Source organism: Arthrobacter gyeryongensis (genome assembly GCF_039543785.1).
In the GTDB taxonomy this organism is placed as follows: domain Bacteria; phylum Actinomycetota; class Actinomycetes; order Actinomycetales; family Micrococcaceae; genus Arthrobacter; species Arthrobacter gyeryongensis.
This window is the reverse complement of the sequence record NZ_BAABKK010000011.1, coordinates 57672-114148: the sequence shown is the minus strand read 5'-3', so window position 1 is coordinate 114148 and position 56477 is coordinate 57672. Positions and strand designations below refer to the sequence as shown.

Annotated in this window: 56 protein-coding genes and 1 pseudogene (2 of these 57 cut by a window edge); 37 read left to right on the top strand and 20 right to left on the bottom strand. The window is 62.8% G+C overall.

From position 1 onward, the window contains the following. The 5 genes from ABEA18_RS09870 to ABEA18_RS09850 form a co-directional block, all read left to right on the top strand. Positions 1-477, top strand: partial view of an ABC transporter permease gene (locus ABEA18_RS09870; RefSeq protein WP_345449172.1) — the 3' portion only. The gene continues 234 nt to the left of window position 1, outside the view; 477 of the gene's 711 nt are visible here — the last part of the coding sequence; its start codon lies beyond the left edge, outside the window; the stop codon is at positions 475-477. Further along, positions 474-1220, top strand: coding sequence for an ABC transporter permease (locus ABEA18_RS09865; protein ID WP_345449171.1), 747 nt, complete (start codon positions 474-476; stop codon positions 1218-1220). Before ABEA18_RS09870 ends, ABEA18_RS09865 begins: the two co-directional genes overlap by 4 nt. Continuing rightward, on the top strand, positions 1217-2161 hold the full coding sequence (locus tag ABEA18_RS09860; RefSeq protein ID WP_345449170.1) for an ABC transporter substrate-binding protein: 945 nt from the start codon (positions 1217-1219) through the stop codon (positions 2159-2161). The genes ABEA18_RS09865 and ABEA18_RS09860 overlap by 4 nt, the downstream gene beginning before the upstream one ends. Positions 2162-2277: 116 nt before the next feature. After that, complete coding sequence (locus tag ABEA18_RS09855) at positions 2278-3498, top strand: pyridoxal phosphate-dependent aminotransferase (protein ID WP_059387460.1); 1221 nt, start codon at positions 2278-2280, stop codon at positions 3496-3498. Between the two features lie 51 nt (positions 3499-3549). Then, complete coding sequence (locus ABEA18_RS09850) at positions 3550-4404, top strand: polyphosphate kinase 2 family protein (RefSeq protein ID WP_345449169.1); 855 nt, start codon at positions 3550-3552, stop codon at positions 4402-4404. On the opposite strand, the gene ABEA18_RS09845 is transcribed toward ABEA18_RS09850, so the two are convergent. Both ABEA18_RS09845 and xseA read right to left on the bottom strand, forming a co-directional pair. After that, entirely contained in the window at positions 4401-4658 is a 258-nt protein-coding gene (locus ABEA18_RS09845) for an exodeoxyribonuclease VII small subunit (RefSeq protein ID WP_345449168.1), read from the bottom strand. The two genes, ABEA18_RS09850 and ABEA18_RS09845, sit on opposite strands and share 4 nt — an antisense overlap. 10 nt (positions 4659-4668) lie before the next feature. Next, positions 4669-6015 carry an exodeoxyribonuclease VII large subunit gene (gene xseA, locus ABEA18_RS09840; RefSeq protein WP_425550509.1) on the bottom strand — a complete coding sequence of 449 codons (1347 nt, stop codon included), beginning with the start codon at positions 6013-6015 and terminating at the stop codon, positions 4669-4671. A gap of 201 nt (positions 6016-6216) precedes the next feature. On the opposite strand from xseA, the gene ABEA18_RS09835 reads away from it, so the two are divergent. Both ABEA18_RS09835 and ABEA18_RS09830 read left to right on the top strand, forming a co-directional pair. Next, on the top strand, positions 6217-7095 hold the full coding sequence (locus ABEA18_RS09835) for a hypothetical protein (protein WP_345449166.1): 879 nt from the start codon (positions 6217-6219) through the stop codon (positions 7093-7095). Beyond that, positions 7092-8177 (top strand): 4-hydroxy-3-methylbut-2-enyl diphosphate reductase, encoded by a 1086-nt coding sequence (locus ABEA18_RS09830; RefSeq protein ID WP_345449165.1) that lies wholly within the window; start codon positions 7092-7094, stop codon positions 8175-8177. The genes ABEA18_RS09835 and ABEA18_RS09830 overlap by 4 nt, the downstream gene beginning before the upstream one ends. A 53-nt stretch (positions 8178-8230) precedes the next feature. Here ABEA18_RS09830 and ABEA18_RS09825 read toward each other — a convergent pair whose 3' ends face one another. Continuing rightward, positions 8231-9448: a DNA recombination protein RmuC gene (locus tag ABEA18_RS09825; RefSeq protein WP_345449164.1), complete on the bottom strand. Its 1218-nt coding sequence runs from the start codon at positions 9446-9448 to the stop codon at positions 8231-8233. Between the two features lie 123 nt (positions 9449-9571). On the opposite strand from ABEA18_RS09825, the gene ychF reads away from it, so the two are divergent. The 3 genes and pseudogenes from ychF to ABEA18_RS09815 all read left to right on the top strand — a co-directional run bounded on the left by ychF (position 9572) and on the right by ABEA18_RS09815 (position 12611). Then, positions 9572-10657, top strand: a complete 1086-nt coding sequence (gene ychF / locus ABEA18_RS09820) for a redox-regulated ATPase YchF (RefSeq protein ID WP_234748400.1) — start codon at positions 9572-9574, stop codon at positions 10655-10657. Positions 10658-10955: 298 nt separating this feature from the next. After that, a pseudogene (locus ABEA18_RS24630) lies at positions 10956-11372 on the top strand (hypothetical protein); the annotation flags it as partial. A 30-nt stretch (positions 11373-11402) separates the two neighbouring features. Beyond that, a complete protein-coding gene (locus tag ABEA18_RS09815; RefSeq protein ID WP_345449163.1) occupies positions 11403-12611 on the top strand; it encodes an LGFP repeat-containing protein in 1209 nt (402 codons plus the stop codon). 33 nt (positions 12612-12644) lie between these two features. Here ABEA18_RS09815 and ABEA18_RS09810 read toward each other — a convergent pair whose 3' ends face one another. The 4 genes from ABEA18_RS09810 to ABEA18_RS09795 form a co-directional block, all read right to left on the bottom strand. Then, entirely contained in the window at positions 12645-13685 is a 1041-nt protein-coding gene (locus ABEA18_RS09810) for a CAP domain-containing protein (RefSeq protein ID WP_345449162.1), read from the bottom strand. 145 nt (positions 13686-13830) lie between these two features. After that, positions 13831-14598: an SCO1664 family protein gene (locus ABEA18_RS09805; protein WP_345449161.1), complete on the bottom strand. Its 768-nt coding sequence runs from the start codon at positions 14596-14598 to the stop codon at positions 13831-13833. Beyond that, a complete protein-coding gene (locus ABEA18_RS09800) occupies positions 14598-15152 on the bottom strand; it encodes a DUF3090 domain-containing protein (protein WP_345449160.1) in 555 nt (184 codons plus the stop codon). The genes ABEA18_RS09805 and ABEA18_RS09800 overlap by 1 nt, the downstream gene beginning before the upstream one ends. A 24-nt stretch (positions 15153-15176) precedes the next feature. Continuing rightward, entirely contained in the window at positions 15177-15869 is a 693-nt protein-coding gene (locus tag ABEA18_RS09795; RefSeq protein ID WP_345449158.1) for a histidine phosphatase family protein, read from the bottom strand. Between the two features lie 163 nt (positions 15870-16032). On the opposite strand from ABEA18_RS09795, the gene ABEA18_RS09790 reads away from it, so the two are divergent. After that, entirely contained in the window at positions 16033-16239 is a 207-nt protein-coding gene (locus ABEA18_RS09790; RefSeq protein ID WP_345449266.1) for a HigA family addiction module antitoxin, read from the top strand. A 97-nt stretch (positions 16240-16336) separates the two neighbouring features. Continuing rightward, the gene (locus ABEA18_RS09785; RefSeq protein ID WP_345449156.1) at positions 16337-16579 is read left to right on the top strand and encodes a hypothetical protein; all 243 of its coding nucleotides are present in this window, start codon (positions 16337-16339) and stop codon (positions 16577-16579) included. 13 nt (positions 16580-16592) lie between these two features. Here the strand turns inward: ABEA18_RS09785 and ABEA18_RS09780 are convergent, their stop codons facing one another. Then, positions 16593-17372 carry an alpha/beta fold hydrolase gene (locus ABEA18_RS09780; protein WP_345449155.1) on the bottom strand — a complete coding sequence of 260 codons (780 nt, stop codon included), beginning with the start codon at positions 17370-17372 and terminating at the stop codon, positions 16593-16595. Between the two features lie 84 nt (positions 17373-17456). On the opposite strand from ABEA18_RS09780, the gene ABEA18_RS09775 reads away from it, so the two are divergent. Continuing rightward, on the top strand, positions 17457-19223 hold the full coding sequence (locus ABEA18_RS09775; RefSeq protein ID WP_345449154.1) for a GNAT family N-acetyltransferase: 1767 nt from the start codon (positions 17457-17459) through the stop codon (positions 19221-19223). Positions 19224-19241: 18 nt separating this feature from the next. Here ABEA18_RS09775 and ABEA18_RS09770 read toward each other — a convergent pair whose 3' ends face one another. After that, positions 19242-19445, bottom strand: a complete 204-nt coding sequence (locus ABEA18_RS09770; RefSeq protein ID WP_236812074.1) for a hypothetical protein — start codon at positions 19443-19445, stop codon at positions 19242-19244. A 192-nt stretch (positions 19446-19637) separates the two neighbouring features. On the opposite strand from ABEA18_RS09770, the gene ABEA18_RS09765 reads away from it, so the two are divergent. The 4 genes from ABEA18_RS09765 (at position 19638) to ABEA18_RS09750 (ending at position 25473) form a co-directional block, all read left to right on the top strand. Next, positions 19638-20573, top strand: coding sequence for a hypothetical protein (locus ABEA18_RS09765; RefSeq protein WP_345449153.1), 936 nt, complete (start codon positions 19638-19640; stop codon positions 20571-20573). 311 nt (positions 20574-20884) lie between these two features. After that, positions 20885-22660, top strand: coding sequence for an ABC transporter family substrate-binding protein (locus ABEA18_RS09760; RefSeq protein WP_345449152.1), 1776 nt, complete (start codon positions 20885-20887; stop codon positions 22658-22660). A gap of 180 nt (positions 22661-22840) precedes the next feature. Beyond that, a complete protein-coding gene (locus tag ABEA18_RS09755; RefSeq protein WP_345449151.1) occupies positions 22841-24382 on the top strand; it encodes an ABC transporter permease in 1542 nt (513 codons plus the stop codon). Beyond that, positions 24379-25473 carry an ABC transporter permease gene (locus ABEA18_RS09750; protein WP_345449149.1) on the top strand — a complete coding sequence of 365 codons (1095 nt, stop codon included), beginning with the start codon at positions 24379-24381 and terminating at the stop codon, positions 25471-25473. The genes ABEA18_RS09755 and ABEA18_RS09750 overlap by 4 nt, the downstream gene beginning before the upstream one ends. 24 nt (positions 25474-25497) lie before the next feature. On the opposite strand, the gene ABEA18_RS09745 is transcribed toward ABEA18_RS09750, so the two are convergent. Beyond that, the gene (locus ABEA18_RS09745; protein WP_345449148.1) at positions 25498-26124 is read right to left on the bottom strand and encodes a PH domain-containing protein; all 627 of its coding nucleotides are present in this window, start codon (positions 26122-26124) and stop codon (positions 25498-25500) included. Positions 26125-26203: 79 nt separating this feature from the next. On the opposite strand from ABEA18_RS09745, the gene ABEA18_RS09740 reads away from it, so the two are divergent. The 7 genes from ABEA18_RS09740 (at position 26204) to ABEA18_RS09710 (ending at position 36554) form a co-directional block, all read left to right on the top strand. Further along, the gene (locus ABEA18_RS09740; protein ID WP_345449147.1) at positions 26204-28051 is read left to right on the top strand and encodes an ABC transporter ATP-binding protein; all 1848 of its coding nucleotides are present in this window, start codon (positions 26204-26206) and stop codon (positions 28049-28051) included. 427 nt (positions 28052-28478) lie between these two features. Continuing rightward, positions 28479-30161, top strand: coding sequence for a peptide ABC transporter substrate-binding protein (locus ABEA18_RS09735; protein WP_345449146.1), 1683 nt, complete (start codon positions 28479-28481; stop codon positions 30159-30161). A gap of 133 nt (positions 30162-30294) precedes the next feature. Next, positions 30295-31224, top strand: coding sequence for an ABC transporter permease (locus tag ABEA18_RS09730; RefSeq protein ID WP_059387472.1), 930 nt, complete (start codon positions 30295-30297; stop codon positions 31222-31224). 7 nt (positions 31225-31231) lie between these two features. Continuing rightward, a complete protein-coding gene (locus ABEA18_RS09725) occupies positions 31232-32182 on the top strand; it encodes an ABC transporter permease (protein WP_059387473.1) in 951 nt (316 codons plus the stop codon). An 11-nt stretch (positions 32183-32193) separates the two neighbouring features. Beyond that, complete coding sequence (locus ABEA18_RS09720) at positions 32194-33906, top strand: ABC transporter ATP-binding protein (RefSeq protein WP_345449145.1); 1713 nt, start codon at positions 32194-32196, stop codon at positions 33904-33906. Between the two features lie 296 nt (positions 33907-34202). Next, positions 34203-36131 (top strand): translational GTPase TypA, encoded by a 1929-nt coding sequence (gene typA / locus ABEA18_RS09715; protein WP_234748362.1) that lies wholly within the window; start codon positions 34203-34205, stop codon positions 36129-36131. A 42-nt stretch (positions 36132-36173) separates the two neighbouring features. Next, positions 36174-36554: a hypothetical protein gene (locus ABEA18_RS09710; RefSeq protein WP_345449144.1), complete on the top strand. Its 381-nt coding sequence runs from the start codon at positions 36174-36176 to the stop codon at positions 36552-36554. On the opposite strand, the gene ABEA18_RS09705 is transcribed toward ABEA18_RS09710, so the two are convergent. Further along, positions 36555-37061, bottom strand: coding sequence for an ArsR family transcriptional regulator (locus tag ABEA18_RS09705; RefSeq protein WP_345449143.1), 507 nt, complete (start codon positions 37059-37061; stop codon positions 36555-36557). 63 nt (positions 37062-37124) lie between these two features. Here ABEA18_RS09705 and ABEA18_RS09700 point away from each other — a divergent pair, with 63 nt between their 5' ends. Continuing rightward, on the top strand, positions 37125-38423 hold the full coding sequence (locus tag ABEA18_RS09700; RefSeq protein ID WP_345449142.1) for an MFS transporter: 1299 nt from the start codon (positions 37125-37127) through the stop codon (positions 38421-38423). Positions 38424-38481: 58 nt separating this feature from the next. On the opposite strand, the gene ABEA18_RS09695 is transcribed toward ABEA18_RS09700, so the two are convergent. Beyond that, positions 38482-38724, bottom strand: coding sequence for a putative acetyltransferase (locus ABEA18_RS09695; RefSeq protein WP_345449141.1), 243 nt, complete (start codon positions 38722-38724; stop codon positions 38482-38484). 136 nt (positions 38725-38860) lie between these two features. On the opposite strand from ABEA18_RS09695, the gene fdxA reads away from it, so the two are divergent. From fdxA to ABEA18_RS09680, 3 genes are all read left to right on the top strand, one after another. Further along, positions 38861-39187 carry a ferredoxin gene (gene fdxA, locus ABEA18_RS09690; protein WP_018776555.1) on the top strand — a complete coding sequence of 109 codons (327 nt, stop codon included), beginning with the start codon at positions 38861-38863 and terminating at the stop codon, positions 39185-39187. Positions 39188-39202: 15 nt separating this feature from the next. After that, positions 39203-40351 carry a succinyldiaminopimelate transaminase gene (gene dapC, locus ABEA18_RS09685; RefSeq protein ID WP_345449265.1) on the top strand — a complete coding sequence of 383 codons (1149 nt, stop codon included), beginning with the start codon at positions 39203-39205 and terminating at the stop codon, positions 40349-40351. Positions 40352-40581: 230 nt separating this feature from the next. After that, on the top strand, positions 40582-41865 hold the full coding sequence (locus ABEA18_RS09680) for a citrate synthase (protein ID WP_059387479.1): 1284 nt from the start codon (positions 40582-40584) through the stop codon (positions 41863-41865). Positions 41866-41935: 70 nt separating this feature from the next. Here the strand turns inward: ABEA18_RS09680 and galE are convergent, their stop codons facing one another. Beyond that, the gene (galE, locus tag ABEA18_RS09675) at positions 41936-42949 is read right to left on the bottom strand and encodes a UDP-glucose 4-epimerase GalE (RefSeq protein ID WP_284980695.1); all 1014 of its coding nucleotides are present in this window, start codon (positions 42947-42949) and stop codon (positions 41936-41938) included. A 115-nt stretch (positions 42950-43064) separates the two neighbouring features. Here galE and ABEA18_RS09670 point away from each other — a divergent pair, with 115 nt between their 5' ends. Together ABEA18_RS09670 and ABEA18_RS09665 are read left to right on the top strand one after the other, a co-directional pair. Continuing rightward, the gene (locus tag ABEA18_RS09670) at positions 43065-43691 is read left to right on the top strand and encodes a TetR/AcrR family transcriptional regulator (protein WP_345449139.1); all 627 of its coding nucleotides are present in this window, start codon (positions 43065-43067) and stop codon (positions 43689-43691) included. A gap of 63 nt (positions 43692-43754) precedes the next feature. Beyond that, positions 43755-44366: a hypothetical protein gene (locus tag ABEA18_RS09665; protein WP_345449138.1), complete on the top strand. Its 612-nt coding sequence runs from the start codon at positions 43755-43757 to the stop codon at positions 44364-44366. A 37-nt stretch (positions 44367-44403) separates the two neighbouring features. Here the strand turns inward: ABEA18_RS09665 and ABEA18_RS09660 are convergent, their stop codons facing one another. Together ABEA18_RS09660 and dapD are read right to left on the bottom strand one after the other, a co-directional pair. After that, a complete protein-coding gene (locus ABEA18_RS09660) occupies positions 44404-45246 on the bottom strand; it encodes a transglycosylase SLT domain-containing protein (protein WP_345449137.1) in 843 nt (280 codons plus the stop codon). 11 nt (positions 45247-45257) lie between these two features. Next, positions 45258-46283, bottom strand: a complete 1026-nt coding sequence (gene dapD, locus ABEA18_RS09655) for a 2,3,4,5-tetrahydropyridine-2,6-dicarboxylate N-succinyltransferase (RefSeq protein ID WP_345449136.1) — start codon at positions 46281-46283, stop codon at positions 45258-45260. 86 nt (positions 46284-46369) lie between these two features. Between dapD and dapE the strand changes: the two genes are divergently transcribed. After that, complete coding sequence (gene dapE, locus ABEA18_RS09650) at positions 46370-47494, top strand: succinyl-diaminopimelate desuccinylase (RefSeq protein WP_345449135.1); 1125 nt, start codon at positions 46370-46372, stop codon at positions 47492-47494. Positions 47495-47596: 102 nt separating this feature from the next. Here dapE and ABEA18_RS09645 read toward each other — a convergent pair whose 3' ends face one another. From ABEA18_RS09645 to ABEA18_RS09630, 4 genes are all read right to left on the bottom strand, one after another. Further along, on the bottom strand, positions 47597-48451 hold the full coding sequence (locus ABEA18_RS09645) for an amino acid ABC transporter permease (protein ID WP_345449134.1): 855 nt from the start codon (positions 48449-48451) through the stop codon (positions 47597-47599). Then, the gene (locus ABEA18_RS09640) at positions 48448-49095 is read right to left on the bottom strand and encodes an amino acid ABC transporter permease (protein ID WP_345449133.1); all 648 of its coding nucleotides are present in this window, start codon (positions 49093-49095) and stop codon (positions 48448-48450) included. Before ABEA18_RS09640 ends, ABEA18_RS09645 begins: the two co-directional genes overlap by 4 nt. Before the next feature lie 62 nt (positions 49096-49157). Further along, complete coding sequence (locus ABEA18_RS09635) at positions 49158-50057, bottom strand: glutamate ABC transporter substrate-binding protein (RefSeq protein ID WP_345449131.1); 900 nt, start codon at positions 50055-50057, stop codon at positions 49158-49160. A 53-nt stretch (positions 50058-50110) separates the two neighbouring features. Continuing rightward, on the bottom strand, positions 50111-50866 hold the full coding sequence (locus ABEA18_RS09630) for an amino acid ABC transporter ATP-binding protein (protein WP_059387486.1): 756 nt from the start codon (positions 50864-50866) through the stop codon (positions 50111-50113). Between the two features lie 235 nt (positions 50867-51101). Between ABEA18_RS09630 and ABEA18_RS09625 the strand changes: the two genes are divergently transcribed. The 4 genes from ABEA18_RS09625 to ABEA18_RS09610 all read left to right on the top strand — a co-directional run bounded on the left by ABEA18_RS09625 (position 51102) and on the right by ABEA18_RS09610 (position 53947). Then, entirely contained in the window at positions 51102-51902 is an 801-nt protein-coding gene (locus tag ABEA18_RS09625; RefSeq protein ID WP_059387487.1) for an LOG family protein, read from the top strand. Positions 51903-51939: 37 nt separating this feature from the next. Continuing rightward, positions 51940-52275, top strand: coding sequence for a DivIVA domain-containing protein (locus tag ABEA18_RS09620; RefSeq protein WP_345449130.1), 336 nt, complete (start codon positions 51940-51942; stop codon positions 52273-52275). 47 nt (positions 52276-52322) lie between these two features. Next, on the top strand, positions 52323-53549 hold the full coding sequence (locus ABEA18_RS09615; RefSeq protein ID WP_345449264.1) for a hypothetical protein: 1227 nt from the start codon (positions 52323-52325) through the stop codon (positions 53547-53549). A gap of 230 nt (positions 53550-53779) precedes the next feature. Further along, entirely contained in the window at positions 53780-53947 is a 168-nt protein-coding gene (locus tag ABEA18_RS09610; protein ID WP_009357720.1) for a DUF3117 domain-containing protein, read from the top strand. Between the two features lie 75 nt (positions 53948-54022). Here ABEA18_RS09610 and ABEA18_RS09605 read toward each other — a convergent pair whose 3' ends face one another. Then, a complete protein-coding gene (locus ABEA18_RS09605; protein WP_236812041.1) occupies positions 54023-54655 on the bottom strand; it encodes an O-methyltransferase in 633 nt (210 codons plus the stop codon). 271 nt (positions 54656-54926) lie between these two features. On the opposite strand from ABEA18_RS09605, the gene sigE reads away from it, so the two are divergent. Both sigE and ABEA18_RS09595 read left to right on the top strand, forming a co-directional pair. Further along, the gene (gene sigE / locus ABEA18_RS09600; RefSeq protein ID WP_234748318.1) at positions 54927-55571 is read left to right on the top strand and encodes an RNA polymerase sigma factor SigE; all 645 of its coding nucleotides are present in this window, start codon (positions 54927-54929) and stop codon (positions 55569-55571) included. Between the two features lie 36 nt (positions 55572-55607). Next, positions 55608-56477, top strand: the 5' portion of a protein-coding gene (locus ABEA18_RS09595; RefSeq protein WP_345449129.1) for a hypothetical protein. It continues 12 nt past the right edge of the window; only the first 870 of its 882 coding nucleotides appear in the window; the start codon lies at positions 55608-55610; its stop codon lies off the right edge, out of view.

Sequence of the window (56477 nt, the reverse complement as noted above, 5' to 3'; positions counted from 1 at the left end):
GATCCGCTCAACGTGGTGGTTGCCCTCACCATGTATGCCGTCGCCCTGCTTGTGCGGGCTGCCATGGACGCCTTCGATTCCGTCGACGACGACCTCCGTATGGCTGCCGTGTCCATGGGATTCAAGCCGACCGCACGGTTCCTGCAAATCGACCTGCCGCTTTCCTTGCCCGTGCTTTTTGCGGGCCTGCGCGTGGTGTCCGTCAGTAATATCTCCCTCGTGAGCGTCGCCGCGCTCCTGGGGGTCGGGAACCTGGGGATGCTGTTCACCGACGGGCTGCAGCGGGCGTTCGTCACCGAGGTGGTGGTCGGCATCATTGCGATCCTCTTGCTGGCCCTCGTCATGGACACATTCTTGGTGGTCCTTGAGAAGCTGCTGACGCCCTGGACTCGTGCCGGTGCTGTCACGGCCAAGCAAGAGGCCAAAGCAGGGGAGTTCATCGCAGATGCCAGGATGCACGCGGAGGCAGGTCGATGAGCAATATCTTCGTTGACACCCTCGCTTGGCTCACGGACCCGGTTCACTGGTCAGGAAGCGGCGGAATCGCCACGAGGCTCCTGGAACACCTGCAGTATTCCGGGCTGGTCCTGGTGATTGCCGCGGCCATCGCCGTGCCCGTGGGTCTCTTCATCGGGCACACAGGACACGGGCGCGTGGTTGCTGTGGCGTTCGCCGGCGCCCTGCGGGCCCTCCCGACCCTCGGACTGCTTGTCCTCTTCGCCCTGTTGGCCGGAAGCGGCCTCATGCCTCCCGTCTGGGCCCTCGTCATCCTGACGGTGCCGCCCCTCCTGGCCGGGACCTACGCCGGGATTTCCAGCGTTGATCCAACGGTGGTTGACGGAGCCCGCGCCATGGGCATGACAGAACTGCAGATCCTGTTCCGCGTAGAGCTGCCCAACGGACTTCAGGTCATGTTCGGTGGCATCCGCACGGCGGTCCTGCAAGTCATTGCGACGGTTTCCGTGGTGGCGTATCTTCCGCTGGGAGGCCTGGGGCGTTATCTTTTTGACGGATTGGTCCTTCAGGACTTCCCCCGCATGCTCGGCGGGTCACTGCTCATCGCGGCGTTGGCAATCGCCGTCGACCTCATTCTGGCCATGGCGCAGAGGATCCTCCTCCCGCCCGGACTTTCCATCGATTCCAACGGCGGCCACAAGGCCGCCGGAGATCTCGCAGCCGCCGCACCGGCGGGGGCTGCCGTTCAAGGAGGTACCGCATGAAGCAACCCGTCATCCTGACCCGCCGCGGGCTCGGCGGCCTGGCGGCCGGAGTCGGCATTGCGCTTGCACTAAGCGCATGTGGCGGCAGCCCGCTGTCCAGCCCGTCCACCAACGCCCCCTCCGGGGCCGGTGGCTCGCTCACGGTGGGCTCGGCAGATTTCCCCGAGAGCCAGGTCATCGCCGAAATCTACGCCGGAGCACTCAACGCCGCCGGCGTTACCGCTACGACGAAGCCCAATATCGGATCCCGCGAGATCTATTTCAAGGCCGTACAGGACGGTTCGATCGATCTCGCGCCGGACTACTCCGGCAACCTTTTGTCCTACCTGGACGCCAACGCCACGCAGGTATCGGCCGAAGACGTCTACAAGGCGCTGCCCGGCAAGCTTCCACAGGGCCTGGGAGTGCTCGATCCCGCCAAAGCTGAGGACAAGGACGCCATGGTTGTCACGAAGGCCACGGCGGAGAAGTACCAGCTCAAGTCCATCGAAGACCTCGCCAAGGTCTGTGGAGACCTCACGATGGCAGCACCGGCAACTTTTGAGACCCGCGCCTACGGGTTCCCGGGCCTCAAAGCCAATTACAACTGCGTGCTCAAGGGCCTGAAGCCGTTCAGCGACGGCGGCGGGAACCTCACGCTGCAGGCCCTGCTGTCCAACGACGTCCAGGTTGCCGACATCTACACCACGACGCCGTCCATCCAGGACAACGCCTTGGTGGTCCTGGATGATCCTAAGAACAACTTCAAGGCTCAGCAGGTCCTCCCGCTGTACAACATGGCCAAGATGACGGACAAGGCGAAGGCAGCCCTCAACAACGTCTCCAAGATCCTCACGACGGACGACCTCATCAGCCTCAACCGTGCGGTCAGCGGCAACCAAAAGCAGAATCCCAAGGACGCTGCGGCCGCTTGGCTCAAGGACAAAGGGATCGTGAAGTAAGGCCCCTGCCAAGGACGACGGCGGCGAGGAACCCTTTTTGGGGGCCTCGCCGCCGTCGTCGCTAATGTGAGTGATGTCTCAACGGAAGTACATCCCCGGTATGGCATATTTGATGAATGGCAGAATTCAAGCAGTCCACCAAGCTTCATAATGTCCTTTACGACATCCGTGGACCGATTCTTCAGGCCGCCCAGCAGATGGAGGCAGAGGGTCACCGCATCCTCAAACTGAATATCGGAAACCCGGCACCGTTCGGATTCGAAGCGCCGGACGCGATCTTGGTGGACATGATCCGCCATCTGCCCCACGCCCAGGGATACAGCGATTCGCGCGGGATTTTCTCTGCCCGCACCGCCGTCTCGCAGTATTACCAGACCCGTGGCATCCAAAACATCCACGTTGACGACATCTACCTTGGCAACGGCGTCAGCGAGCTCATCACCATGTCGCTCATGGCTTTGCTGGAAGTGGGAGACGAGATTCTCATCCCCACTCCGGACTACCCGCTGTGGACCGCCTCCGTGGCGCTGGCCGGCGGCCGTCCGGTCCATTATCTGTGCGACGAAGAATCGGGCTGGCAGCCGGACCTTGAGGACATGGAATCGAAGATCACGCCTCAAACCAAAGGCATCGTGGTCATCAACCCCAACAACCCCACGGGTGCCGTATATCCGGAGGAGACCCTCAAGAAGATCGTGGCCCTCGCCGAAAAGCATGGCCTTGTGGTGTTCGCCGATGAGATCTACGAGAAGATCCTCTACGAAGACGCCGTCCACGTGAATCTTGCCGGGCTCACCGGCGACGATGTGCTCTGCCTGACGTTCAGCGGACTGTCCAAGGCCTACCGCGTGTGTGGCTACCGCGCCGGTTGGATGGCCATCTCCGGACCGAAGAAAGACGCCGCAGACTACCTCGAGGGCATCAACCTGCTGGCCAACATGCGGCTGTGCGCCAACGTGCCGGCACAGCATGCCATCCAGACCGCCCTCGGTGGCCACCAAAGCATCAACGATCTCATCCTGCCGGGCGGCAGGCTCCTTGAGCAGCGGAACAAGGCCTACGATCTGCTCAACGCCATCCCCGGCGTCAGCACACAACAGGCCCGTGGTGCCCTCTATCTGTTCCCGAAGTTGGACCCCGAGGTCTATCACATCCGCGACGACGAGAAGTTCGTCCTCGACCTTCTCAAGGAACAAAAGATCCTCGTCTCACACGGACGGGCCTTCAACTGGGTGCGTCCTGACCACTTCCGCATGGTGACCTTGCCGAACGTCAAGGATATTGAAGAAGCGATTGGACGCATGGCGGACTTCCTCGGGCGGTACCAAGGCAACTAGCCTGTTGTGCAAGCCGCGACGAAATGCGGCCGGACCAAAGGGGATATCGAAATGGCCGGGACCAAGGAGTTCACCAAGCAGGTATCCACTATCTTGAAGGCCGGGCCGGGATTCTCGCTGGACGCGGTAGACCCCGGAGCGACGCCCGGCTACAAGGGAAAGAAGTCTGACGGCGTCGCTTTGCTGGCAGCGCAGGATGGTCGTTTGGACGTGCTGCAGGAGATGCTCTTTGCCGAGGGAAAATTCGGCAGCTCCAAACGAGTGCTGTTGATCCTGCAAGCCATGGACACCGCAGGCAAAGGCGGGATCGTTGAGCACGTCGTCGGATCAATGGATCCCCAAGGTGTCAAGGTTGCCCCGTTCAAGGCGCCGACTGATGAGGAGAAAACCCACGATTTCCTCTGGCGGGTCGAGAGAGCCCTGCCCGACGCCGGGTTCGTCGGGGTTTTTGACCGATCCCACTACGAGGACGTGCTGATACACCGAGTGCACGGTTGGGCGAATGACGCTGAACTGGAACGGCGCTATGCGGCCATCAACGAGTTCGAGGCACGCCTCGCCGAAGAAGGTACGGCGATCGTCAAGGTCATGCTCAACATCAGCCGCGATGAACAAAAAGCGCGCCTGCTGGCACGATTGGATGACCCGTCCAAGCACTGGAAGTACAGCACGGACGACCTCAAGGAACGCGCGTTTTGGGATTCCTATATGGACGCGTATCAGCGGGTCTTCGAGAAGACCTCAACCGAGGTGGCGCCCTGGTACGTGGTTCCGGCGAACAAGAAGTGGTTTGCGAGGATCGCTGTCCAGGAGCTTCTGCTCGAGGCCCTCGGGAAGCTGGGCCTGAGCTGGCCGAAAGCAGACTTTGACGTGCCGGCGGAGCGGGCTCTGGCCGTCCAATCCTAGCTGGCCGCCGGGCCGTCCTCGCCGTTGCTTCGGGCCGCGGCCAGCCTCCGGCGGGCACCCTCCAGCCACTCTTCGCAGCGCTTCGCCAAAGCCTCGCCGCGTTCCCAGAGTGCGAGGGATTCCTCAAGGCTTGCTCCCCCGGCTTCAAGGCGGCCAACCACGGCCATGAGCTGCTCGCGGGCTTCCTCATAGCTGAGAGTGTCCAGGTCCTCAGGGGATCCCTTGGCCGCAGGGGATGTGTTTTCTGCTGTCATTTCCTAGTCCTCATTGCTGGTGCTTGCTGGGTTGTCCGGCTGCAGCGGGGGCTCCGGAAGATACGGCGGCAAGGCGGCCTTCCGCCAACCGGAGGGTCAGCTCCGTGCCGTCAGGGGCTTGGTCAGGGCTCCGGACGACGTCGTGGCCCACCCCATCCGCTCCCGCGACCTGGACGACGGCGTACCCGCGGTCCAACGTTTTTTGGGGCGACAATGCCCTTACCTGGGCGCGGAGATGGTGCACCTGATCAAGTGCGCGGATAACAGCGGAGCTCACCGCGGTGTGGGCATGTTTCCGGAGCCGTTCGACATCGTCCTCCCGCATCTTGACCATTACTTCGGGGGACGCCAGCACAGGACGCGATCTTAGGGCGTGGAGTCGATCCGTTTCGCGGTCCACCAAGCGTCCCACGCCGCGACGTAGCTGCTCGCGGGCCTGCCGTACCCTCGCCAATTCCTCGACAACATCAGGGACGATCCTCTTTGCGGCGTCAGTAGGTGTGGATGCGCGAAGGTCAGCGACATCGTCCAGGATGGGATGGTCGGCTTCATGGCCGATCGCGCTGACCACGGGGGTGGCCGCTGCGGATACCGCGCGGACCAGATCTTCGTTGCTGAACGGAAGCAGATCTTCCAGTGCTCCGCCACCACGGGCGATCACGATCACATCCACGTGCGGATCGGCGTCGAGTTCCTTGAGCGCCGCCAGGATCTGGCTCACCGCGGTAACTCCTTGGACTGCCACCTCCCGGACGGCGAATTCGACGGCGGGCCAGCGAAGCGCCGCGTTGCGCAGGACGTCTTTCTTGGCGTCGGAATCGCGGCCGGTGATGAGCCCGATCCGGTGGGGGAGCAGGGGCAGCCGTTTCTTCCGCGAGTCTGAAAACAGCCCTTCGGCGCCAAGGGCCTGGCGCAAGCGCTCGATTCTCGCGAGGAGATCGCCGAGGCCGACCGGGCGGATGTCCTTAATCGACATGTTGAGCCGACCGGTCTTGAGCCAGAATTCGGGTTTCACCAAGGCCACGACGCGTGAGCCACGCTCAAGTGGCATCTTCTGGCGATCCAGGACGTTGGACCACAGCGATGCGGGCAAGGAGATTTCGGCATCCGTGTCCCGCAGCGTCACGAAGGCGCTGCCGCCTCGACGATTGAGTTCGATGACCTGGCCTTCGATCCACGCAGCCGGGGCCCGTTCTATGTGGGTCTTGAGCTTGCGGGATAGCAGCTGCAGCGGCCAAGGATTGTCGGGACTTGTCTCCGACGCCGTCGCGGGCAGGGTTGACTCTGTCTTCGTTGATTCTTCGCTGGAAGACCCTTCGCCCTGGGCTCCCGGGTTCGGGAGTCCTGAAATCGGCAACGCCTGTGGCGCGCCGCCGGGTACGGCATCATGGGACACGCGGGTAGCCTCCTGCTGGTGGCTGGTGCATGGTTCCGTCCTCGCTGGTACTTTGCTAAGTGGCAGGCTTCCAACTCTATCCATACCTTGTAGCATGCATGACCGACATTTACTCGTCGTCGCCCCGACTGGAACTGCTGCACTCCAAACTTGAGGAATCCATTGCGCACGTTCGTCTCTGCAATCGCAGTGATCTTTGCCCTTCTGCTCACAGGAATCGCCGTCCCGATGGCATGGACGGACGCCAACATCGTCCGGGAAGACGGATTTGTGGCGCTCACTTCTCCGATCGGGAAGGACCAGGCGTTCCAGGCGCGGCTGGCGGCTACCGCCGTCGCAAGCCTTGAATCCAAAATCAATCTACCGGCGCCCGTGGAACAACTTGGCGCTTCGTTCCTCAAGGACGCCGCCACCGCGATGTCCACGTGGCCTGAATACCCGCAAGCGTGGGATGAAACCGTACGCCGGAGCCACCAACTGAATTTCGCAGGCACTGCCGGCCCCGGGAACTCGACCGCGGGGACGTCCTTGGTGCTCGACGTCGGGCCTCTGGTCAAGCTCGCCGCTGACCGGCTGCACGCCGCAACCGGCCTCCCCATTGCGACGCCGGAATCCACCCCGATCAACATCGGCGGCCCCGCTCAGCGCCAGCAGGTAGACGCCATCGCCGCGTATGCGCCAATGTGGTGGATTCCCGGCCTCGGCGCCGTCCTGCTGTTTGCCCTGGGCTTGCTTTCCGCGAAGCGCAGGGGAGTGCTTCTCTTGTTCACCGGACTGGGATTGGCCGCAGTCGCTGCGCTGTGGCAAGTGGCCACGACGGTGCTCAAGGGCGCAGGCGATGCGGGACTGGGCGGAACCGCCACAGGCGGCCTCTTTGCGCGGGAGTTGGTGGCAGCTTCAGTCGACAATTTCACCGGTTGGATCACTATCGCCTGGATTGCCGCGGGAGTGTTTGCACTTCTCGGCCTGCTCGGTGCGATCTTCTCACGCAAAGCCAGGCCGAGCGTGCGGGCGAACGCTGCCGGTAGCATGGAGGGATGACCAGCTCATCAGTTTCCATTCCGATGCCCTCTATCCCGCGTAGGCGTCGGACGCCGGAAGAGGTGCTGGCCGCCGCTCCGGTCTCCGGCCCCAAACGAGTCTTGCTCGCGGCCCCCCGCGGATATTGCGCAGGCGTCGACCGCGCAGTCATCGCAGTGGAGAAGGCGCTGGAACACTACGGGCCGCCGGTATACGTGCGTAAGCAGATCGTGCATAACGTTCACGTCGTCACCTCGCTAGAGGAGAAGGGTGCCATCTTCGTCGAAGAGACGGACGAGGTACCCGAAGGCGCCCTCGTGATCTTCTCAGCCCATGGCGTGTCCCCGGCTGTAGTGCAGTCGGCCGAAGACCGCGGCCTGCGCACCATCGATGCCACCTGCCCCCTCGTCACGAAGGTGCACCGCGAAGCCGTCCGCTTCGCCAAGGAAGATTACGACATTCTCCTCATCGGCCATGACGGTCACGAAGAAGTGGAAGGAACGGCGGGCGAAGCCCCGGACCACATCCAGATCATCAATGGTCCGCACGAAGTGGACAAGGTCAAGGTGCGCAATCCGGAGAAGACGATCTGGCTTTCGCAGACCACCCTGAGCGTCGACGAGACGATGGAGACCGTCCGGATGCTCAAAGAGCGCTTTCCCACGTTGCAGGATCCGCCCAGCGACGACATTTGCTATGCCACCACCAACCGCCAAGTGGCCATTAAGAAGATTGCCCCGCAGGCTGACCTGGTGATCGTGGTGGGATCTGCGAATTCTTCCAACTCCGTGCGGCTCGTCGAGGTGGCGCTTGAGTATGGCGCCAAGGCCTCCTACCGGGTCGATTTCGCGAACGAGGTCGACGAGAGCTGGTTCGAGGGCGTCGCCACCGTGGGAGTCACCTCCGGTGCTTCCGTTCCCGAGGTCCTGGTCCAGGATGTTCTTCGTTTGCTGGCCGACTACGGCTACGGCGCGGTTGAAGAGGTTGTGACGGCGGAGGAAGACCTGCTGTTCTCCTTGCCTAAGGAACTGCGCGCCACCCTCAAAGAGGCCGGAGACGTCACACGCGCCTTGGGCGGACGCGGGAACCGGCCAACCTCGTAGTCCGGTCCCGGCCCGGTACAGGCTGCCGGGCCCGGACCACTACCAGGCCGGTCCTAGGCCGCGGATTCTCCTTCGATCAGTTCGGGTGCGGCAAGGGTCCGCGGCACTGCTTCCACTGAGGGCGGTGACACCAGTCCGTCGGCGTCCATGGAGTTGAGTTTCCGTGCCGTCGGCAGGACGCGTGCTTCGAGAGTTCCGACGAGTGCGTTGTAGCGATCCACCGAGGTCTTCAACGATGAACCCAGCTTGCCCACGTTGTCACCGAGGGTTCCCATGCGTTCGTACAGCTGCCGGGCGAGCTCGAAGAGCTCCCGGGCGTTGTCCGTCAGGACGTCTTGGCGCCAGGTGAAGGCGACGGACTTAAGTACTGCCAACAATGTGCCGGGGGACGCGAGCACTACGTTCCGGGACAAGGCGTGATCCAAGAGCGCGGGGTCCGCTTCAAGTGCTGCGGCCAAGATGGATTCCGCTGGCAGGAAGCAGATCACCAGCTCGGGCGAGTTGCCGGGGATGTCCCAGTATTTCTTGGACCCCAGGGCATCGACGTGGGACTTGAGGGCCTTCGCGTGTGCGAGCAGCAAAGCATCCGTGCCATTGCCCACCGGCAGTGCGCCGTTCCCAGCCAGGTGCCCGGTGTTGCCCTGTTCCTGGGCGGCGAGGTAGGAGGCCAACGGGACCTTCGCGTCCACCACGAGTTGCTTTCCACCCGGCAACTGGACCACAAGATCCGGCCGGATGGCGTTGTCGACGGAAGCGGAATGCACCTGCTCGTGAAAATCGACGTGACGCAGCATCCCGGCGGCTTCAACCACGCGGCGCAGCTGGACTTCTCCCCACTGGCCCCTGGCGCTGTTGGACCGAAGGGCAGACGCCAGGGCATGGGTGGAGCGCAGGAGTTGTTCATCGGACAAACGGGCTTCCTGGAGCTGCTGGGCAAGCTGGCCGTACTGCTCCAAACGATCCCGCTCCAGAAGTGAGACCTGTTGTTGTACGGCCGTCAGCTTCTCGGCAACCGGGGCGAGTGCGCGCAACACACTGCCATCCTGGTTCCTGGACTCGTTCAATTCGCGGTTCTGTGACAACAGAAGCCGCCGCTCGGCGTCGGCGGCGGCAAACTGGGCGTTCACCGCGGCAAGCCGGGCCGAGACGCCGTCGAAATCTTCCTCAAGCGCGGCACTGCGGCGCCGGAACAGCAGGAAGCCAGCCACCACCCCGGCGGCCGCTCCCAGAAGAAGCATGAACAAAGCGAGTATTACTGCAAAACCATCCATGTCTCCCACCTTGGCATAGGGGTCGGACAATATAGCGAAGCCGGCTCACGGCAACCGGGCGTGGGGTCCAGGGTTCCAGCCGCGAAAGCGGATAAGGGCACTCAACGGGTAGAATCAATGCTCGTGGCTCTTACTATTGGCATCGTCGGACTGCCCAACGTCGGCAAATCAACTCTTTTCAACGCACTGACCCGCAACCAGGTGCTGGCCGCGAACTACCCGTTCGCCACCATCGAGCCAAACGTCGGCGTCGTCAACCTCCCGGACCCGCGCCTGCAGAAGTTGGCGGAGGTCTTCGGATCGCAGCGCCTCCTGCCCGCCGTCGTCTCTTTCGTTGACATCGCCGGTATCGTCAAGGGCGCCTCCGAGGGCGAAGGCCTGGGCAACAAGTTCCTCGCGAACATCCGCGAAGCAGAAGCCATCGCCCAGGTCATCCGCGTCTTCGACGACCCCGACGTTGTCCACGTCGACGGCAAAGTCGATCCGCGCTCGGACATCGAGACGATCAACACCGAACTGATCCTGGCCGATCTCCAGACGATCGAAAAGGCCATTCCCCGGATCGAAAAAGAAGTCAAGATCAAGAAGCGGGAAGCCGCGGAACTCGCAGCAATCCTGGCTGCCCAGGCCGTACTGGAGCGCGGCGACACGATCTTCTCCTCAGTCAAGAGCGACAAGCTCGAGATGGAGCACCTCAAGGAGCTCAGCCTCCTCACGGCGAAGCCCTTCATCTACGTCTTCAACTCGGACGAAGGCATCCTGGGCAACCCGGAAAAGCAAGAGGAACTGCGCGCAATGGTGGCGCCGGCGGATTGCATTTTCCTTGACGCCAAGCTGGAATCGGATCTCGTCGAACTCGACGAGGAAGAAGCCCGCGAGATGCTCGAGATGAATGGCCAGGACGAATCCGGCCTCGACCAGCTGGCACGCGTAGGTTTCCACACGCTCGGACTGCAGACCTACCTCACGGCCGGTCCCAAGGAAGCCCGCGCCTGGACCATCCACCGAGGCGACACCGCGCCCCAGGCCGCAGGAGTCATTCACACGGATTTCCAGCGCGGATTCATCAAGGCCGAAGTTGTCTCCTTCGATGACCTCATCGCCGCCGGATCCATGGCCGAGGCCAAGTCCCGCGGCAAGGTCCGTATTGAAGGCAAGGAATACGTCATGGCCGACGGCGACGTGGTGGAGTTTAGATTTAATGTCTAGTTTCTGACCTCCCCGAAACTTTTGCGATAGCCGCTAAGAACAGGTGTTCTTAGCGGCTATCCGCTTTTATGACCGCCCGCCTGGTCGAACATGATGCTTCCTCTGACCTGGGACCTCATCCCCGAAAACCCATCAATGACGTGTCTACCTCCGTCGACTGCCTCGCGCAGGATATCCTCCCCTAAGTGCCACCCGACAGAGGGGCGTATCAGGGGGAGGATCACGCGTGCGCGCTACCCGGTTCCACAATCGGAGGACGGCCCGTATCCTCGTGTCTGCGTTAACCGCTAGTGCGGTCATGTGGGGTGGCGTAACGCCGCCCGCGGTCGCCGCGTCGTCGCCCCCAGCGACAACGCCACCGACACAATCGCCGGCCGCGACCACGCCGCCGGCCCCACCCGTGAACCCTGCGTCTTCTCCGGCCTCTGCTGGAACCACGACGCCCACATCCACCCCTCCCCAGTCGACGACGTCCGCCGCTTCAGCGCAGGACCTAACAGCGACGACTTCCGCGCCGGCTGGTTTCGTGGTCGGCAGCGCGTTCTGGACGTGGTTCTCGACTTCAACCGCCGCGGGCTACGGTCAGCCAATCGCGGACCAAGTCTGCCCGACTGTCGATTTCTGCTCGCAGGAATTCCAGAACGGGACCGCGTATTGGAAGCCGCGCTTCGGACCTCACGGAGTCCTTAAATCGTCTCCCGTAGGTTTGAAATATTTCGCCGACGGCGGGTATGCAACTTACGGGATGCCAGACCGTGACAACACCCACTTTTATGGCGCTTCCTCCATCGGCATTCCGGAGTCGGACCAGCAAGGCTTCGAAAACGCGATCATCGTGGTGCCGAACGGTGCGGCCGCATTCACCCTGTATCGCCCCATGGAGATGTTTATGCTCCTGGACCCCCTGGGCGGTTCCCCGGCGCCTCAATGGGTCTCGCCGATCACGTGCGGCCTGCCCCCCAAAGGAGGCTGCGCGGCACAAACTCTGGCCGCACCAAGCGACCCCTCGGCACCCGTCGTCCGGCGTAACTATGAGTACCCTGCCATGAACCTCAGCTACATCGACCTCCCCGGCCAGGTCTGGAAGCGCTGGAACGCCCTCGGAGCTGAAAACAGCTGGCTCGGCGCCCCGCAGGGCGTCGAATGTTCCTGGCTACTACCGGCCGGTTATTGCGAGACGTCGTTCCAGAACGGGGTCATGCTGGCGAACGCGTCGAGCGCCGTCACCATGAAAGGCGCGATCTTCCAGTGGTGGAACACGTCAAACGGCCCCAACAACCTCGGCATACCGCTCGGCGACGAGAGGTGCGTGCTCGCGCAAAGCGGGTGCCGACAGGAATTCGCCGGCAGCAGTCTGACGTGGACCGCTGGCCTCGGAGTCCAGACCGTCAAGGGGGCGATACGGGACAAGTGGCTGTACATGGGAGCGGAGGCGAGTCGTCTCGGCTACCCGACGGGACCCGAGACATGCTTCGGGTGGACCGTCAACAACGTCGACAAATCGGGCTGTTACCAGTGGTTCCAAGGTGGGATCATCTGGTGGTCCCCCGCCTCGGGAACTCACGTCGTAGGGGGCGCGATCATGCGCGCCTACGAGCGCGCCAACTGGGTGTGGCCTGACTACAATTCCTCCGGCTACCCCATGCAGATGATCGGCTACCCCATCAGCGACGAAAATTGCACAGGGCCCGGAGGCGGGTGTTACCAGTGGTTCGAGAATGGCATCATCTGGTGGTCTCCCACCACGGGCGCCCAGCGTCTCATGAATGGCGACAAGAGGGTGTTTGAGTCCCTCAGCTGGGCTTGGGGGCCACTCGGGTACCCGACGACCGAAGAGCGCTGGTGGAACGATTACACCGCTTACCCGAAGTACTACTCTGGCACCCGCCAGTACTTCGAGCACGGCTACCTCACCTGGACCGACGGCTATGGCATAACGGTCACGTACTACTGAGGTCTTCTCATCGGGAGTCCTAGACCACCAGGCCTAGATGTAGGTGACCCACGCTCCCGTCGGCGTCCAGTGGATCACGCCGCCCTCGTAGTTCTGGGCCACAGCACCTCCCGGGCCGGTCGCGTATTCATTGCTGGTCGGGTACCCGAGCCTGCCGTTCTCGAAACCGGTGGAGCCCCAGACGGAGCGGATCCCGCCGGAGGAGACGAAGCCACCGGTCGCGGGGGCCCAGATGATGGCCCCGTTTTGGTAGTTCTGGTACACGCCGCCGTTCCGAAGCCCGGTGATCTCGTCGGTGACCGGGTAGCCCAGGCGTCCGTTCTCGAATCCGGTTTCAGCCCATTTGCTGCGGATGGCACCCATGGTCAGGTGCGCCCCGGAAGCCGGGGAGTACAGGATGCAGCCGACCTGGTAGCACTGGAAGGAGCCGCCGTACTTAAGCCCGGAAACCTCCGGGCTGGTCGCGGTCCCGATCGAACCGTTGTACGAGGCAGCCTTGGCCCCGATCGGGGACTTCGACGCCGGCGCGGTAGGAGGGTTTGTCATCGGGTAGGCAGCCAGGTTGGCGACTACTAAATGCCAGCCCTGGTACGGTCCGGAGGTGGGGACGACGTAGCCGAGCCCGCCGTCGGTGAGCCGTGGATCCAGCATGGCGGCCTTGTGGCTAGGAGAGTTAATCCACCAGCCGACGATCTGTTCCGGCGTGAAGTTGAAGCCGATGATCTCCCGATACATGCCGGCATCCGCGGGGATGAGCGAGCCGCCGGCGTCCGCCCGGTGGATGGTGGCGAAGTCGAAGGCGGGGTCCATCGTGGCGACGCCAAGATGATTCGCCCAGCCCTGCGAAACGTCAGCGATCCGCTGGTTCCACATCAGGGGCCTCGCGCCGAGCTTGGCGCGCTCTGCATTCATCAGGTCCAAAGTTTTCTTGGCGAAGGCGTCAGAGTAGGTGGAGGCCGGCACGGCCGCGGGGACCGGCGCGGCGGAGGAGGTGGTGGCGCCGATAAGGCCGCCGGACAGTGAGAGCAGCAGGCCGAGGGTCACCGCGGACATGCGGGTAGAACGTGATTTCATGGGTCCCTAGATTGAGTGCCGGGTGGGAATGCCGGGAGACGGTATAAGTCTGCCCGAACATCAACGGCTGAATGCACGATTTACGGTGATGTGGGGAAAACCTTGGTAAATCCTGCGGAACCCAGACCACACCGGCCCAATTCCCTTAGAACAGCGGCCAGGGCACCGCTGACATCTCACCGCTCGGAGCCGGAAACCGCCCTGCCAGGCGCAACCGGGCGCAGCGCGCGGCGAGCGATGCGATTTCTTCGGCGCTGAGCAATTCCGCCAGGTTTCGGCCTAGCTCACCGTGCAGTCCTTCGCTGACACGATCGATGCCCTCGCGTTCCTCGGCGGTCAGGGCGTCTCCCAGCCATCCCCACAGCACGGTGCGCAGCTTGTGGTCACGGTGAAAGGTGAGCCCGTGGTCCACGCCGTGCCGGCGTCCGTCTGTCATGGCAAGAATGTGGTCCCCCTTGCGATCGGCGTTGTTGACGACGACGTCGAACACCGCCATGCGTCTGAGCGCTGGCGAGTCTTCGTGAACGAGGGTGACCATCCGTCCGTTCTCATCCCGTCCCTCGAGAACGTGTTTCCAGCCCGTCTCGGGCACATGGTCCGTCGCGACCAGGTTCACGGCGTTTTGGGCGGGGTCTTGCTCCTGCCAGAGCTGCACCATTCCTTCGCCCATCGGACCATCGCGCAGCCAGGTATGCGGCACGATGTCCCAGCCGAAGACCCGCGAGACCAAGTAGGCGGCCACCTCCCGGTGAGCCAGGGTGCCGTGGGGAAAATCCCACAGCGGAGTTTCGCCTGCTATCGGTTTATAGACGACCACCACGTCGCCGATGCGGCCCAGAAATGTAGCGTTTGAAGCCGTCGTGATGCGGCCGGTGAGCGTCAGCTCGGCGGTCACTAGGTCCGGCGTTGGCATCAGACCTCGGGGAGGGTGCAGATGTGCCCGTCGGCGTCTATGGGGTATCCGCAGAGCGGGCACGTCGGACGCCCGGCGCCCACGATCTCACGGGTGCGCTTGGCGAATGCGCGGGCGGTGCCGACCGGCATCCGCACCAGCAGCATTTCGGACACGTTAGCACCGTCCTCATCAAGGGATGCGTCGTTGTCATCGGCGTCGACATCGGTGATCGGGTAGGCCTCCAGTACGACCTGGGCCGTGGTCGGGTCCCAACCTAGGCTCATGGCGCCGGCGCGGAACTGCTCCTGAACGGCCTCCAGCTGGTCATTGTCGACAAGTTCAACGGGAGTACCCGTGGGAACGCTGAAGGGGTTGCCCTCGACGGTGATCAGCTGGTCGAGGATTTCGTCGATCTTCTCCGCGAGCAGGGCCGACTGCTGTTTCTCCAGGGCAATGCTCACGATCTGCGTCCCTGCGCGCACCTGCAGGTAGAAGGTGCGCGCCCCCGGAAGGCCGATGGTGCCGACGACGACCCGGTCAGGCCAGGCAAACTCGTGAACACGTGTAGGCATGTCAGTATTCTAGGCACATCGGGTTCATGGCGCCTTTTGCCCTGCATCGCCGCCCACGGCCGCATCGCCGGAGTGGATGCCGTTGGACAGCCACGACAGATCACCCGCGTCGGTGTTGGTTGCGTGGACGCTGGGTCGGTTAGCGCCGTAGCACACGATCGAGACGGAGCCGGGGCCCACGGTAATACGTTGGAACAGGTCAAGGTGCATGCCGAGCGCGTCGGCGAGGATTGACTTGATGATGTCACCGTGACTCACCGCCACCCACACGGCGCCTGGCCCGTACCCGGCTTCGATGGCTGCATCGCGGCGTCGAATCGCTGCGACCGACCGAGCCTGCATCGCGGCCATGGATTCACCGCCGGGAAAGACGACGGCGGACGGTTGGGACTGCACGACCGGCCACAGTTCCTCGCTCGCGAGATCACTGAGCGTGCGGCCCTGCCACTGGCCGTAATCGCACTCGGTGAGATCGGGATCGACCGGCGCGTACGGCGTGCCAGCCTGGCGATCGAGGATGAGCCGAGCGGTCTGCTGGCAACGCTCAAGCGGGCTCGACACCACCGCGACCAAGGGCACGGCCGCGAGCCGGTCTCCGGTCAGAGCCGCCTGGTCGCGCCCGATCTGGTCCAGGCTGACGCCGGCGGCCCGCCCGGCCAGCAGCCCGGTGGCATTGGCTGTGGTGCGGCCGTGCCGCACGAGAATAACTGTCGCCATCCACCCAGCCTAACCACCCGCTCGCTGCGGTGGAGCCGATAGGACGGTCCACAGCGAACCGCTTTCCTCCTCCGGATCGTGCGCGCAGCCCAACGTCGTGCCGAGACGCTTCCCCGTGACGGAACGTGGTGGGGCTCCGATTTAACGTCTAGCGTTATTAACGCTGTGCGTTATATTCACGCAAAACAAGCTCGCCGTGGCGATCCATGTGCCGCCGCGCCGAATCAATGAGATAGTGCACGGCAAGCGTGCGATCACAGCCGACACGGCACTACGTCTCGGCAAGTATTTTGGAACGTCGGCTCAGTTCTGGCTCAACCTGCAGACGCATTACGATCTCGACGTTGCCGAAGATCGTGCGGCTGGGTAGATCGCGGCCATCACGCCTCTCAAGGTCACGTGAACAAATCGGTGCGGCTGGTCATCGACATACCGGTCCAGTTCATCTCGCGAGTTATCCACATAACGTGACCATGCATGGCGAAGGTTGGGATCCGTGGGTAAGGGCCTTGACTCCGTCCGAGGTTTTGGCGATTGCTCAGGACTTGGACGATATCTCTGATGCGGAGGTGAGGCTGCGGTTGCCGGATTCGCCATGTGTCGATCGGGACCTTGACGTCGAGTATGCCGTTGGCTATCTTCGACGGGCCCGGGTCTTCGCCACCAATCTCGCCGACGAGGGGCGCGGCATGGTCTACCTGATCGGGTAGCGATCATCCTGTCTTAACCCCAACCGGCGACATCCTGGCTCAGAATATTGGGCCAGGTTTCGACATCTTCCGGGGTGCGGGCCACCGTCAGTGTTGCTTGGGGGAGCAGTGCGGCAAGGGATTCCGCCGTTGACAGCGGGTGGCCCGGATCATCGACCCACGCCAGGATTGTCGTCGGTACGTCGATTCGCGCGACGACCCCAGGGGCAGGAAGATCGCTGAGCGCCGCGCCTCGAAACACTGAAGGCAAGAGGGTGTCGTCGACGTCGGGCCGCGTCTCCGGCGCACCGATTGTGGCCGGCGGCGGAGTTGCACCGCGGGTGGTGGCGAGGAATGCCTCGACGCCAACGGATTCGATCAGCGCCGCGGCACTCCGGTAGTTTGCAGCCTGTGCAGTTCGGGTTTCCCACGCGGTGGGCGGCACCATGAGCGTGAGCCCGGTAAAGCGGTCTGGCTCGCGGGAAGCGGCGTGCAAGAGTGTGCCGGTACCCATGGAGGGGCCGACTCCGTGGACACGTTCGCCCGGAAACCAGTGATCGAGGAGCCGCAGGAGGTCGTCGGCTAGGTTTTGCCATTGATATTCCTCGGGAACCTCCCGCCCAGTCGACCGGCCATGGCCGCGTGCGTCGTACCGCAGCAGTCGAGTTCCACTAAGCCCTCGGCCGAGGTCGAGGTTGAGTACCCGATCGTGCGCGCGGCTTGAGGTAAGACCATGCAGTTGGACAACCGGGTGTCCACCTTCGTCGCTCAACGCCACCGCAAGCTCGGCCCCGGGAACCTCGAAAGTAGGCATCAGGCTCCTCATTTCGTGACTGACCGCGTCCTGTCGAGCGGTCGCGTTGAACATTCAGGCTATCTGGGGCGATAGGATACTGCCATGCGGCTGACCAACGTCACGCACCTGCGCCTACCATTCGGACGACTTTGGGGCTACGACGTCAGTGTGTCGGCGCTCGGCCATCGTCTTCCGGTGTCCTTCGACCAGCGGCTCCATGTAGGAGCGGGCTCCCGGCCCGGCTCCTGGATGGCAATGTCCTTTCGACTGCCTACGCCAACTCGTCGCGAGTCAATTGCCGATGCTTGGCTGGCTGTCATCGCCCGTCACGGCACACTGCGAACCGCTTTCCTGCCCGGTGCGGATGGTAATCCGGAGCTTCACGAAATTGATATTGCTCCTGGAACCTGGGTGGAGCATCAGGTGTCTCCTGGCCAGGCGGTCAATGACGCGGTGCGGGACATTCTCGATGCCGCATGTGCGCCATACCAACGGCCCTCACACCGGCTGTGCGTATTGGAGACTGCTGCTGGACTCACGGTTGTGATTGCAGCCGACCACGCACACGTCGATATGTGGTCGATGCTGGTGATCGCGCGGGACCTGCTGTCGGCGCTCGATGCTGGGAAGGCAGGCCGTGAACCTTTCCCCGGGCCAGTGCCGGCTTTTGTCGAACACACCCAAGCACTGCTGGATCGGAATACCGCGCCGGACCACGTGCGTCACCGGTGGGAAGACATCATCGGGGACAGCGGCGGCGTCATGCCGCAATTCCCCCTGCCCCTGGGTGCGTCCGATCCGCAGCGCGAGCGTGTAGAGGTCCGCGATGTGTTCGATCTCGACGACGGCGCCGCCTTTGCCGCACAGGCCCGCAACGACGGTGTCTCGACGCTCGCGCTCGCTGTCGTTGCGATGACAGCGGTGACCCGCGAGTTGGCGGGAACCCCGCTGCGAGCCGTTTTTCCCGTGCACAGCCGCTTCGACGATAACTGGCATGACTCAGTCGGCTGGTTCATTACCAATTCGGTACTTGAGTCCGGGGTCGCCGAGCCGCGCGCTGCAGCTGCCGCGGTAAAAGAGGCTGTGCAGCTTGGCTCGTGGCCGCTCGCGGACGTGCTGGCTCCATGGGGCGGCATGCCCGTAGCTCCTGGTATGTTCGCGATCTCCTGGCTGGACCTGCGCAGACTACCGGTGCGAATCGACTCGGTGGGACTCGACGCCCAGTATGTGAGCGCGACAATCGACACCGACGGCGTCATGCTTTGGTTCATCCTAGACGAGTCCGGTCTGCACTTGAGATGCCGTTATCCCGACACTGTTGAGGCTCGAGCCAACGTCGGCGGATGGCTTGATCTGCTGGTCGCTCGGTTGCAGGCAGATGCGCGATCCTCGGTTCGAGGACTGCTGCGTGTGGCGGGCCGGACTTTCAGGCTGGAACGGGCGAGTCGCGATGATGTTGAGGCCATCGCCGTCCTGCTGTCGGATGATCAGTTCGGTCCCGATCGTGAGTGCGTCGAGCTCGAACGATACGAAGCGGCCTATAACCTGGTTGTTCGCGACAACTCCAACTATCTGGGGGTTGTCCGCGATGATTCCGATTGCATCGTTGCCACGATGCAATTGACCGTCATTCCAGGTCTTTCCCGGGGTGGTTCTTCCCGGCTTCAGATCGAGGGACTGCGAGTTGCGGCCGCGGAGCGTTCGCATGGATTGGGCACCGCGATGCTTGAGTGGGCACACGATTTTGGGCGTGCGCGTGGCGCGCAACTCGCGCAAGTGACCACCGACGAAGCACGGGAACGGGCTCGAGCCTTCTACACCCGTCTCGGATATCGGACCGCCCACGTAGGGCTGAAACGGCGCATATAGAAGTCCACGCAGGCCGGGTTAGTCGGTTTTCGGGTACCAGACGACGGTCGCGGGCTCGCCGTCGTCGGACTCAATAGCAGGTTCGTCGGTTAGCGGTTGGCCGTGCGCCAAACCAGACCATTGGTACTCTCCGCCGGGGTGAATCTCCGGGAAGTCCGATACCTCGCCCTCGCTGCGTTCTTTGTCGCGTGGACCGCCCTCATACGTGAATTTTTCGCCCATAAACCTCAACGTAGACCCCAAGCCGATGTGTGGATACCCCGTGGCGGGTCAAACCGGGCCATCACCGCCAGTTTCGATTATCGTTTGCCAAGAATGGCTTGACGCGAGCAATCGTGCCGCCATTTTGCTGGCTGCGCGACGAAGCTCGAGCCGGCCGGAATGATCCGAAAAATCAAATAGGGGGACAACTTCATGAAGCTGAAATCGACAGTAATCGCTGCGGCAGTCACGTTAGCGCTGGCGCTCGTCGGGTCGGAAGCGCAGGCAGCGCCTCCGCGATCCGTCGAAGCGTCACGGGATGCCCAGGTGGCGGCATCTATCTTCGGCTCGAGCGGCGCCATCGGGGACTACTGGAACTCGAACTCGGGCTGGTACTGGTACGGTCAGCCGACAAGCTCCGAGTACGGCGCCTGGGACGGAAGCGGCTGGAGCGCCCAGGACTTCGAGCAGGGCACGATCGTCTGGAGCCCGCGGTTCGGGACCTACGGCGTGCGGGGAGCCATTTATCAGGACTGGAGCGGGGATGGAGGCGCCTACTTTGCGCACGTAGGCCTGCCGAAGACCGAGGAGCACGACGTTCCTGGCGGCCGCGTCCAGGACTTCACCAGTGGCTGGATCCTTTGGTCGCCATGGTCGGGCGCCCACCCGGTCCGCGGTGGCATCGCCGGTTCGTGGTGGAATGCGGGTGGTCCATCGTCAGCCCTCGGCTATCCCCTGGAAGCAGAAGGCTACGCGTACCGCAACGGCGCGAGCCAGAAGTTCCAGCGGGGGTACTACTACTGGTCTGCCGGAACCGGGACCCATTCGGTGCGTGGTGGCATCCTCGGACGCTGGGACGCCATGGGTGGCGTCTACCAGTACGGATATCCGCGGACCGAAGAAATCTGGGCACCCGGTGGCACCTACCAGCTCTTCGAGGCCGGGACTGTCGTTTGGAACGGTGCGGTGGGCAACGCCTTCGGTGTGGACGGTGGCATCGGCTCTGCATGGTGGAACAACGGCGGACCCAACGGACGGTTGGGACTGCCTCGAACGGGCGAGTACTATTCCGGGTTCGGAGTCTGGGCCCAGTCTTTTGATCATGGGACCGTTTACTGGTCCTCAACCCGAGGGACCTGGATCGGCTAGCGCGGGAGGCCCCAGGCCAGAGCTCGCGCCAAATACGCTTCAGTGATGGGGAATTAACTGACAAGAGCCCCGATTCGCCGTGAATCGGGGCTCCTGTCATGTCGCCGTGAATCGCGCAACCACTTGGACGTCCTTCAATGATTGCATCTCGATAACAAACTTTACCGGCGGGAAACTTTAGACCCAAACATCCGTTCCGGGCGCTAGGCTACTGCTCATGTGAGACGAGCCACAAGCCTGCTGAGGGGGTTGTGGCAGTCTGCCGGAGTCAACAGCGCCGGCTTTTTCCACTCAAAAAAATAGGAGGCGGAATGCGTTTCGGACGTACTTCCAAAGCAGTGGGTATTGCGGCAATCGCCGCGATCGCACTGAGCGCCTGTGCCGGCAATTCCGGTGGCAATACCCCATCCACCGGAGCAGCCAAGACGGGTGGCACGGCCACTGTGGTCGAGGTCAACGCTTTCAACACGTTCAACCCCAACACAGCCGACGGCAATACTGACATCAACTCCAAGGTCAGCTACGCAACGCACTCGGGCTTCTACTACATCGACAACAAGCTGAACGTCGTTCACAACGACAAGTTCGGCAAGATGGAGAAGGTCTCGGACAACCCGCTGACCGTCAAGTACACCATCAACGATGGTGTGAAGTGGTCTGACGGCACCCCGGTCTCCGCAGCTGACCTCCTCCTCCAGTGGGCGGCCTTCTCCGGTTACTACGACGACGCCGACCCCAAGGCCAAGACGGGTACGTCTTACTTCTCCTACGCTGGTGACAACACGGGCCTCAGCCTGACGGACTTCCCGGAGATCAGCAACAACAACAAGACCCTCACGCTTAAGTACTCCAAGCCGTTCGCTGACTGGGAGATCGTGCTTGGTGGTCCCGGCATTGATGTTCCGGCCCACGTCCTTGCGCAGAAGGCCGGCCTGAAAGACACCCAGGCCTTGATTGACTTCTTCAAGAGCAAGCCCCGCGGGGATTCCAAGGCACCACTTCCCGCGGACGCGAAGCTGAAGGCAATGTCGGACATGTGGAACACCGGCTTCGACACGAAGACGCTTCCCGCTGACCCGACCCTGTTCCTCTCAAACGGTCCTTACATCGTCAAGAGCATGAACCAGGACCAGTCCCTCACTATGGTCCGCAACAAGGACTACAACTGGGGACCGACTCCAAACCTTGACGAAATCACCGTCAGGTACATCGGTTCGGCACCGGCCCAGGTGCAGGCCCTCAAGAACGGCGAGGCGGACATCATTGCCCCGCAGGCTTCAGCGGACACTCTCGAACAGTTGAAGGCACTCTCCAGCCAGGGCGTCACTGTTGATCAGGGCAACCAGTTGGCCTTCGACCACTTGGACCTGAACTTCTCGGGTCCGCTGGCCGACCAGAACGTACGTACCGCCTTCATGAAGACGGTGCCCCGCAAGGACATTGTCAGCAAGATCATCGGCAAGCTTGACCCGAACGCGAAGCCGCTGGACTCGCAGATCTTCGTTCCCCAGCAGGCTGCGTACGCTGATTCCGCCAAGAACAATGGCTCCTCGGCCTTCCAGGACGTGGACATTGATGGCGCCAAGAAGCTCCTGAACGGCGCTACTCCGGAAATCCGCATCATGTACAACAAGGACAACCCCAACCGTGTTGACGCTTTCTCGCTGATCCGCGAATCCGCCACCAAGGCGGGCTTCAAGATCGTCGACGGCGGCCTGGGCAAGTCCGACTGGGGCAAGGCCTTGGGCAAGGGCGGCTACGACGCCACCATCTTCGGTTGGATCAACCCGGGCGTCGGTGTCTCCGGCGTTCCGCAGATCTTCAAGACCGCCGGCGGCAACAACTTCAACCAGTTCAGCAACACTGACGCTGACAAGTTGATGGAAGAGCTCGTGGTCACCACCGACCGCAGCAAGCAGGACGATCTGCAGAAGCAGATCGACAAGAAGATCTGGGACAGCTCTTACGGTGTGCCGCTCTTCCAGTCCGTGAACGTGGACGCCTACAGCGACCGCATCACCGGTGTGAAGCTCATGCCGAACCAGACTGGCGTTTGGTGGAACTTCTGGGAGTGGGCTCAGAAGTAAGGCCCAACTAGCGCGCAATATCGCCAGCCGAGGCGCCGGGACCGACGTAACATGGTCCCGGCGCCTTCGGGTTGGCGAACCGGCACATTGTCTGCTTCCCCACCGACCTCAAGCAGGGAAGGGGCACGATTCTGCGATAGGCGCCGGCGACCCCGGGCCTGGATTTCGAGGTTCTTCACCATGGTGACCTATATCGTCCGGCGGCTCGTAACCGCCGCATTCATACTCCTTGGAGCATCCTTCCTGGTGTATCTCCTGACGGCGTTGTCCGGAGACCCCTTGGAAGAACTTCGCACCAGCAGCGCGCCGAACCGGCAAGCACTGATGGATGCGCGAATCAATCTGCTAGATCTCGACACACCGGCGCCGCTGCGCTATTTCAAGTGGTTGGGAGGCGCCGCCCAGTGTCTGGTTCCCTTCGGCAACGCCTGCAATCTCGGTAAGAACATCGCCGGGCAGCCAATCACGGAGGCGCTCGGCTTCGCGCTGGTCCAAACTCTGACCCTCGTTACTGGTGCGACAATTCTTGCGATCCTCATTGGCATTTCGCTCGGCATCGTTACGGCACTCCGCCAGTACAGCGCGTTGGACTACGGCGTAACCTTCATGGCGTTCCTGTTCTTCTCCTTGCCGATCTTCTGGGTAGCCGTTCTCCTCAAGGAATTCGGTGCCATCGGCTTTAATGACTTCCTGCGAAATCCGGAAATACCGCCGGTCGTGGCTCTCGGAATCGGGGCCGTCCTGGGCATCATCGGGGCCGTGGTCGTCGGCGGTGCAGTGAAGCGTCGACTGATCGTCGGAGGTTCGGTCTTTGCGGCCGTTTCGCTTGTTCTCTTCTACTTTTCACTGACCCAATGGTTCCGCAATCCGGGTCTGGGGCCGGTCATCATCGCCATCATGGGCGTGGGAATCGCCTTCGGAATCACGATATTGGTTTCCGGACTCAAAAACCGCAAGGCCCTGCAATCGAGCCTGATCGTGGTGGGCATCGGCGTGATTGCCTACTTCGCTGTGCAACCGCTGCTTAATGACGCGACCGGGCTGATGATCTTCCTCCTGGCAATCGCCGCCATCTTGGTTGGCGTCGCGGTGGGGTACTTTATGGGTGGTTACGACCGCGGCCAGTCCATGCGCGCGGCAGGACTGACCGCTTTCCTGGTCGGGTTCCTGGTGGTCGTCGACAAATTCATGCAGGCTTGGCCGTCCTACTTCAACAACAGCCGGGTGCGCGGGCGTCCCATCGCCACAATCGGGGCCGGAACCCCGAACATCCAGGGCGATTTCTGGATCATGTCGACAGACACCTTGACCCACCTCATCTTGCCGACGATTGCCCTCATCCTTGTGTCGTTGGCCAGCTACACCCGGTTCACACGCTCGTCGATGCTCGAAATCATGAACATGGACTACATCCGGACGGCGCGGGCAAAGGGCCTGAGTGAACGTTCCGTGATCATGGGCCACGCCTTCCGGAACGCCCTGATCCCGATTGCAACGATCGTCGCCTTTGACATCGGCGCGTTGATCGGTGGCGCCGTCATCACGGAAACGGTCTTCTCCGTTCGGGGTATGGGTTTCCTGTTCATCGACGGATTGCTGCACACGGACCCGAACCCGGTCATGGGCGTGTTCCTTTGTGTTGCAATCACCGCCATGGTCTTCAACCTGATAGCGGACCTCGCGTACTCCGCGCTCGACCCACGCGTAAGGATCAAAGCATGAGCCAGCCAACCCAAGAGGAAGAACTCCTCGCGCAACAGGCGCTTGCCGAAGCTGCAGCCACCCACGCAAGCAGCGAAGTTACCAGCGGCCTGAGCCAGGGCCAGATTGTCCGCAAGAGGTTTTTCGGCCACACCGGCGCCCTGATCGGGCTCGCGGTTTTTGCTGTGATCTTCCTGCTTGCTTTCACCTCGGTGGGCGCCTTCGGGATTCCCGGGTGGTGGAAGTACAACCATGTGGATGTTTCGCCCTTGGTCAATGACGGTGTCCCCACCTCCTCGTTTTGGCCGCTCGCTTGGGGAGAGCATCCCTTTGGCCAGGACCGCATTGGACGCGATCTGTTTGCCATGACCATGCGCGGTGCACAACAGTCCATTACGGTCATGGTCCTGATCGGCGGCATCGCGGGCGCGGTCGGCGCAATCGTCGGGGGACTCGCCGGCTATTTCCGCGGCTGGGTCGAAGCCATCCTCATGCGCCTCACCGATGTCATCATCATCATTCCGCTGCTGCTCCTCGCGGCCGTTGTTGGCCAGATAGCCAACCGCAGGGATGAGGGAAGCTGGCTGACCGGATTTGCCGCCAACAACGGCGTCGTCGTCCTTGGCATCTTTCTCGGCTTTGTGAGCTGGGTGGGCCTCGCCCGCCTGGTCCGCGGTGAGTTCCTGACCTTGCGCGAGCGGGAGTTCGTCGACGCCGCCAGGATCTCCGGAGCGTCCAACGCAAGGATCATCTTCAAGCACATCCTGCCCAACGCCGTCGGTGTGCTGATCGTCAACGTGACGCTGACCATGTCCGCGGCGATCCTGCTCGAGACGGCCCTCAGCTACCTGGGCCTCGGCGTGAAGGCTCCCGACACCTCGCTCGGCCTGCTGGTTGCCCAGAACCAAGAAGCGTTCGCCACGAGGCCGTGGCTGTTCTGGTTCCCCGGCCTGTTCATCATCCTCATCTGCTTGAGCATCAACTTCATCGGGGACGGCCTGCGGGACGCCTTCGATCCGCGGCAGAAGAAGTTCAAAGCCAAGACCGCCGTGGAAACCACGCGCCACTCGAGCACGACGGCGACAGTTGCCGATGCCTCGAAAGGCAGCTGAATGCTACCCGTCCCGGGAAACCTCCTAACGGAAGACCGCCCAGTAACTGGCCGCGGCCAGGACTGCCGTGGCTGCTATCCGGAACCATCCGATGGCAACGGTCACCGAAGCGTCTTCAGCCCGGCCGGGTTCCACGCGTCCGGCCTCTACGAGGTCCTGCCAACGGGTGCGCACGAGGATCGCCGCGGCGCCGGAATCGGTGTTCTTGAGATCTCCGGGGCGAACCGAGCTGCTGGGGCCGTAGGTGGTGCCCGGGAGTCCTTTGAGGTGCTCTGGGCGGGCATTACGCCCGCCCCAGATTCCCGGCGCGGGAGCAGCCCACGCCGGATACTTCTTGCGGGGTGTCACCAGCGTGAGGGCGTAGCGGGTATCGACCTGCACGAGGGCATCCCACGGAACATCGATGGTCCGGAAGGGATTCTCCAGCGCGACGCCGGAATCGCGGACCACCACAACCGGGCGCCAGAAGAGCAACCAGCCAAGAAACGCTACGAAGAGCAGGGGAGTGGTTCCGGGAAGGGATCGCGGTCCGGCTGCGACGAGCGTAACGACCACTCCGAAAACTGCAACTGCCCAGCAGATCCAAGCAAAAATCTTGCTGGTGCGGGCCTTGAAGATTTCGACATTTCCGGCATACGGCGCTCTGCTCATGCCCCTAATAATTCAGGATTCCGGGCTACTTCACTAATCACCCCTTGGTGGGTGGCCCGGTCGGAAGGGAAGACCCAACATGACTGACAACGCCAGCCCCGAACCGGAGGCCACCCACCTCGAGACCGAGTCGGATAAGAGCGCGCGCGGGGCCATGGTCCTGGAAGTACGCGATCTCAGCGTCGACTTCGGTGTGGACAAGAAATGGGTCCCTGCCGCCATTGGACTGAACTACGAGGTCAGGGCCGGCGAGGTCCTCGCGATCGTCGGCGAGTCCGGTTCCGGCAAGAGTGCAAGCTCCATGGCGTTGCTCGGCTTGCTGCCCAGCAACAGCCGTGTCCGGGGGAGCGTCAAGCTCTCGGGCAAGGAGCTCCTGGGTGAGAAGTCAGGCAACATCCGGGAAGTCCGGGGCAAGGATGTCGCGGTCATCTTCCAGGAGCCCATGACCGCGCTCAACCCTGTGTACACCGTGGGTACGCAGATAGTGGAGACGATCCGGCTGCACAACTCGATCTCCCCCGATGAGGCCAAGCAGCGGGCCTTGCGCATGCTTGAGTTGGTGGAGCTGCCGGACCCGGAGAAGGCCTTCAAGTCGTATCCGCACCAGCTCTCCGGCGGCCAGCGGCAGCGAGCCATGATCGCGCAATCATTGTCCTGCGATCCCAAGCTCCTGATCGCAGACGAACCCACCACTGCTTTGGATGTGACTGTCCAGGCTGAAATCCTGGATCTGATGCGCAACCTGCGCAACAAGCTGGACAGCGCCATCGTCCTGATCACGCACGACATGGGCGTAGTGGCCGACCTCGCCGATCGAATCGCCGTGATGCGCCACGGCGTCATCGTCGAGAGCGGCACTGCGCAACAGATCTTCAATAACCCGCAGCACGAATACACACAAGCTCTTCTCGCTGCTGTTCCCCACCTTGGACAGGGTGCTGACAGCGCCGACGTCGACGTCACCGCGGCATTGGCCGCCGCTACCCACGCCGAGCTGGAATCAGTCGATCATGATGAGCTGGTCCGCCGGGAACTCGAGAACCAGGCTGCTTTGAAGGCAGCGGCGGAAGAAGCAGCCAAGCCCAAGGGTGAGCCGGTGCTTGAACTGATCGACGTGGCTATCGAGTACCCCAAACAGGGCCGGGTTCCCGCGTTCCGCGCTGTCGAGGGGGCCAACCTCGTGATCTACCCCGGCCAGGTCGTAGGACTTGTCGGGGAGTCAGGGTCGGGCAAAACGACCATTGGACGCGCCGCCGTCGGGCTCTTGCCTGTAGCCGCGGGCAGCATGCGCGTGGTGGGACAGGACATTTCCGCCGCGAAGCGGAACGGAAAGCAACTGCACGAGGTGCGGCGGGACATCGGCATGGTGTTCCAGGATCCGTCGTCGTCGTTGAACCCGCGCCTGCCCATCGGCGAAAGCATCGGCGAACCGATGTACCTCGCCGGGGTCGCCAAGGGCGTCGATCTGCAGAAACGGATTGAGACCCTCCTGGACCAGGTGGAACTCCCGCGTGGCTACCGCAACCGGTATCCGCATGAATTGTCAGGTGGCCAGAAGCAGCGCGTCGGCATCGCCCGGGCGCTGTCCCTGCAGCCCAGGCTCATGGTCGCGGATGAGCCGACGTCGGCGCTCGACGTTTCGGTGCAGGCAAAGGTCCTGGAACTCTTCCAGAACCTGCAGAGGGAGCTCGGATTCGCGTGCCTGTTCGTCACGCACGACCTCGCCGTGGTTGATGTGCTCGCAGACCGGATCTGCGTGATGCAGCGGGGCCGGATCGTCGAGCAGGGGACCCGGGAGCAGATCCTTCGCAATCCGCAGGAGCCATACACGCAGAGGCTGCTGGCAGCGGTGCCGCTTCCGGACCCCGAGAAGCAGCGCGAGCGTCGGGAACTGCGCGCCCAGCTCATGGCCGCCGGGATCGAGTAGCAGCCCGGAGCAGTTCGCGGCTGTTACCGCAACCGCAAAAGAGTCCCTGTGGCCATTGGCCGGCGGGGACTCTTTTTCGTGGTTGTTTTCGTGGTTGTTTGAGGCGCCGGGTGTGTCTGTCGTACCCCTTTGGGGTGCCAGAAATAGCCCTACATTCCGGGGAAAGATAGGGACCAAGCATGTCGAGTCTAGCAAGGGAACATCCATTGCGTGAAATGACTGCTTCATTTACTTGAAATGACTGCTTCATTACTGAAACTGTCAAGTGCACACTTCGCTGTTCATGCCAATGGGATTCCATATTTCGGACAAGGTGTGGTTAGGATTACACATCCATGTAGGCCGCGTCACAGGATAATTCTGTGTCCGACCCCGGGGGCAGCTATGAGTTGCCCCGACCCATCCCCCTGAATCCATAGGAGGCGGAATGCGTTTTTCGCGCACTTCCAAAGCTCTTGGCTTGCTGGCAGTCGCCGCACTTGCCCTCACCGGATGCGGCAGCTCTGGCTCCGGAAGCAGTGGCCCGACCGCTGCCGGCGATCCGAACAAAATCATCACCGCATACAGCAATGAACCCCAGCACCCCCTGATCCCTTCCAACACCAACGAGGTGTACGGCGGCCGCGTTGTCGACCTCCTGTTCGAAGGCCTGACCAGCTACGACGCCAATGGCAAGTCCGTGAACGCACTCGCGGAATCCATTGACACGAGCGACGGCCAGAACTACACCATCAAGGTCAAGAAGGGCGCCAAGTTCACCAACGGCGAGGCAGTCACCGCCAAGAGCTTCGTTGATGCTTGGAACTTCGCCGCACTGAGCACGAACGCCCAGTCCAGCAGCAGCTTCTTCGAATCCATCGAAGGCTACGACGCAGTCAGCGCCGTTACGAAGACCAAGGGCGCGGACGGAAAGTCAACGTCGACTCCCGCACCGACCGCCCAGACCATGTCCGGCCTGGTGCTGAAGGACGACTCGACCATTACGGTCAAGCTGGCCCAGCCGGAGGCCGACTGGCCGCAGCGCCTCGGCTACTCAGCCTTCATGCCGCTTCCGGCCGACGCCCTCAAGGACCCGAAGGCCTTCGGCGAAAACCCGATCGGCAACGGCCCGTACAAGATGGCCGCCAAGGGTGCCTGGCAGCACGACAGCCAGATCGCCCTCGTCAAGAACCCGGACTACCAGGGCACGCGTATGGCCAAGAACGGCGGCGTGACCTTCAAGTTCTACACCGACCCGGCTCCGGCTTACACGGACGTCCAGGCCAACAACCTTGACGTTACCGACGTCCTGCCGACGAACGCGCTGAAGACCTACACCACGGACTTCCCGGACCACAGCCTCAACAAGGCTTACGCCGGCAACGCAACCCTGAACATCCCGAACTACCTGCCTGAGTTCCAGGGACCCGCCGGCCAGCTGCGCCGCCAGGCCATCTCCATGGCGATCAACCGCGATGAGATCACCAAGGTTGTCTTCAACGGCACCCGCATTCCTGCGAAGGACTTCACGTCCCCGTCCATCGATGGCTACAACGCCAACGTGACCGGCTCCGACGTTCTGAAGTTCGACGCCGCGAAGGCCAAGGACCTCTGGACCAAGGCAAACGCCATGAGCCCGTGGCCCGCCGACAAGGTTCTTCAGCTCGCGTACAACACCGATGGTGGCAACAAGGAATGGATTGACGCCGTTGCCAACAACCTGAAGAACAACCTCGGCATCAAGGCAGAAGGCCAGCCGTTCGCCAAGTTCGCCGAGATCCTGAACCTCCGCACGGCCAAGACCCTTCCGGGCTTCACCCGCGCTGGTTGGCAGGCAGACTACCCGTCGCTGTTCAACTTCCTCGGCCCGCTGCTGAAGACCGGAGCCAGCGCCAACTACGAGGGCTACAGCAACCCTGAGTTCGACAAGCTGCTGACCGAGGGCCTGGCTTCCAAGTCCACGGACGACGCCAACAAGAAGTTCACCCAGGCGCAGGAAATCCTCTTCAAGGACCTTCCGAACCTGCCCCTGTGGTACCAGGCACGCCAGGCTGTATGGAGCCAGAACGTTAGCAACGTTGACTCCGGCTGGAACGGCGTCCTGCTGTACTACAACATCACCGCAAAGTAGTCCTACTGGACTTGTTCCAAGCTCGTTAGCGTATGGGGGTCCGGCCAAAAACCGGGCCCCCATGCCTTGATTCGGCACGAAAGCTGTCCCTAATGAATCCCCACATTTTCAAGAGCGCTAAGGAACCGTTGCTGTGACCCAGTACATCCTCCGGCGTTTGCTGCAGGTCATTCCCGTGTTCCTGGGAACCACCCTGCTCGTGTACTTCATGGTCTTTGCCCTCCCGGGCGACCCCATCCGCGCCCTGTTCGGCGACCGACCGCCCAGCGAGTCCGTCATTGCCGCGCTGCGCCAGCAATACAACCTCGACCAGCCGTTCTGGGTCCAGTACGGCCTGTTCCTCAAGAACCTCTTCACGTTCAACCTCGGGGTGGACTTCACCGGCCAGCCAATCGCCGCCACCCTTGGCCGCGTCTTTCCGGTCACCGCCATGCTTGCCGTCGAGGCCCTGGCCATCCAGGCTGTCTTCGGTGTGGCCTTCGGCCTGATTGCCGGCCTGCGCAAGGGGAAGATCTTCGACTCCACCGTGCTGGTCGCCTCCCTCGTGGTCATTGCCGTCCCGACGTTCGTCCTGGGCTTCGTCCTTCAGCTCGTCGTTGGCGTACAGCTCGGCTGGGCGAAGCCGACCGTTGGATCCAACGCGGATTGGGGCACCCTGATCCTTCCGGCCACGGTCCTTGGCCTCGTCTCCTTTGCCTACGTGCTGCGCTTGACCCGCGCCTCGGTCATTGAAAACATGAACGCCGACTACGTCCGGACCGCAACCGCAAAAGGCCTCTCCCGCCCCCGCGTGGTCCTGGCCCACATCCTGCGAAACTCCATGATTCCCGTGGTCACCTACCTGGGCGCGAACCTGGGTGGCTTGATGGGCGGCGCGATCGTCACCGAGGGCATTTTCAACGTGCCCGGCGTCGGCCAGAAGCTCTACCAAGCAGTGATCCGCAGTGAAGGCCCCACCGTCGTCGCCATTGTGAGCGTGCTGGTACTGGTCTTCGTTGCCGCCAACCTGTTGGTGGACCTCCTTTACGCCTGGCTTGACCCCAGGATTCGCTATGAAAAGTAGATCCGTTATGAAAAGTAACCGTCAGATCGAGCACTATGTTGCCCCCATCGACGAGACACCGCTGCTGGCGACCGATACCCTAAAGGTCGACGCAGCACCCCTGAGCCTGTGGGCGGATGCTTGGCGGAAGCTCCGCCGTCGGCCGCTCTTCATCATCTCGGCGCTCATGATTCTGCTGCTCCTCGTGGTCGCGTTCTTCCCTGGCCTGTTCACGCAGACAGCACCGAACGACAACTGCCAGCTGGGCGACTCCCTCGCGGGTCCCTCGGCCGGCCACCCCCTGGGATTCACCTTCCAGGGCTGCGATATCTACTCCCGCGTTATCCACGGCACGCAGGCATCTTTGACTGTCGGCGTCGTCTCCGTCATCTTCGTCCTGATCATCGGGGTCACCCTCGGTGCGCTGGCAGGCTTCTTCGGCGGCTGGGTTGACACCATCATTGCCCGCATCGGCGACATCTTCTTCGCGTTGCCCTTGGTCCTCGGTGCGCTGGTTGTCACCCAGCTCCCCTTCTTCCGCGAGAACAAGAGCGTGTTCACGGTGGTCATGGTCATCGTGATGCTCGGCTGGCCGCAAATGGCCCGCATCACCCGCGGTGCCGTGATCGAGGTCCGCAACGCGGATTTCGTCACCGCCGCACGCTCGCTCGGTGTCTCAAAGATCGGCACGCTGGTCCGGCACGTCGTTCCGAACGCGCTCGCGCCGATCATCGTACTGGCCACCATGGAGCTTGGCGTCTTCATCGTGACGGAAGCAACGCTGTCCTTCCTTGGCATCGGGCTGCCCGGCAGCATCATGTCCTGGGGTAACGACATTTCCGCGGCGAAAGACACGTTGCGCACCAACCCCGAGGTGCTGATGTTCCCCGCAACAGCACTGTCCATCACGGTCCTGAGCTTCATCATGCTTGGCGACGCGCTGCGTGACGCCCTTGATCCCAAGAGCCGCAAGCGATGAAGGAGGCAATCATGACAACGTCCAACATCACCATCGACGAAGCCGGATCCGAAGAGTGTCCGCTCCTGGAAATCCGCGACCTCGCCATCTCCTTCCAGACTGCGGGCGGCGAATTCCAGGCCGTCAAGAACGCGCACCTGACCATCATGCCCGGCGAGACTGTCGCCATTGTTGGTGAGTCCGGTTCGGGCAAGTCGACGACGGCGCTTGCCGCCATTGGTCTCCTCCCGGAGAACGGCAGGGTTTCCGGCGGCCAGATCCTGCTCGACGGCGAGGACATCTCGCATGCTCCGGAACGGCGCATGATCGAGCTGCGCGGCAACACGATCGGCATGGTTCCACAGGATCCGATGTCCAACCTCAACCCGGTCTGGAAGATCGGCTACCAAGTCCGCGAGACACTGCGCGCCAACGGCAAGCCCAGCGGTCCTGCCGACGTCGCGCGCGTCCTCGGTGAAGCCGGCCTGCCCGACTCCGCACGCCGCGCCAAGCAGTACCCGCACGAATTCTCCGGCGGCATGCGCCAGCGGGCCCTGATCGCCATCGGCCTGTCTTGCCAGCCGCGGCTCCTGATCGCCGACGAGCCGACGTCGGCCCTGGACGTCACGGTGCAGCGGCAGATCCTGGACCACCTCGAAACCATGACGGCGGAGCTCGGCACGGCGGTCCTGCTCATCACCCACGATCTTGGCCTGGCTGCCGAGCGTGCTGACAAGGTGGTGGTCATGTACCGCGGCAACGTGGTGGAGGCCGGCCCTTCGCTCGAATTGCTCCGTAACCCGCAACACCCGTACACCCAGCGGTTGGTGGCCTCGGCGCCATCCCTCGCTTCCCGGAGGATCCAGGCCGCCAAGGCTGAAGGAATCCAGACTGAAGAACTCCTGGCGCCCACCGAAGCTGTGGCCGAAAAGGCATTGGCAGAAGACGTTCTGAAGGTCGAGAGCCTCAGCAAAGTCTTCAAGCTGCGCTCCGGAATCGGCAAGGCAACGGACTTCAAAGCGGTGGACAACGTCTCGTTCAACGTCAAACGCGGGACGACGACGGCGATCGTTGGGGAGTCGGGTTCCGGCAAGTCCACAGTGGCCCAGATGGTCCTCAACCTGCTCGCGCCGACGTCGGGGCGGATCGTGTTCGACGGTGTGGACACCTCGACCCTGAACAGCCGGGAGATCTTCAAGTTCCGGCGCCGCGTCCAGCCGATTTTCCAGGACCCGTACGGTTCACTCGACCCGATGTACAACATCTTCAGGACCATCGAGGAACCGCTCCGGACCCACAAGATCGGTGACAAGGCCAGCCGCGAGAAGAAGGTCCGGGAACTACTGGACCAGGTGGCGCTGCCGCAGTCCACCATGCAGCGGTACCCGAACGAGCTCTCCGGCGGGCAGAGGCAGCGCGTCGCGATCGCGCGGGCCCTGGCCCTCGACCCCGAGGTGATCATCTGCGACGAGGCGGTTTCCGCCCTGGACGTTTTGGTGCAGGCCCAGGTACTGAACCTCCTGGCCGACCTCCAGTCCAATCTTGGACTGACGTACTTGTTCATCACGCACGACCTCGCCGTCGTGCGGCAGATCGCCGACCATGTCTGCGTGATGCAGAAGGGCAAGCTCGTGGAAACGGGCAGCACTGATGAGGTGTTCGATTCGCCGCAGCAGGACTACACCAAGGCCCTGCTTCACGCGATCCCGGGTGCCAGCCTGATGCTGCCGCCTGTGGTGGCTTGACAGGCTTGACGCCCGTCCGCTGAGTGCCAGCTTGGCGGGCAGAAGAGCCGGTACCACTTCCGTGGGGGGAAGTGGTCCCGGCTCTTTTGTTGTTTCCGGCTCGTCCCGGAGTGCGCTGCCGATTGTGATGAAGGGCACAATTCGGCGGCCTGGAGGGTGATTTTTAGGCCAATAAATACCACAGCGCTTAGACTCTAGGAAGGTGCCCTGTGTCAAAGGGGCTAATCCGTCGTGCGTTCCGGTTGGAAATGTCGCGATACAACAGCTGACTTCACCACTGAATCGAGCCATTACGCATGTCTGAAACCACCACCAACACCGCCGCGGCCACTGCATCGCGCAGTGATCTGCGCAACGTCGCGATTGTGGCCCACGTTGACCACGGCAAGACCACCCTGGTCGACGCCATGCTCAAGCAGACCAACTCTTTCGCCGAGCACAACCACCTGGAAGACCGCGTCATGGACTCCGGTGACCTGGAGCGCGAAAAGGGCATCACCATCCTCGCCAAGAACACCACGGTTGCCTACAACGGCCCGTCGTCCAACGGCGAAACCATCACCATCAACGTGATCGACACCCCCGGCCACGCCGACTTCGGTGGCGAGGTGGAGCGAGGCCTGTCCATGGTTGACGGCGTAGTCCTCCTCGTCGACGCTTCCGAAGGTCCGCTGCCGCAGACCCGCTTCGTGCTCCGCAAGGCCCTTGCCGCACACCTGCCCGTCATCCTGTTGGTCAACAAGACCGACCGCCCCGACGCCCGCATCGACGAGGTTGTCCACGAGTCCATGGACCTGCTCCTAGGCCTGGCCTCGGACCTCGCGGACGAAGTTCCGGACCTGGACCTGGACAAGATCCTGGAAGTTCCCGTGGTCTACGCCGCAGCTAAAGTCGGGCGTGCCTCCCTGGACCAGCCGGCTGATGGCTCGGCACCGGACAACGAAGATCTCGAACCTCTCTTCAAGACGATCATCGAGCACATCCCTGCGCCGACCTACAACCCGAACGGTGTCCTGCAGGCGCACGTCACCAACCTGGACGCTTCCCCGTTCCTCGGCCGCCTCGCCCTCCTGCGCATCTACAACGGCACCCTCCGCAAGGGCCAGACCGTCGCTTGGGCGCGCGCCAACGGCGAACTGAAGAACGTGAAGATCACCGAGCTCCTCGCCACCAAGGCCCTCGACCGAGTTCCGACCGACTCGGCCGGCCCGGGCGAGATCGTTGCTGTTGCCGGCATCGAGGAAATCACCATTGGTGAGACCCTGACCGACGCCGAGAACCCGCAGCCGCTGCCCCTCATCACGGTGGATGACCCCGCGATCTCCATGACCATCGGTATCAACACCTCCCCGCTGGCCGGCAAGGTCAAGGGCGCCAAGGTCACGGCCCGCCAGGTGAAGGATCGCCTGGACAAGGAACTGATCGGTAACGTCTCCATCAAGGTTCTGCCCACCGAGCGTCCGGATGCCTGGGAAGTCCAGGGCCGTGGCGAGCTCGCACTGGCCATCCTCGTGGAGCAGATGCGACGCGAAGGCTTCGAACTGACGGTCGGCAAGCCGCAGGTTGTCACCCGGACCATCGACGGCAAGATCCACGAGCCGATGGAACACATGACCATCGACGTGCCTGAAGAGTACCTCGGTGCGGTCACGCAGCTCATGGCCGCCCGCAAGGGCCGCATGACCAACATGGCCAACCACGGTACGGGCTGGTGCCGCATGGAATTCATCGTTCCGGCTCGCGGCCTCATCGGCTTCCGCACCAAGTTCCTCACGGACACCCGTGGCGCCGGCATCGCCTCCTCGATCTCCGAAGGCTACGAGCCGTGGGCCGGCCCCATCGAATACCGCACCAACGGTTCGATGGTTGCCGACCGCGCCGGCGTCGTCACCCCCTTCGCCATGATCAACCTGCAGGAACGCGGCTCCTTCTTCGTGAAGCCCACGTCCGAGGTCTACGAAGGCATGATCGTCGGCGAGAACTCGCGCGCCGACGACATGGACGTCAACATCACGAAGGAAAAGAAGCTCACCAACATGCGTGCCGCTTCCTCCGACACTTTCGAGAACCTGACGCCGCCGCGCGACCTCACCCTCGAAGAGTCCCTCGAATTCGCTCGCGAAGACGAGTGCGTTGAGGTGACCCCGGAGTCCATCCGTATCCGCAAGCTGATCCTGGACGCCAACGAGCGCGCCAAGGCTACCCGCGCACGCGCCAAAGTCTGATCCTGCGCTGATCGCGTACTCACGCGCTGAACGGACGACGCATTGAATAAGGGAGCCACCGGAACAGCACGCGGCATTGCCGTGGCTGTTCCGGTGGCTCTTTTTGCTGCCCTTGCCGGCACTGCGCTGCACCGGCAGTCGCTCCTCATTGCCGGCGTCGACCTCTATTGGGGCACCGCAGCGGCATTGCTCCTGCTCGCATCGCTCCAGCTTCTGCTGGGTGCGTGGTCGCGGTCTTTGATCCCGACGGCGGTACTGGGCATTGTTTGTTACGCCACCGTAGGCCTGCTCTCGACGGGCGGAACGGGCAAGCAGCTGATCGTCGCGGACGTGCCTGGAAATATCTGGGTCTACGGGAGTGCGGGCATTACCTTCGTGATGCTCTTGTGGTGCCGGCGCTACGGGCGTCCACGGCGCGGCTAGCTAGTCTGCGCTGGGGTCCCGGTGGTGGGCGATCAAGAGCGAGGTGGCCTCGCCGTCGTCGTCTGCCGGAAGGCGCATGTATTCCTCGACAACCGCCCGCAGCTTGCCCATCATTTCCTGCTGCCGTGCAGCATTGAACTTCACGCCAAGCCGCCAGACGTCGATGTCCTCGGGCGCGAGCCCGCGGGTTTCCTGGACAAATGTTTCGATCAGGACCGGGGAAATATCGTCCACGGGAGTGCTCCACGAGGTGCGGCTGGCGATGTACGGCACCTCCTTGGCGCCCCTTTTCCCCTTCCGGCCTTCCTGCGGCACCAGAAAACCGGTGCGCACCAGGGTCCTGACATGGTGCAGGCTCGACGCCGGGTTGATGCCCAACAGCCCGGCAATCTCTTTGTTGGTGCGCGCGTGGTGCAGGCAGAGCCGGAGAATCCTCAGGCGCAGGGGTGAGCTCAAGGCGCGGCCCTTGGCCACCAAGTCGCTGTCCTCCCGCTCGTGTTCCGTCATGGTGGCCAGTGTAGCCATCCCTGAGTGATTGACATATACCAATCACTGAAGGAAACTGGGCGGGTGAATGCCGGGACCACTGACAATGCTCAGCAGACTGAGCCACCCCAGCAATCGGGCTCACTGTGGCGGGACCGGAACTTCATCACCTTCTGGTCGGGCCAGGCCGTCAGCCAGCTTGGGGCGCAGCTGGGGCAATTGGCGTTTCCCGTCCTCGCGGTGACTTTGCTCGGCGCCAGCGAGTTCGAAGTCGGGGCACTCAATGCCGCAGGCCTTGCTGCCTTCCTGCTGATCGGTCTGCCGGCGGGAGCGTGGGTTGACCGCTGGCTCAAGCGCCGCACCATGATTGTGGCGGACCTGGTCCGGACCGCGGCGATGGCTACCGTACCAATCCTCTGGTGGTCCGGCATCCTGCAGATCTGGCACCTGTACGCCGTGTCCGCCGTCGTCGGGGCCGCAACGGTCTTCTTCGACGTTTCCTATCAGAGCTACGTGCCTGTTCTCGTGGATGCGCCGAAAGTGCCGCAGGCCAACTCCAAGCTGGAAGCAACCTCCCAGATCGCGCGGATCGGGGGTCCTGCCGCGGGCGGTGGGTTGCTCACTGTTGTGTCGGCCCCGGTGCTTTTCGTCGGGGAAGCGATCGGGTATCTGCTGTCGGCCCTTTTCCTGCTCAGGACACGCGATGCCGAACGGCCCGCGCCCGCGAAGGATCGGCAACCGCTGGCAAGCGAAATCAAGGAAGGCCTGGTCTTCGTGGTCAGGCATCCGTTGATCAGCAGGATTGTGGCGTGCACGGGCGGGGTCAACTTCTTCACGACGCTTGCCTTTACTCTGATGCCGGTGTTGGTGCTTCGTGAATTGCAACTCGGTCCAGAGGGCATGGGCCTCATCATGGCGGTCGGTGCGGTCGGCGGACTGATCGGGGCGATTGCCGCGCCCAGGTTCGCGGCCTGGATCGGCGAGGGGACTGTCATTCCCGTGGCGTCGATGATCAGCTCGCTTTTCCTCCTCCTGGTTCCGTTGTGCGTGCTCGCCCCGGAACGATGGATGTCCCTCGTGATGCTCATCGTCTCCGAGTTCGGGTTCGCTTTCGGGGTCCTCGTGTACAACATCATGCAGTTGAGCATGAGGCAGCGCGTGTGTCCGCCCCGGCTCCTGGGGCGCATGAATGCGTCCATTCGCTTCGTGGTGTGGGGAGTCATGCCGATCGCAGCCCTTGCCTCGGGTCTCCTGGCCGAGAACTTTGGCCTCGTCCCGACACTCTGGATCGGCTTGGGCGGAAGCATTGTTTTTGTTGCGCCTGTGCTCTTCTCCCCGCTGTGGGGAATGCGCAGGCTGCCGGACGAGGTGCACGGCGCCTGACCCTCCCTGGACATGCTCCGCCTGTGGAGCCTGGGGGCGCGGGCAGGGGAGTGCGGGGTTACTCGCGGGATGTGCGATTACCTCGGCGCGGCGGCGGAGGGGGGACCTCCTTTGCCGCTACTACAAGGGCCAGCGGGATCTCGACGTCGGACTGTCGGGTACGGATGGTGCACGCACCGTCGGTGACGGAGAGCAGGTAGCCGAGGGCATCGGTGAAGCCGTTGTCCAGCCGGTACCGGACAACCACCCGTGTTCCGGATGCGGTATTGAGCAGGAAATCCTGGGGGTGGGGCAACGTCACCAGTTCATACTATGACGCCCAGTAGTTTGGTAAGTTCCGGCTGGGGGATAATAGGCTACAGAATCCGATGTACCGGCCACAGGGCCGGTGGTACTACCCGGAAATTGTCCGGGACAACTCTGGAGAGGCAAGGGACGTGACCTACGTAATCGCGCAGCCGTGTGTGGACGTCAAGGACAAGGCGTGTATTGAAGAATGCCCTGTTGACTGCATCTACGAAGGCGAACGTTCCCTCTATATCCACCCCGACGAATGCGTGGACTGCGGAGCTTGCGAGCCCGTGTGCCCGGTGGAAGCGATCTACTACGAGGACGACACCCCGGAGGAATGGGCCGACTACTACAAGGCCAACGTCGAGTTCTTCGATGACCTTGGTTCCCCGGGTGGAGCTGCCAAGATCGGCAACACCGGCAAGGACCACCCGTTCATCGCCGCGCTGCCTCCACAGAACCAAGACCACTAAGAACGGTTGCTTCCTTTGATTTCTGCGGCCCCCGCTTTCGGCCTCAACCTGCCCGACTACCCGTGGGAAGCCATGGCGCCGTACGTGGCGAAGGCTTCGGAACACCCGGGCGGGGCAGTCAACCTCTCCATCGGAACCCCTGTGGATCCTACGCCGCAGCTGATCCGTGAGGCGCTCGCCGGGGCAGCGGACGCCCACGGTTACCCAACGGTCCACGGGACGGAAGCTCTTCGCGAGGCCGTATCCAACTGGTTCGCCAGCCGCCGCGGGGTCCCGGGGATCGATCCGAGGGATGTCATGCCGACGGTCGGCTCGAAGGAACTAGTGGCCTGGTTGCCGTTCCTGCTGGGATTGGGCGCAGGGGACGTCGTGGTTCGCCCCACCGTGGCCTATCCGACCTACGACATCGGCGCCATGCTCGCCGGGGCAACTGCTATCGCCGCGGACAGCCTGGACGAACTGGATTCCGCAACCCGCTCCAGGGTCCGGCTCATCTGGATCAATTCGCCGGGCAACCCCACGGGCAGCGTCCGTGACGTCGAGTCCCTCAGGCAGGTAGTGGCCCAGGCGCGCGAGATCGGCGCAGTCGTGGCGTCGGACGAATGCTACGCCGAACTCGGCTGGGGCGAATGGGATACCCAGGCTGGCGGCGAGCCAGTACCGAGCGTCCTTGACCCGCGTGTCACGGGAGGGTCCACAGATGGCTTGTTGTGCGTCTACTCCCTCAGCAAGCAGTCGAACCTCGCCGGCTACCGTGCTGCCTTCGTGGCGGGCGACTCGTCGATCGTTGCGAATCTGGTCAACAGCCGCAAGCACGCCGGCATGATCGTGCCCTACCCGGTCCAGGAGGCCATGCGTGTCGCGCTGGGCGATGCCGGCCATGTGCTCGCCCAGAAGGATCTCTACCGCGGTCGCCGTGGGCGCCTCCTGCCGGCACTGCAGAACTTCGGCCTCGAGATCCAGGAGTCCAAAGCAGGCCTGTACTTGTGGTCCACCGCAGGGGAGGCGACGTGGGACACCGTCCAGCGTTTCGCTGACCTGGGGATCGTCGTCGGTCCCGGAGTGTTCTATGGAGACGCCGGCAATGGTTTCATCCGGGTGGCTCTCACGGGCACGGACGAACGCATCGATGCGGCCGTGGAACGCTTGAACACCGCTCGGTAACAATCCTGTGACTTGCCGCACAGGGTGCGTCATTCCGCCAGTAACCGTAGCTTGTGGATTAGTTTGTCCCGCTTACTGGCGGTAGCTTTTAACTGACTATCAATGGTGGCTTTCTCCATGAAGGCAGTTCGGCCGATGGTGTCTGCACCTGCAGACTCCTGGCTGGAGTCACCAGATGTTGGTTGGATCAAGCTTTCGACCGAGGCCAAGAGCCTCATGAAGGGGACTCCATGACTGAGACCACCAGTGCTACCCTGCGCCATGCCGGCGGAGAGCTCGAGCTCCCGCGGATAAAGGTTGTAGAAGGGAACGAAGGATACGACGTTTCCAAGCTGCTGAAGCAGACGGGCGCCGTCGCCTATGACCCCGGCTTCATGAACACCGCCGCCACCACATCGGCGATCACTTACATCGATGGCGACGCCGGTATCCTGCGGTACCGCGGCTACCCGATCGAGCAGCTTGCCCAGCACTCAAGCTTCCTGGAAGTTTCCTACCTGCTGATCTACGGCAACCTTCCCACTCCCACTGAGCTGGACGCGTTTGACCAGCGGATCCGCCACCACACGTTGCTCCACGAAGAGCTCAAGGGCTTCTTCGGCGGTTTCCCGCGTGACGCGCACCCGATGCCGGTGCTTTCCTCGGCTGTCTCCGCACTGTCCACGTTCTATCAGGACTCCTTGGACCCCTTCAACCCGGAGCACGTGGAAGTTTCCACTATCCGCCTCATGGCGAAGCTCCCGGTCATCGCGGCCTACGCCCACAAGAAGTCCATCGGCCAGCCCATGCTGTACCCGGACAACTCCATGAACCTCGTGGAGAACTTCCTGCGCCTGAGCTTCGGCCTGCCGGCAGAGCAGTACGAACTGGACCCCGTCGTCGTCAAGGCGCTGGACCTGCTGCTCATCCTGCACGCCGACCACGAGCAGAACTGCTCGACGTCGACCGTCCGCCTTGTGGGCTCCTCGAACGCGAACCTGTTCGCTTCCGTTTCCGCAGGCATCAACGCCCTCTTCGGTCCTGCCCACGGTGGCGCCAACGAAGCCGTGCTGAAGATGCTGCGCCAGATCCAGGCCGACGGCATCAAGCCAGAGGAATACATGGAGAAGGTCAAGAACAAGGAGGACGGCGTCCGCCTCATGGGCTTCGGGCACCGGGTCTACAAGAACTACGACCCCCGCGCGAAGATCATCAAGGCGACGGCACACGAGATCCTCGGCAAGCTCGGCGGCAACGACGAGCTCCTGGACATCGCGATGCGCCTCGAAGAGAAGGCCCTGGCTGACGACTACTTCATCCAGCGCAAGCTCTACCCGAACGTCGACTTCTACACCGGTCTGATCTACAAGGCCATGGGCTTTCCCGAGAAGATGTTCACCGTGCTGTTCGCGATCGGCCGACTCCCCGGCTGGATCGCCCAGTGGCGTGAAATGATCAACGATCCCCAGACGAAGATCGGCCGTCCGCGGCAGCTCTACACAGGAGAGCCGGAACGCGACTACCCGGCGGTCTGACCTGCCAACGCGGGGTCACTTATGGTCCGTCCCGAGGGACATCATGGGCCGTAAGTGACCCCGCGTTGCTTTAAGAGCTGTAGCCGAGCGGGTTGTTTTTCTGCCAGCGCCAGTGGTCTTCACACATCTGGTCAACGGTCTTCGTGGTGGACCAGCTCAGGTCAGCCAGGGCGGAGGAGGCATCGGCCCAGAACGCGGGCAGGTCTCCGGCGCGGCGTCCCGTGATCTCGTACGGCAGCGGGTGGCCCACGGCTTGTTCGAAGGCATGGAGCATCTCCAGCACGGACGTGCCCTTTCCGGAGCCAAGGTTCCAGCGGTGCACGCCGGGGCGCTCGGCAACGTAGTCCAGGGCGGCGACGTGGCCATCGGCGAGGTCGACGACGTGGATGTAGTCCCGCAGGCAGGTGCCGTCCGGGGTGTCGTAGTCTCCACCGAAGACCATGAGCTTTTCGCGGCGGCCGACGGCAACCTGGGCGATGTACGGAACCAGATTGTTCGGGATGCCCTGGGGGTCCTCGCCGATCCTGCCGGAGGGGTGTGCGCCCACCGGGTTGAAGTAGCGCAACAGGGCGATGTGCCAGCGCTCGTCCGCGGCGCCGAGGTCCGTGAGGATGTCCTCGATCTGTTCCTTGGTGCGGCCGTAGGGGTTGTTCGCCCCGATCTCCATCTTCTCGATGTAGGGGATGGGGTTGTGCTCGCCGTATACCGTGGCCGAGGAACTGAAAACGATCGAGCGGACTCCGTGCTTGTCCATGGCCCGCAGCAGGTTCAACGTGCCCACGATGTTGTTGTAGTAGTAGTTCAGGGGTTCCTGGACGGATTCCCCAACCGCCTTGAGCCCGGCGAAATGGATGACGGCGTCGATGCTGTGCTGGTCGAACACGGCCTCAAGCGCGGCCTCGTCCACCAAGTCCACCTTGTGGAACGCTGCCGTCTTTCCCGCCAGTTCGCCGACGCGGCGCAGGGATTCTTCGCTTGAATTCACGAGGTTGTCCACCACGACCACTTCGTGTCCGGTTTCCAACAGGGACAGGACGGTGTGCGATCCGATGTAGCCGGTGCCACCCGTGACAAGAATTCTCATGCAAGCAACGCTATCCGAACTTGGTCCCTGCCCGCTCAGTGTTGCGTACGCCACAGTCCCGTGGTTCCCGTGCGCCGGACGGAACGGTTCAAGCACGTTTGTGCTAAAAAGACTTGTGCCCAAGATTGTTGATGCCGAAGCCCGGCGCCAGGAAGTTGTCGAAGCCGTCTTCAGGATCATCGCCTCGGATGGCCTGGAACGCGCCTCCTTGCGGGAGGTGGCCGACGAAGCCGCTCTCGCCGTTGGCTCGGTCCGCCACTACTTTGCCAGCAGCGACGAACTGCTGGTCCATTCCTTTGCGGTGGTCATCGACAGGATCGCCGGGCGGCTTGAGGAAGCGTTCGCCGCCGTCGAATCCTTGGATCCGGGCTCCGCGGAACACCACGCCGCCGTGTTAACCCTGCTGGGCCAATTCCTGCCGCTCGACGAGGAACTGGCCGTCGACGCCTGCGTGTGGATGGCATTCCGGCATGCGGCCCGGATCCGGCTGGTACTCGAACAGGAAGCCGCGCGCAGCCACCGGGCCGTGGCCGCCGTCGTCGGCCGCCTGGTGATGCGGCTGATGCCCGACGGCGGATCCGGCCAGGAGCGTCTGGTGACCGAAGCCGAGCGCCTCCTGGCGACCCTCGACGGACTGTGCATGCATGCCCTGCTGCAGCCTGAGTGGATGACGGCCGAGGTCTGCCGCGACGTTCTTACCGCGCATCTGGATTCTCTTGTTGCGCTCCCGTCCAACCGTTAACGTCCAGGCTCATCGGGAATAGACTGGAACTCTGAGTGGGCACCTGCCAAGGGAGGCAATCGGATGCATGACACAGGCGGTCAGGGGTGGCGGATCACAATGGACACCTCCGGACCGATGCTCATTGCCTTGTATCTGAGAGACGTTGCTGGATTGGACGGAGCCGGTACGCCGACGTTGTCCCACGCCACACCCAAAGTCAGACAGGCGGACCACACTCACCTCACCGCTGAGGTAGGCGGGGTGCCGGCCCTCAAAACAGAGTGGGAGGCATGGTGGGAGCGGCTGCTGAGGGCATATCCGGATTCCGCTCCGGAGCTTTCACCCCCGGGGTTCAATGCCTTCGGCAACTCGCCTGCCCTCCGGCGGGTACTCCAGGCCCACTTCGGGGCCGCCCTCACGTGGGCACGTGAACGCCTCGAAGAGTACGAAAAACTGGAGGCTGAACGCGAAGCGAGCGGCGCCACGTTGCTTCTGGGGGACATGGTGGAGGACCGGCTGCTGGAAGTAGGACGGAGCTCCCGGGACTTCCAGCTGAGCATCATAGAACTGCCCCTCAACGAGCCACGAGCCTGGTACCTCGAGCCGGACAAGATGATCATGAGCCACAGGCTCTTGTCCGAGCCCGAGATATTCCGCAGCTACGTCCAGCCGGTGGTCGAACTACTGGTCTGACGCACGCGGTCTGAGCGGACTGACGCCCACTCGGGCATTACGTCTTCGGAGCCGACACCGTAATGGTCACGGTTCCCGATGCCGTGGCTGAATCCTGCCAGCCCTTGTGGTCCTGCCGGTTCCAGGTGGCGCCAGCCACGTCGACCTGAGTCACGGACAGGTCCTTGGCATTCGCCACGGCCCACTGGGCGACAGCCCACGCCTGCGCACCCGTAATGTTCAACTGGACCGCGCGACCCTGCGCCACGGCCGGCAGGGACCCGAACGCCGTCGTCATGGCCGCTACAACGGCGTTCGGGTCACCGGTGGTGTCCGCGGCCCGGAGCGTGCAGTCGAGCGCCCGTTCGGAATGTCCGGTCAGCGCCGACGCATACGCCCGGCCCATGGGTTCCTGCTGCGCGTATGCCTGCGGGAATGCTGAATGCTGGACCGCTTGTGCCGCATCAGTGATCGCCATGGTTTCGTAGCCGGGTATTTTCACCAGGTGGTCATAGAAAGCGTTTGTCGCGTAGACGGGATCCATCACCTCCGCTTCAGTGCCCCAGCCCTGGGAGGGGCGCTGCTGGAACAGTCCCCTCGAATCGGGGCCGACTTCGTCACCGTGGCCGATATTGCGAAGCTTGGATTCCTGCATGGCGGTGGCCACAGCGATCGTGGCCGCGCGCGGAGGCAGCCCCCGCTGTACCGCAATGGCGGTGATGAGGGCGGCGTTCGTTGCCTGGTCCGTCGCCAGCTCGTAGGAGTCGGAGCCGACGACGGCGACGCAGCGCTCCGTAACCAAGGTTTCGGAGCGCTGCAGTACAGTCACCACGGCATAGATTGCGCCGGCCACCAAGGCAAGCGCCAACAACAAGATGATGGTGCGTCGGAGACGGCGCATCCAGGTATCAGCTAGTTGGCGTGCAGGGCTTCATTGAGTTCCACCGTCTGGCCCTTGCGGGGAAGGACCTCGACTTCACCAGTGGTGGAATTGCGGCGGAACAGCAGGTTCGGCACGCCGGAGAGCTCAACAGCCTTGATGATGCTGCTGGTGTCCTCGCCGTTGTCGTCTTTCGGGCCCGGGATGCGCACGCGGGTTCCAGCCGTGACATACAGGCCTGCTTCAACCACGGAGTCGTCGCCGATGCTAATGCCGACGCCCGAGTTGGCGCCCAGGAGCACGCGCTCACCCAGGGCGATCTTTTCCTTGCCGCCACCGGAGAGGGTGCCCATGATGGACGCGCCGCCACCGACGTCGGTGCCGTCACCGGCAACGACGCCCGCCGAGATGCGGCCTTCCACCATGGACGTGCCGAGCGTGCCGGCGTTGAAGTTCACGAAGCCCTCGTGCATGACCGTGGTGCCTTCGGAGAGGTAGGCGCCCAAGCGGACCCTGTCGGCGTCGGCGATCCTGACGCCGGAGGGGACGACGTAGTCCACCATGCGCGGGAACTTGTCCACTCCGTAGACCGTGACGGCGCCGCGCTTGCGCAGGCGTGCACGGGTCAGTTCGAAGCCGTCCACTGCGGCGGGGCCGAAGTTCGTCCACACAACGTTGGGGAGCTTGCCGAAGATGCCGTCAAGGTTGATGCTGTTGGGCTTGACCAGCCGGTGCGAAAGCAAATGCAGGCGAAGGTAGGCGTCCACCGTGTCCGCGGGGGCCTCGTCCAGGTTGATCTGGGCAAAGACCACCTTCTGTTCGGTCCGGCGGTCGGCGTCGTGGCTTTCAGCCGCGAGAGCGGTCAGCGACTCGTCGGCGTGCTCCACCGTCCGCAGGGATGCGGCAGCTTCGCCCAGCGCCGGTGCCGGAAACCATACGTCCAGCACTGTCGCTTCGCCGGCGTCGGAGGTGGCGATGGTGGCCAGGCCAAAGCCATAGGCGGAGCGATCGTTGTCAGAAGCGCTATCGAGAGCGGCAGAGGCAGCGGTTTCAGTCATGGCGCAAGTCTATCGAGAGCCACTGCTTCCCTTGAAACCGTGTGTGGACCGAGGGGGTCGCAATTCGCTCGGGATACAGTGGAGAGGTGACCGTTGAAACTACTCCAATCCTTCTTGACATCAGGCAAGACGTTGCGCTGCTGACCGGCGCGCTGATGGACATCAACAGCGTGTCCGGCAACGAAGCCGCGCTTGCAGACGCCGTTGAATCCGCCCTTCGCACCATCCCGGGCCTGCAGCTTGTGCGGGACGGTGACGCCATCATTGCCCGGACCGAGCTCGGACGCCCTGAGCGGGTGATCCTGGCCGGCCACCTCGACACCGTGCCGTTGCCCACTGTTGAAGGTTCCCTCGGCACCGTGCCGTCCACATGGGAGTCCGGCGTCCCCGGGACGGGAAACCTCTATGGACGCGGAGCCACGGACATGAAGGGTGGGGTCGCGGTTCAGCTTGCGCTCGCCGCGACAATGTTCGACGGCGGCGCCGAGCCGGGCAAAGACGTCACCTTCGTCTTCTACGACCATGAGGAAGTTGAAGCGGTCAAGAGCGGCCTAGGCCGTCTGGTCCGGAACCACGGCCATCTCCTGGAGGGGGACTTCGCGATCCTGCTCGAACCCACCGACGGTACGGTGGAAGGCGGGTGCAACGGCACCAGCCGCTTCGAGGCAACAACCACCGGTGAAGCGGCGCACTCCGCCCGGGCATGGATGGGCAGCAACGCCATCCACGCAGCCGCACCCATCCTGGGCCGCTTGGCAGCCTACGAACCGCGCACAGTCAACGTGGACGGGCTGGACTACAGGGAAAGCCTCAATGCCGTGAAGATCAACGGCGGCACCGCGGGCAACGTGATCCCGGACCGCTGCGTCGTGGAGATCAACTACCGCTTCGCGCCGGACAAGACCCCGGACCAGGCCGAAGCCCATGTCCGCGAACTGCTGGACGGCTTCGACGTCATCCGTACCGATGCTGCCGCGGGAGCGCGGCCAGGCCTCAATCACCCGGCTGCGGCGTCCTTCGTTGCCGCGGTCGGTGCTGAGCCCAAACCCAAATACGGTTGGACCGACGTCGCGCGCTTCAGCGAGCTGGGTGTTCCCGCGGTCAACTTCGGGCCGGGCGATCCGCTTCTGGCGCACAAAGACAACGAACACGTCGACGCCGACGCCATCCGTGAGTGCCTCCGCGCCCTGCGGTCGTGGCTGGCTGACTAGGTGGAGTGACCTTATTTTTGTTTGAGATCGCAGGTGTGGCCCGTGGGCTTGGTTCCAGAACCAAGCCCACGGGCCACACCCGTGTTTCCGGCGTTCTTGCGACTAGCCCTCGATTGCCACAATTTCCGACTTGACCACTTTTGCCACTTTGACGCTGCGGCGCATCCGGCTTTCAAGCCATTTGGCGATTCCAGCCAGGATCAGGCACATTCCGACGTACAGGACACCGGCGATGATCGCGGAAGGAATGATGGGCGAACCGTACTGGGCCTGGCTTCCAAAGTACTTCGCCTGGAAGAGGATCTCGTTGTAGGTCACGATGAAGCCCAACGCCGTGTCCTTGAGGATGACCACGAGCTGGGAGATGATCACCGGGAGCATCGAGCGGACCGCCTGCGGAAGCAGGATGTTCGTCATGACCGCACTCTTCGGCAAGCCGATGGCATAACCGGCCTCGCTCTGGCCACGGGGAAGCGATTCGATGCCGGCCCGGAAGACTTCCGCGAGCACCGATCCGTTGTAGAGCACCAGGCCCGCGACGACTGCCGTGAAAGGCGTGATCCCCTGGACTCCGAGCGGAGGGAGCCCGTAGTAGAAGATCATCATGAGGATCAGCAACGGAATGGCACGGAAGAGCTCCGTGAATCCATAGCAGGGCAAGCTGATCCACTTTCGGTCGGAGAGCCTCCCGAAAGCCAGGAAGACACCCAACACCAAGCTGAGCACGGCCGCCGTCGCAAACGCTGAAAGCGTCGCGCCCACCGATTGGATGATGGTCTGCTGGACCAGCGGGAAGGTGAACAAATGCCACTTCTTCTCGTCGAACTGTCCGCTTTGGGCGAAACGAAGGACGATGAATCCGACGATGGCGATAATGACCAGGGCGGTCACGACGCCGAGAACCCGATAGCGTGCGCGGGCCTTCGGGCCCGGGGCGTCAAAAAGGACCGAGCTCATCGGGCCACCTTCCATTTCTTTTCAAGCTTCCGCTGGACGAAGGAAAGAATGAAAACGAGCAGAACGAAGATCAGTGCGACCCAGAGCAGCCCGGCCATGGCAGGCTCGCCGCGCTCGGAAAGATTCGATCTGATGGCTCCCGCTTCGGCGACCGAGAAGCCCGCAGCCACTGTGGTGTTCTTGAGCAGTGCAATGAACACGCTGAACATGGGCGGGATGACGGCGCGGAAAGCCTGGGGGAGGATCACCAGGGTCAGGGTTTGCGTGAACGGCAGGCCGATGGCACGGGCAGCCTCGGCCTGACCGACAGGCACGGTGTTGATGCCGGAGCGCACGGCTTCCGCCACATAAGTAGCGGTGTACAGGCTGAGGCCGACGGTTGCGGCGGTCATGAAATCAATTTCCACGAGGCCGAGCTTCGGATAGCCCAAGGCAAAAAAGAACAGGACCAGCGTCAACGGGGTGTTGCGCACAACGTTGATGTATAACGTAGCGGCGGCGCGCATCGCAGGGATCGGGGAGACACGCAATGTCGCCACGATGGTGCCCAGGATCAGCGCAAAGATTCCGGCAACGACGAAAAGTATGAGGGTGTTCCGGAACCCTGTGATGAACAGGTCCGAATTATTCAGCAGCGTATTCACAGAATGGTCGCTTTCAGCCGATATTCGAGGGGGCGGCCAAGGGCCGCCCCCTCAACATGGGTTTAGTAGTTGTCCACTGCGGGCTGGGTGACTTTGGTGCCGGACTGTCCCAGCGTGGAGTCGTAGATCTTCTGCCACACCGAGCCGCCGTCAGTGAACATCTTGTTCACGAACTTGCGGAAGGCGGTGTCGCCCTTCTTCACGCCCACACCGTACTTCTCAGTGGTGAACGGCTGGCCGACCACCTTGAGGTTGTCGGTGTCCTGGGAGGCGTAGCCGATCAGGATTGCCTGGTCGGTAGTCACAGCATCGACCTGGCCGCTCTTGAGGGCCTCGACACACTGTGAGTACGTGTCGAACTCAGTGGTCTTGGTGCCTGGGAAGTTTGCCTTGATGTTCTGGATGGGGGTTGAACCCGTGGCCGAACAGACGTTCTTCCCGCTCAGGTCCTTCTCGCTGTTGATGGTCGTGTTGCTCTTCTTGACCAGCAGGCCTTGACCCGTCACGAAGTAGGGTCCGGCGAAGTCGACCAACTGCTTGCGCTTGTCCGTGATGGAGTAGGTCCCGACGTAGTAGTCAATGTCGCCGTTGGTGATGGCGGACTCGCGGTTGGCCGAAGGAATGGGCTTGTATTCGATCTTGTCCTTGGAGAAACCGAGCGATGCGGCGATCCACTGGGCAACCTGGATGTCAAAACCGCTGTACTCACCGGTCGCGGCATCCTTGAAGCCCAGACCGGGCTGATCCTGCTTGACGCCGATCGTGATCTTTCCGTTCGACTTGATCTTGTCGAACGTGGGGCTGCCCGTAATGGACACGTTCTGGGCCACCGTGAACGGCGCGGACTCGCTGCTCGGCGCGGTGGTGGAACCCCCGCCGCCACCGCAAGCGCTCAGCGAGAGAGCGAGAGCCGCGCTTGCAGCGACCAGGAGGGATTTCCTCCGGGTGATAAAAGTCTTCATGATGTTCCTTTCATTGTGCGGCCACCCCCCCCGCGGCCTGGGTGCGGTGAGTGTCAGTGAGTCAGGAGTTTGGAGAGGAAATCCTTGGCGCGGTTGCTCTGGGGGTTGGTGAAGAATTCCTCCGGCTTGGCGTCTTCCACAATCTGGCCGTCGGCCATGAAGACAACGCGGTCGGCAGCTTTGCGCGCAAAGCCCATCTCGTGGGTGACCACGATCATGGTCATGCCTTCCTTGGCCAGCTGGACCATGACATCCAGGACCTCGTTGATCATTTCCGGATCAAGTGCCGAGGTCGGCTCATCGAACAGCATGACCTTCGGCTTCATCGCGAGCGCCCGGGCAATTGCCACGCGCTGTTGTTGGCCACCGGAGAGCTGTGCAGGCATCTTGGGTGCCTGTTGCCCGACGCCGACCCGCTCCAACAACGCCATGGCGTCCTTGTCCGCGGTTGCTTTGTCCTGTTTCTTCACCTTGATCGGTCCCAGCGTGACGTTTTCGAGGATCGTCTTGTGGGCGAACAGGTTGAAGGATTGGAAGACCATGCCGACGTCGGCCCGGAGGAGTGCGAGTTCCTTGCCTTCCTCGGGCAGCTTCTTGCCATCGATCGAGATCTCGCCTGTGTCGATCGTTTCCAAGCGGTTGATGGCCCGGCACAGCGTGGACTTGCCCGAGCCCGAGGGCCCGATGACAACCACAACTTCACCTTTTTTCACTTGGAGGTTGATGTCCTTCAGGACATGCAGTTGACCAAAGTGCTTATTGACGCCATTCAGGGAGACGAGGGCATCGCTGGCGGCTTGAATAGTCATGAGACGAATCTAGCGAACAAATGATTCAAGTTGAGCCAGGTCACAGTTACTTCCGCGGATCGTGATTCAACAGATACCTGCTTTGCAGCTATCTGACAGCAAACGGTGGGCATGGAACTCAACACCGCAAACAACAGAGCCACGCTGGAACGGCGGCAGCCGCCATCCGCGCTAGCCTAGGTCAATGAGTACCAGCCAGCCCCAAGTTCCAAGTCCAGACGCCAATGGCAAGGCGATGAGCAACGGATCGGCAGCGTCAGCTCCGGCCGTAGCCGCGGAGCCGCCAGCCAAGCACAAAGGACCCTTGGAGCTTCGGCGCAAACAGGCCGCCATGCCGATGTCGGACCAGCGACTCCTGGACACCAGGGGAGCCGACCACTTCATTCACACCGATCCTTGGCGGGTCCTGCGGATCCAGAGTGAATTCGTTGAAGGATTCGGTGCGCTCGCCGAGCTCGGCCCCGCCGTCAGTGTCTTTGGCTCCGCCCGCACCAAGCCGGGCACCGGCTACTACGATATGGGCGTGCAAGTCGGCCGTCACCTCGCCGAAGCCGGCGTCGCCGTCATCACCGGCGGTGGCCCGGGATCCATGGAAGCCGCCAACCGGGGGGCCGTTGAAGGCAACGGCGTTTCCGTGGGACTGGGAATCGAGCTGCCCTTCGAACAAGGCCTCAACCGCTGGGTGGACCTTGGCATCAACTTCAGGTACTTCTTCGCCCGCAAGACCATGTTCGTCAAGTACGCGCAAGGGTTCATCGTCCTGCCGGGCGGCCTGGGAACCCTTGACGAACTGTTTGAAGCCATGGTCCTGGTGCAGACCCGCAAGGTGACATCGTTCCCCATCGTCCTTCTGGGGGTCGACTTCTGGAGCCCGATGATCGAATGGATCAAGGGGACCCTCGTGGCCGAAGGAATGGTCTCAGCCAAGGACCTGGACCTCATCCAGCTTGTAGACGATCCTGCGGACGCCGTTCACCGCGTCCTGCACGGAATCCCGCGGCCACCCTCGACCAACGGAGACCAGCGCCCGGAGTAGCCTTGCCGGAACTGAGCTCTCAGCTGAGTCTGGCACGATGGTTGTTGTGAGCTTTTTTCTGGTCTTTCTCGCCATTGTCATTATCGGTGCCGTGTTGTTCCTCGGCGCCGGAATGGCGAAATCCAGCCGCGACCCCGGCGCCGGGTTGGATGAACCCGTTCCGAACCTGCCGCCCGTTCTGTTACCGGCCGGAGCCAAGGCGTCCGACGTCGACCGCGTGCGCTTTGCCCTTGGGCTGCGGGGCTACCGGATGGACCAAGTGGATGAGGTCCTCGATGAGCTGAGGGATCAGCTCACCCGGCAGGAGAGGGAAATCGAACGACTGAAACTGGCCCTTGAAGCAGCCGGGACCCAGGAAGAACCAAAAGAGTGACCCCGTCAGTCGAATCGCGTTCCTCGAAAGGATTCCTTGCCCGAAGACTGAGCCGCGCCGGGGCCCACGCCGCGAGCTGGCCGTGGTGGATCCAGGTCGCCCTCATTTACATCGCCTCGAGGCTCGTCAGCACTTGTATTTTCATGGCTGCCGCATTGCAGCAAGGTGTCAATCCGTGGTTTCCGCCAGCACCCGACTACTGGAACTTCATCACGATCTGGGATGGGCGCTGGTACTCCGAAGCCGCAAACAACGGTTATCCGTCTGTTTTACCGGTCAACGCGGACGGCGGCGTCGCGGAAAATTCCTGGGCGTTCTATCCACTGTTTCCGTACCTTTCCCGCGCCCTCGGTGCACTCACCGGATTGGCGACGCTGCCGGCCCTGACGGTCGTCGCCATGGTTGCCGGGCTTGGGGCGGCCCTGGTGGTCTACAAACTGTTCCGGGAATTCGCCGGGCGAACAACTGCGCTGTGGGCGCTGACCTTCTTCTCGATGTTCCCCGTCTCGGCCATCCTGCAGGTCCCCTATGCGGAATCCCTCAATACCCTTCTCTTGGCGGGTTCGCTCCTACTTGTGGTGCGACGCAAGTATCTTGGCGCGATGCCGGTGGTCCTGCTCATGTGCCTATCACGGCCCACCGGAGTGCCCTTCGCGGCCATGGCGGGCCTGTTGCTGCTCCACCACCTGTGGAAGAGGTTCGGACGCCGCTCCGGCGCCGGGTCCATTCCGGACTCCGTGCCAACAGCCGCCGTACCGACGCTCCGGGAACTCATATCGCTGGCCGCGCTCGTGGTCGTCAGCGTGGCAGGGGCTTTCGCGTGGCCGGCCATTGCCTGGGCGGTCACGGGGGATCCGCTGGCCTACACCAAGACCGAAACTGTTTGGCGCGGGGCTGACCTCGTTCCGTTCAAGCCGTGGTTCGAGACCGGTCAAATGCTCTTCGGACCGGTACTCGGTACTCTGGCGCCGTTTGTCTTCGTGGCGCTCTTCGCCCTGCTGATGATGAGCAAACCGGTCCGGGCACTGGGCACCGAACTGAGGCTGTGGTGCGCGTGCTACATGGGCTACCTCCTGGTCTTCCTGCACCCCCAGACGAGCACGTTCCGGATGCTCTTGCCCTTGTTCCCCTTGGCGCTCAGTGCGGCCTGGTTGTCCCGCTCGAAGGCCTACCGCGGCACCGTGGTGGTCATGTTCTTCCTCCTCCAGATCGTATGGATCGTCTGGCTGTGGGCGTGGGCGCAGTTGCCGGGCGGCGGCGACTACCCTCCGTGACGCTGCGCGTCGTTTCGCCTGTTCAAGCGCGATCACGGCCCGCCGGGAAAAGTCCATCAATTAGCTACGGGCGGGTAATTACGAGATAATGGACACAAGCAAGGACAAAGGCACTCTCGGGTGCCCGGCGACGACGACTGAACTGCCATGACTGTCGACGCCGTATATTCCACGCGGAGCCAACCCGGCCGGGTTGGCGGGATTTGGGACAACTGGAGGGGATTTTCCTAATGGCGGCTATGAAACCACGTACTGGCGACGGCCCTATGGAAGTAACCAAAGAGGGCCGCAGCCTGATCATGCGTGTGCCGCTCGAAGGCGGAGGACGGCTGGTGGTCGAGCTCAACGCAGCAGAGGCGGCGAACCTCAAGGAATGCCTCGTAGGCGTTACCGAATAGATTCACTGGGCAGGGCCCGGCAGAAGAGCCGGCGCCCTGCTTTCATGTTTAAGGCTGAAAGCGAAGGCTGGCCGGTTACTTCTTGACCGCTACCAGCAAGCCGTCGCCGGTGGGAAGCATCGCCGAAGAGAGTCGTTCGTCGTCGCGGATGGCTTTGCCGATCTGGCGCAACACCACGGTGGTGCTGTCCCTGGCAGCCGGGTTGGAAACCTTGTCCTTGTCCAGGGCGTCATTGATGACCAGTGTTCCGCCCGACTTGAGCAGCCTGATGGCCTGCTCGACGTAACGGGGAAAGTTGGGCTTGTCTGCGTCGATGAACACGAGGTCGTAAGCGGAGTCGGTGAGCCGCGGCAAGACGTCGGCTGCACGGCCGGAGATGGTCCGGGTCCGGTTCGCGGGGCTGCCGGATTCCAGGAAGGCCTCACGGGCGGCCTTGAGGTGCTCGACGTCGACGTCGATAGTGGTCAGCACAGCCTGCGGGCTGAGACCGCGCAGCAGGCACACGCCGGAGACGCCAGCTCCGGACCCGACCTCTACAACCGTCTGGGCCTTCGATGCCGCGGCGAGGACTGTCAGGACAGCGCCAACGCCCGGGCTCACGGGAGTAACGCCCAGCTCGAAAGAGCGTTCACGGGCGCGAAGCAACACGTCGTCCTCGGCAGGCAGATCTTCTGCGTAGGACCAGCTGGTTGACTTGTCGGCACTCATGGGGGTTCGCTTTCCAGGCAGAGGGGTATTGCTTCCAGACTACTGGCTACGGGGCGTCCGGCCCGGACGCCCGCGGCCCGCAATTCTGTGTCTTTCCGCGTGTCCTCCCGCGTGTCCTCCGGACAATGTTCGCTCTGCGGGAAAAGCCTGCCTGTGATCAGCAAAATCTCAGGCAAGACTGGGATGATGTATATCCAGCCATCCAAGCGAGGGCCGGCAACGAACTCCTGAGTGACCGGCAGGATGACAAACAGTTTGAGGGGAGCGGACGATGCGGGCATCAAGTGCTGCGCCAGTCCAGACAACGGCAGCAGTCCTGGGTTCCACCGACACGGCCCCTCCGGCCGAAGAGTGGGTCAGGCCAAGCTGGGAGGAAGTGGTGGAGAACCACTCCGCCAAGGTCTTCCGCCTTGCCTACCGGCTCACCGGAAACAAGTTCGACGCCGAAGACCTCACCCAGGAAGTCTTCGTCAGGGTCTTCCGTTCGCTCGAAAACTTCAAGCCAGGCACACTCGACGGCTGGCTGCACCGCATCACCACCAACCTTTTCCTTGACCAGGCGCGTCGGAAGAGCCGCATACGCTTCGATGCGTTGGCCGAAGACGCTGAATCCCGGTTGCCGGGGCATGAACCCGGGCCCGAGCAGAGCTTCGAGCTGAACAACCTCGATCTCGACGTCCAGCGCGCCCTGGAAGAACTCCCCCCGGACTTCCGCGCCGCCGTCGTGCTTTGCGATCTGGAAGGCCTTTCGTACGACGAAGTCGCCGAAGCACTTGACGTGAAGCTGGGGACCGTCAGGTCCCGCATCCACCGCGGACGGACAATGCTTCGTGAAAAGCTGGCGCACAGGGATCCGCGTCCCGTCCAAGCCCGCAAGCCGCGGCTCAAGATGCCGCGCATCGCCGGTCTCCTTTAGTCGCCGATGGGTCTGCTCAAGGGACGACGCGGTGGTTTGACCCGGGGAAGTATCCGGCACAGCCGCGCCCCGGGCCACCTGCAGGAATGCTCTGAATGCCACGCCGCGGTCCTGCGGGAGCGCCAGTACCTGGAACGGCTTCGCCGTGCGGCGGTTCCGGAGGCGAGCCAGGATTTCACCAACAGGCTGATCGAACACACCCAGCGGTTGGCGCAATCCGATTTTCCTGAGCGCCCTGTGGCCCAGCGAAGCGTGTGGCACGGCATCCGGCTTGCCAGCGCCGCGGCCGGCGGACTCGCCGTGAGCGCCGGAATCCTGGCGGTTGCAGCTTACGCGGTCGGCGGTGAAGTTACGCCGCAGGCCTCCAACCGCGGAGAGCAGGAAGTCCGGACGCTGGTCAGTTCAACCGTGCCCGGAAACGTCGGAGAGCAGCTCCCCGTGACTGGTGCGCAGTTGAGTCTGCCCGCGAGCGTGGCCGGGACGGTGAGCCTGAGCGAGCAGCAGTTGTCCGAACTGCGGCGAGACGGCTGGGCATGTCCCGAAATGGCGAGCATGGGATACCACGTGGTTTCCGCCCGGGCCTTGATGCAGGACGGGCATCCCGCCGTTGAGCTGCACCTCAGCGACGGTGACCATCACGCCACCCTGGTGGAGCAGCACTTGGAGGGCGCCGGCACTTCAGGAACCCAACTGTCCATCACCCAGGGGGCCCCGTGGCAGGCCGTCTATTCCTCGCCGGTGGCCGTGCTGCGATATTCCTCCGACATGCCTGCCAATCAGGCTGCGGGAGCCGTTCCTGAGCTCGTGAAGGCGGGCGACTCGCTGGTGGTCGCCCGGCCCGCCGAAAACAGCGCAGAGACCTGGAACGAACGGCTGCAACGGGGACTCCATGCCCTGGCGGGCCTC

Excerpts from the sequence above, each read along its gene's own strand:
- ABEA18_RS09865 (WP_345449171.1), top strand. The coding sequence starts at position 474 with ATGAGCAATATCTTCGTTGACACCCTCGCTTGGCTCACGGACCCGGTT.
- ABEA18_RS09860 (WP_345449170.1), top strand. The coding sequence starts at position 1,217 with ATGAAGCAACCCGTCATCCTGACCCGCCGCGGGCTCGGCGGCCTGGCG.
- ABEA18_RS09855 (WP_059387460.1), top strand. The coding sequence starts at position 2,278 with ATGGCAGAATTCAAGCAGTCCACCAAGCTTCATAATGTCCTTTACGAC.
- ABEA18_RS09850 (WP_345449169.1), top strand. The coding sequence starts at position 3,550 with ATGGCCGGGACCAAGGAGTTCACCAAGCAGGTATCCACTATCTTGAAG.
- ABEA18_RS09845 (WP_345449168.1), bottom strand. The coding sequence starts at position 4,658 with ATGACAGCAGAAAACACATCCCCTGCGGCCAAGGGATCCCCTGAGGAC.
- ABEA18_RS09830 (WP_345449165.1), top strand. The coding sequence starts at position 7,092 with ATGACCAGCTCATCAGTTTCCATTCCGATGCCCTCTATCCCGCGTAGG.
- ABEA18_RS09825 (WP_345449164.1), bottom strand. The coding sequence starts at position 9,448 with ATGGATGGTTTTGCAGTAATACTCGCTTTGTTCATGCTTCTTCTGGGA.
- ABEA18_RS09815 (WP_345449163.1), top strand. The coding sequence starts at position 11,403 with ATGCCAGACCGTGACAACACCCACTTTTATGGCGCTTCCTCCATCGGC.
- ABEA18_RS09810 (WP_345449162.1), bottom strand. The coding sequence starts at position 13,685 with ATGAAATCACGTTCTACCCGCATGTCCGCGGTGACCCTCGGCCTGCTG.
- ABEA18_RS09805 (WP_345449161.1), bottom strand. The coding sequence starts at position 14,598 with ATGCCAACGCCGGACCTAGTGACCGCCGAGCTGACGCTCACCGGCCGC.
- ABEA18_RS09800 (WP_345449160.1), bottom strand. The coding sequence starts at position 15,152 with ATGCCTACACGTGTTCACGAGTTTGCCTGGCCTGACCGGGTCGTCGTC.
- ABEA18_RS09795 (WP_345449158.1), bottom strand. The coding sequence starts at position 15,869 with ATGGCGACAGTTATTCTCGTGCGGCACGGCCGCACCACAGCCAATGCC.
- ABEA18_RS09780 (WP_345449155.1), bottom strand. The coding sequence starts at position 17,372 with ATGCCTACTTTCGAGGTTCCCGGGGCCGAGCTTGCGGTGGCGTTGAGC.
- ABEA18_RS09775 (WP_345449154.1), top strand. The coding sequence starts at position 17,457 with ATGCGGCTGACCAACGTCACGCACCTGCGCCTACCATTCGGACGACTT.
- ABEA18_RS09770 (WP_236812074.1), bottom strand. The coding sequence starts at position 19,445 with ATGGGCGAAAAATTCACGTATGAGGGCGGTCCACGCGACAAAGAACGC.
- ABEA18_RS09765 (WP_345449153.1), top strand. The coding sequence starts at position 19,638 with ATGAAGCTGAAATCGACAGTAATCGCTGCGGCAGTCACGTTAGCGCTG.
- ABEA18_RS09760 (WP_345449152.1), top strand. The coding sequence starts at position 20,885 with ATGCGTTTCGGACGTACTTCCAAAGCAGTGGGTATTGCGGCAATCGCC.
- ABEA18_RS09755 (WP_345449151.1), top strand. The coding sequence starts at position 22,841 with ATGGTGACCTATATCGTCCGGCGGCTCGTAACCGCCGCATTCATACTC.
- ABEA18_RS09750 (WP_345449149.1), top strand. The coding sequence starts at position 24,379 with ATGAGCCAGCCAACCCAAGAGGAAGAACTCCTCGCGCAACAGGCGCTT.
- ABEA18_RS09745 (WP_345449148.1), bottom strand. The coding sequence starts at position 26,124 with ATGAGCAGAGCGCCGTATGCCGGAAATGTCGAAATCTTCAAGGCCCGC.
- ABEA18_RS09740 (WP_345449147.1), top strand. The coding sequence starts at position 26,204 with ATGACTGACAACGCCAGCCCCGAACCGGAGGCCACCCACCTCGAGACC.
- ABEA18_RS09735 (WP_345449146.1), top strand. The coding sequence starts at position 28,479 with ATGCGTTTTTCGCGCACTTCCAAAGCTCTTGGCTTGCTGGCAGTCGCC.
- ABEA18_RS09725 (WP_059387473.1), top strand. The coding sequence starts at position 31,232 with ATGAAAAGTAACCGTCAGATCGAGCACTATGTTGCCCCCATCGACGAG.
- ABEA18_RS09720 (WP_345449145.1), top strand. The coding sequence starts at position 32,194 with ATGACAACGTCCAACATCACCATCGACGAAGCCGGATCCGAAGAGTGT.
- typA (WP_234748362.1), top strand. The coding sequence starts at position 34,203 with ATGTCTGAAACCACCACCAACACCGCCGCGGCCACTGCATCGCGCAGT.
- ABEA18_RS09705 (WP_345449143.1), bottom strand. The coding sequence starts at position 37,061 with ATGACGGAACACGAGCGGGAGGACAGCGACTTGGTGGCCAAGGGCCGC.
- ABEA18_RS09680 (WP_059387479.1), top strand. The coding sequence starts at position 40,582 with ATGACTGAGACCACCAGTGCTACCCTGCGCCATGCCGGCGGAGAGCTC.
- galE (WP_284980695.1), bottom strand. The coding sequence starts at position 42,949 with ATGAGAATTCTTGTCACGGGTGGCACCGGCTACATCGGATCGCACACC.
- ABEA18_RS09665 (WP_345449138.1), top strand. The coding sequence starts at position 43,755 with ATGCATGACACAGGCGGTCAGGGGTGGCGGATCACAATGGACACCTCC.
- ABEA18_RS09660 (WP_345449137.1), bottom strand. The coding sequence starts at position 45,246 with ATGCGCCGTCTCCGACGCACCATCATCTTGTTGTTGGCGCTTGCCTTG.
- dapD (WP_345449136.1), bottom strand. The coding sequence starts at position 46,283 with ATGACTGAAACCGCTGCCTCTGCCGCTCTCGATAGCGCTTCTGACAAC.
- ABEA18_RS09645 (WP_345449134.1), bottom strand. The coding sequence starts at position 48,451 with ATGAGCTCGGTCCTTTTTGACGCCCCGGGCCCGAAGGCCCGCGCACGC.
- ABEA18_RS09635 (WP_345449131.1), bottom strand. The coding sequence starts at position 50,057 with ATGAAGACTTTTATCACCCGGAGGAAATCCCTCCTGGTCGCTGCAAGC.
- ABEA18_RS09630 (WP_059387486.1), bottom strand. The coding sequence starts at position 50,866 with ATGACTATTCAAGCCGCCAGCGATGCCCTCGTCTCCCTGAATGGCGTC.
- ABEA18_RS09625 (WP_059387487.1), top strand. The coding sequence starts at position 51,102 with ATGAGCAACGGATCGGCAGCGTCAGCTCCGGCCGTAGCCGCGGAGCCG.
- ABEA18_RS09620 (WP_345449130.1), top strand. The coding sequence starts at position 51,940 with ATGGTTGTTGTGAGCTTTTTTCTGGTCTTTCTCGCCATTGTCATTATC.
- ABEA18_RS09610 (WP_009357720.1), top strand. The coding sequence starts at position 53,780 with ATGGCGGCTATGAAACCACGTACTGGCGACGGCCCTATGGAAGTAACC.
- ABEA18_RS09605 (WP_236812041.1), bottom strand. The coding sequence starts at position 54,655 with ATGAGTGCCGACAAGTCAACCAGCTGGTCCTACGCAGAAGATCTGCCT.
- sigE (WP_234748318.1), top strand. The coding sequence starts at position 54,927 with ATGCGGGCATCAAGTGCTGCGCCAGTCCAGACAACGGCAGCAGTCCTG.